The 56,231-nt window shown below is 69.7% G+C and carries 54 protein-coding genes and 1 tRNA gene (2 of these 55 only partly in view); 33 read left to right on the top strand and 22 right to left on the bottom strand.

Going from position 1 to position 56,231, the window contains the following annotated elements; genetic code table 11:
* Positions 1–1,084, bottom strand: partial view of a DUF1152 domain-containing protein gene (locus P8T65_RS21075; protein WP_316726848.1) — the 5' portion only. 14 nt of this gene lie to the left of the window's left edge; only the first 1,084 of its 1,098 coding nucleotides appear in the window; it begins with the start codon at positions 1,082–1,084; the stop codon falls past the left edge of the window.
* Positions 1,085–1,174: 90 nt separating this feature from the next.
* Here P8T65_RS21075 and P8T65_RS21070 point away from each other — a divergent pair, with 90 nt between their 5' ends.
* The 13 genes from P8T65_RS21070 (at position 1,175) to P8T65_RS21010 (ending at position 10,291) form a co-directional block, all read left to right on the top strand.
* A complete protein-coding gene (locus P8T65_RS21070; RefSeq protein ID WP_200309260.1) occupies positions 1,175–1,915 on the top strand; it encodes a GntR family transcriptional regulator in 741 nt (246 codons plus the stop codon).
* 279 nt (positions 1,916–2,194) lie between these two features.
* Positions 2,195–2,659, top strand: coding sequence for an ATP-binding protein (locus P8T65_RS21065; protein ID WP_316726847.1), 465 nt, complete (start codon positions 2,195–2,197; stop codon positions 2,657–2,659).
* Positions 2,660–2,721: 62 nt separating this feature from the next.
* Positions 2,722–3,450: a GntR family transcriptional regulator gene (locus tag P8T65_RS21060; protein ID WP_316726846.1), complete on the top strand. Its 729-nt coding sequence runs from the start codon at positions 2,722–2,724 to the stop codon at positions 3,448–3,450.
* Between the two features lie 614 nt (positions 3,451–4,064).
* Positions 4,065–4,415: a hypothetical protein gene (locus tag P8T65_RS21055; RefSeq protein ID WP_316726845.1), complete on the top strand. Its 351-nt coding sequence runs from the start codon at positions 4,065–4,067 to the stop codon at positions 4,413–4,415.
* Positions 4,416–4,420: 5 nt separating this feature from the next.
* A complete protein-coding gene (locus tag P8T65_RS21050; RefSeq protein ID WP_316726844.1) occupies positions 4,421–5,800 on the top strand; it encodes an FtsK/SpoIIIE domain-containing protein in 1,380 nt (459 codons plus the stop codon).
* 83 nt (positions 5,801–5,883) lie between these two features.
* Positions 5,884–6,543: a DUF2637 domain-containing protein gene (locus tag P8T65_RS21045; RefSeq protein ID WP_316726843.1), complete on the top strand. Its 660-nt coding sequence runs from the start codon at positions 5,884–5,886 to the stop codon at positions 6,541–6,543.
* 19 nt (positions 6,544–6,562) lie between these two features.
* Positions 6,563–6,763, top strand: a complete 201-nt coding sequence (locus P8T65_RS21040) for a hypothetical protein (protein ID WP_316726842.1) — start codon at positions 6,563–6,565, stop codon at positions 6,761–6,763.
* Positions 6,763–6,954 carry a mobile element transfer protein gene (locus tag P8T65_RS21035; protein ID WP_033530338.1) on the top strand — a complete coding sequence of 64 codons (192 nt, stop codon included), beginning with the start codon at positions 6,763–6,765 and terminating at the stop codon, positions 6,952–6,954. Before P8T65_RS21040 ends, P8T65_RS21035 begins: the two co-directional genes overlap by 1 nt.
* Before the next feature lie 28 nt (positions 6,955–6,982).
* Positions 6,983–7,177 carry a hypothetical protein gene (locus P8T65_RS21030; RefSeq protein WP_316726841.1) on the top strand — a complete coding sequence of 65 codons (195 nt, stop codon included), beginning with the start codon at positions 6,983–6,985 and terminating at the stop codon, positions 7,175–7,177.
* Between the two features lie 36 nt (positions 7,178–7,213).
* Positions 7,214–7,477, top strand: a complete 264-nt coding sequence (locus P8T65_RS21025) for a SpdD protein (RefSeq protein ID WP_316726840.1) — start codon at positions 7,214–7,216, stop codon at positions 7,475–7,477.
* 131 nt (positions 7,478–7,608) lie between these two features.
* Positions 7,609–8,910: a replication initiator gene (locus P8T65_RS21020; RefSeq protein WP_316726839.1), complete on the top strand. Its 1,302-nt coding sequence runs from the start codon at positions 7,609–7,611 to the stop codon at positions 8,908–8,910.
* Entirely contained in the window at positions 8,907–9,122 is a 216-nt protein-coding gene (locus P8T65_RS21015; RefSeq protein WP_316726838.1) for an excisionase family DNA-binding protein, read from the top strand. The genes P8T65_RS21020 and P8T65_RS21015 overlap by 4 nt, the downstream gene beginning before the upstream one ends.
* Complete coding sequence (locus tag P8T65_RS21010) at positions 9,122–10,291, top strand: tyrosine-type recombinase/integrase (RefSeq protein WP_316726837.1); 1,170 nt, start codon at positions 9,122–9,124, stop codon at positions 10,289–10,291. The genes P8T65_RS21015 and P8T65_RS21010 overlap by 1 nt, the downstream gene beginning before the upstream one ends.
* 49 nt (positions 10,292–10,340) lie before the next feature.
* Here P8T65_RS21010 and P8T65_RS21005 read toward each other — a convergent pair.
* Positions 10,341–10,414: transfer RNA gene (locus P8T65_RS21005), tRNA-Gly, on the bottom strand.
* Between the two features lie 582 nt (positions 10,415–10,996).
* Between P8T65_RS21005 and dcd the strand changes: the two genes are divergently transcribed.
* The 5 genes from dcd to P8T65_RS20980 all read left to right on the top strand — a co-directional run bounded on the left by dcd (position 10,997) and on the right by P8T65_RS20980 (position 14,044).
* Positions 10,997–11,572 carry a dCTP deaminase gene (gene dcd, locus P8T65_RS21000; protein WP_316726836.1) on the top strand — a complete coding sequence of 192 codons (576 nt, stop codon included), beginning with the start codon at positions 10,997–10,999 and terminating at the stop codon, positions 11,570–11,572.
* Complete coding sequence (locus P8T65_RS20995; protein ID WP_184905695.1) at positions 11,569–12,084, top strand: phosphoribosyltransferase; 516 nt, start codon at positions 11,569–11,571, stop codon at positions 12,082–12,084. Before dcd ends, P8T65_RS20995 begins: the two co-directional genes overlap by 4 nt.
* A gap of 401 nt (positions 12,085–12,485) precedes the next feature.
* Positions 12,486–12,980, top strand: coding sequence for a hypothetical protein (locus P8T65_RS20990; protein WP_316726835.1), 495 nt, complete (start codon positions 12,486–12,488; stop codon positions 12,978–12,980).
* A gap of 245 nt (positions 12,981–13,225) precedes the next feature.
* A complete protein-coding gene (locus P8T65_RS20985; protein WP_316726834.1) occupies positions 13,226–13,555 on the top strand; it encodes a hypothetical protein in 330 nt (109 codons plus the stop codon).
* A 72-nt stretch (positions 13,556–13,627) separates the two neighbouring features.
* Positions 13,628–14,044 carry a DUF5958 family protein gene (locus P8T65_RS20980; protein ID WP_316726833.1) on the top strand — a complete coding sequence of 139 codons (417 nt, stop codon included), beginning with the start codon at positions 13,628–13,630 and terminating at the stop codon, positions 14,042–14,044.
* Between the two features lie 591 nt (positions 14,045–14,635).
* Here P8T65_RS20980 and P8T65_RS20975 read toward each other — a convergent pair.
* The 5 genes from P8T65_RS20975 to P8T65_RS20955 all read right to left on the bottom strand — a co-directional run bounded on the left by P8T65_RS20975 (position 14,636) and on the right by P8T65_RS20955 (position 19,772).
* Positions 14,636–15,733 (bottom strand): hypothetical protein, encoded by a 1,098-nt coding sequence (locus P8T65_RS20975; protein ID WP_316731651.1) that lies wholly within the window; start codon positions 15,731–15,733, stop codon positions 14,636–14,638.
* Between the two features lie 249 nt (positions 15,734–15,982).
* A complete protein-coding gene (locus tag P8T65_RS20970; protein ID WP_316726832.1) occupies positions 15,983–17,065 on the bottom strand; it encodes a Yip1 family protein in 1,083 nt (360 codons plus the stop codon).
* Between the two features lie 127 nt (positions 17,066–17,192).
* Positions 17,193–18,668 carry an FG-GAP repeat protein gene (locus P8T65_RS20965; protein WP_316726831.1) on the bottom strand — a complete coding sequence of 492 codons (1,476 nt, stop codon included), beginning with the start codon at positions 18,666–18,668 and terminating at the stop codon, positions 17,193–17,195.
* Between the two features lie 120 nt (positions 18,669–18,788).
* Positions 18,789–19,184, bottom strand: coding sequence for a nuclear transport factor 2 family protein (locus P8T65_RS20960; RefSeq protein WP_230215013.1), 396 nt, complete (start codon positions 19,182–19,184; stop codon positions 18,789–18,791).
* A 189-nt stretch (positions 19,185–19,373) separates the two neighbouring features.
* Positions 19,374–19,772: an ATP-binding protein gene (locus tag P8T65_RS20955; protein WP_316726830.1), complete on the bottom strand. Its 399-nt coding sequence runs from the start codon at positions 19,770–19,772 to the stop codon at positions 19,374–19,376.
* Here P8T65_RS20955 and P8T65_RS20950 point away from each other — a divergent pair.
* A complete protein-coding gene (locus P8T65_RS20950; RefSeq protein ID WP_316726829.1) occupies positions 19,677–20,297 on the top strand; it encodes a Scr1 family TA system antitoxin-like transcriptional regulator in 621 nt (206 codons plus the stop codon). The genes P8T65_RS20955 and P8T65_RS20950 overlap by 96 nt on opposite strands.
* 11 nt (positions 20,298–20,308) lie before the next feature.
* Positions 20,309–20,497, top strand: coding sequence for a DUF397 domain-containing protein (locus tag P8T65_RS20945; RefSeq protein WP_316726828.1), 189 nt, complete (start codon positions 20,309–20,311; stop codon positions 20,495–20,497).
* Here the strand turns inward: P8T65_RS20945 and P8T65_RS20940 are convergent.
* From P8T65_RS20940 to P8T65_RS20930, 3 genes are all read right to left on the bottom strand, one after another.
* The gene (locus P8T65_RS20940) at positions 20,491–21,822 is read right to left on the bottom strand and encodes an FG-GAP and VCBS repeat-containing protein (protein ID WP_316726827.1); all 1,332 of its coding nucleotides are present in this window, start codon (positions 21,820–21,822) and stop codon (positions 20,491–20,493) included. The two genes, P8T65_RS20945 and P8T65_RS20940, sit on opposite strands and share 7 nt — an antisense overlap.
* Before the next feature lie 134 nt (positions 21,823–21,956).
* Positions 21,957–23,411 (bottom strand): FG-GAP repeat protein, encoded by a 1,455-nt coding sequence (locus P8T65_RS20935; protein ID WP_316726826.1) that lies wholly within the window; start codon positions 23,409–23,411, stop codon positions 21,957–21,959.
* Positions 23,412–23,502: 91 nt separating this feature from the next.
* Positions 23,503–24,978 (bottom strand): FG-GAP-like repeat-containing protein, encoded by a 1,476-nt coding sequence (locus P8T65_RS20930; protein ID WP_316726825.1) that lies wholly within the window; start codon positions 24,976–24,978, stop codon positions 23,503–23,505.
* A 318-nt stretch (positions 24,979–25,296) separates the two neighbouring features.
* On the opposite strand from P8T65_RS20930, the gene P8T65_RS20925 reads away from it, so the two are divergent.
* Entirely contained in the window at positions 25,297–25,428 is a 132-nt protein-coding gene (locus P8T65_RS20925; protein ID WP_316726824.1) for a hypothetical protein, read from the top strand.
* A gap of 67 nt (positions 25,429–25,495) precedes the next feature.
* Here the strand turns inward: P8T65_RS20925 and P8T65_RS20920 are convergent, their stop codons facing one another.
* Positions 25,496–27,790 (bottom strand): (Fe-S)-binding protein, encoded by a 2,295-nt coding sequence (locus P8T65_RS20920; RefSeq protein ID WP_184905669.1) that lies wholly within the window; start codon positions 27,788–27,790, stop codon positions 25,496–25,498.
* Positions 27,791–28,081: 291 nt separating this feature from the next.
* Here P8T65_RS20920 and P8T65_RS20915 point away from each other — a divergent pair, with 291 nt between their 5' ends.
* From P8T65_RS20915 to P8T65_RS20895, 5 genes are all read left to right on the top strand, one after another.
* Complete coding sequence (locus P8T65_RS20915; RefSeq protein WP_316726823.1) at positions 28,082–29,242, top strand: MraY family glycosyltransferase; 1,161 nt, start codon at positions 28,082–28,084, stop codon at positions 29,240–29,242.
* A 578-nt stretch (positions 29,243–29,820) separates the two neighbouring features.
* On the top strand, positions 29,821–31,674 hold the full coding sequence (dnaK, locus tag P8T65_RS20910; RefSeq protein WP_316726822.1) for a molecular chaperone DnaK: 1,854 nt from the start codon (positions 29,821–29,823) through the stop codon (positions 31,672–31,674).
* Complete coding sequence (grpE, locus tag P8T65_RS20905) at positions 31,671–32,354, top strand: nucleotide exchange factor GrpE (RefSeq protein ID WP_316726821.1); 684 nt, start codon at positions 31,671–31,673, stop codon at positions 32,352–32,354. The genes dnaK and grpE overlap by 4 nt, the downstream gene beginning before the upstream one ends.
* A gap of 51 nt (positions 32,355–32,405) precedes the next feature.
* Positions 32,406–33,587, top strand: coding sequence for a molecular chaperone DnaJ (dnaJ, locus tag P8T65_RS20900; RefSeq protein WP_184905661.1), 1,182 nt, complete (start codon positions 32,406–32,408; stop codon positions 33,585–33,587).
* A 5-nt stretch (positions 33,588–33,592) separates the two neighbouring features.
* Complete coding sequence (locus P8T65_RS20895) at positions 33,593–34,048, top strand: heat shock protein transcriptional repressor HspR (RefSeq protein ID WP_239760462.1); 456 nt, start codon at positions 33,593–33,595, stop codon at positions 34,046–34,048.
* A gap of 84 nt (positions 34,049–34,132) precedes the next feature.
* On the opposite strand, the gene P8T65_RS20890 is transcribed toward P8T65_RS20895, so the two are convergent.
* The gene (locus tag P8T65_RS20890; protein WP_316726818.1) at positions 34,133–36,193 is read right to left on the bottom strand and encodes a PA14 domain-containing protein; all 2,061 of its coding nucleotides are present in this window, start codon (positions 36,191–36,193) and stop codon (positions 34,133–34,135) included.
* Positions 36,194–36,587: 394 nt separating this feature from the next.
* Between P8T65_RS20890 and P8T65_RS20885 the strand changes: the two genes are divergently transcribed.
* Complete coding sequence (locus P8T65_RS20885) at positions 36,588–37,130, top strand: Uma2 family endonuclease (RefSeq protein ID WP_316726817.1); 543 nt, start codon at positions 36,588–36,590, stop codon at positions 37,128–37,130.
* 38 nt (positions 37,131–37,168) lie between these two features.
* Here the strand turns inward: P8T65_RS20885 and P8T65_RS20880 are convergent, their stop codons facing one another.
* Together P8T65_RS20880 and P8T65_RS20875 are read right to left on the bottom strand one after the other, a co-directional pair.
* Positions 37,169–37,735, bottom strand: a complete 567-nt coding sequence (locus P8T65_RS20880; RefSeq protein ID WP_316726816.1) for a hypothetical protein — start codon at positions 37,733–37,735, stop codon at positions 37,169–37,171.
* 139 nt (positions 37,736–37,874) lie between these two features.
* Positions 37,875–38,117: a winged helix-turn-helix domain-containing protein gene (locus tag P8T65_RS20875; RefSeq protein WP_316726815.1), complete on the bottom strand. Its 243-nt coding sequence runs from the start codon at positions 38,115–38,117 to the stop codon at positions 37,875–37,877.
* A 148-nt stretch (positions 38,118–38,265) separates the two neighbouring features.
* Here P8T65_RS20875 and P8T65_RS20870 point away from each other — a divergent pair, with 148 nt between their 5' ends.
* Positions 38,266–38,568: a hypothetical protein gene (locus P8T65_RS20870; protein WP_316726814.1), complete on the top strand. Its 303-nt coding sequence runs from the start codon at positions 38,266–38,268 to the stop codon at positions 38,566–38,568.
* Complete coding sequence (locus P8T65_RS20865) at positions 38,565–38,828, top strand: hypothetical protein (RefSeq protein WP_316726813.1); 264 nt, start codon at positions 38,565–38,567, stop codon at positions 38,826–38,828. Before P8T65_RS20870 ends, P8T65_RS20865 begins: the two co-directional genes overlap by 4 nt.
* Before the next feature lie 109 nt (positions 38,829–38,937).
* Here P8T65_RS20865 and P8T65_RS20860 read toward each other — a convergent pair whose 3' ends face one another.
* From P8T65_RS20860 to P8T65_RS20850, 3 genes are read right to left on the bottom strand one after another with little or no spacing between them, the layout of a single operon-like run.
* Positions 38,938–41,874 carry a hypothetical protein gene (locus P8T65_RS20860; protein WP_316726812.1) on the bottom strand — a complete coding sequence of 979 codons (2,937 nt, stop codon included), beginning with the start codon at positions 41,872–41,874 and terminating at the stop codon, positions 38,938–38,940.
* The gene (locus P8T65_RS20855; protein ID WP_316726811.1) at positions 41,871–44,006 is read right to left on the bottom strand and encodes a hypothetical protein; all 2,136 of its coding nucleotides are present in this window, start codon (positions 44,004–44,006) and stop codon (positions 41,871–41,873) included. Before P8T65_RS20855 ends, P8T65_RS20860 begins: the two co-directional genes overlap by 4 nt.
* Positions 44,007–44,024: 18 nt before the next feature.
* Positions 44,025–45,062 (bottom strand): M48 family metalloprotease, encoded by a 1,038-nt coding sequence (locus P8T65_RS20850; RefSeq protein WP_316726810.1) that lies wholly within the window; start codon positions 45,060–45,062, stop codon positions 44,025–44,027.
* Between the two features lie 956 nt (positions 45,063–46,018).
* On the opposite strand from P8T65_RS20850, the gene P8T65_RS20845 reads away from it, so the two are divergent.
* From P8T65_RS20845 to P8T65_RS20830, 4 genes are read left to right on the top strand one after another with little or no spacing between them, the layout of a single operon-like run.
* Complete coding sequence (locus tag P8T65_RS20845; RefSeq protein ID WP_316726809.1) at positions 46,019–48,817, top strand: ATP-binding protein; 2,799 nt, start codon at positions 46,019–46,021, stop codon at positions 48,815–48,817.
* Positions 48,810–50,135: a hypothetical protein gene (locus tag P8T65_RS20840; protein WP_316726808.1), complete on the top strand. Its 1,326-nt coding sequence runs from the start codon at positions 48,810–48,812 to the stop codon at positions 50,133–50,135. The genes P8T65_RS20845 and P8T65_RS20840 overlap by 8 nt, the downstream gene beginning before the upstream one ends.
* Complete coding sequence (locus tag P8T65_RS20835; RefSeq protein ID WP_316726807.1) at positions 50,132–50,413, top strand: hypothetical protein; 282 nt, start codon at positions 50,132–50,134, stop codon at positions 50,411–50,413. Before P8T65_RS20840 ends, P8T65_RS20835 begins: the two co-directional genes overlap by 4 nt.
* On the top strand, positions 50,410–51,033 hold the full coding sequence (locus P8T65_RS20830) for an HD domain-containing protein (protein WP_259407806.1): 624 nt from the start codon (positions 50,410–50,412) through the stop codon (positions 51,031–51,033). Before P8T65_RS20835 ends, P8T65_RS20830 begins: the two co-directional genes overlap by 4 nt.
* A gap of 289 nt (positions 51,034–51,322) precedes the next feature.
* Here P8T65_RS20830 and P8T65_RS20825 read toward each other — a convergent pair whose 3' ends face one another.
* The 5 genes from P8T65_RS20825 to P8T65_RS20805 all read right to left on the bottom strand — a co-directional run.
* Positions 51,323–51,592 (bottom strand): hypothetical protein, encoded by a 270-nt coding sequence (locus P8T65_RS20825; protein WP_220647396.1) that lies wholly within the window; start codon positions 51,590–51,592, stop codon positions 51,323–51,325.
* Positions 51,593–51,620: 28 nt separating this feature from the next.
* The gene (locus P8T65_RS20820) at positions 51,621–53,231 is read right to left on the bottom strand and encodes a WhiB family transcriptional regulator (RefSeq protein WP_316726806.1); all 1,611 of its coding nucleotides are present in this window, start codon (positions 53,229–53,231) and stop codon (positions 51,621–51,623) included.
* Between the two features lie 133 nt (positions 53,232–53,364).
* Positions 53,365–54,084, bottom strand: a complete 720-nt coding sequence (locus P8T65_RS20815; RefSeq protein WP_316726805.1) for a hypothetical protein — start codon at positions 54,082–54,084, stop codon at positions 53,365–53,367.
* Positions 54,081–54,221, bottom strand: coding sequence for a hypothetical protein (locus P8T65_RS20810; protein WP_184905633.1), 141 nt, complete (start codon positions 54,219–54,221; stop codon positions 54,081–54,083). Before P8T65_RS20810 ends, P8T65_RS20815 begins: the two co-directional genes overlap by 4 nt.
* A 50-nt stretch (positions 54,222–54,271) precedes the next feature.
* Positions 54,272–56,231, bottom strand: the 3' portion of a protein-coding gene (locus tag P8T65_RS20805; protein WP_316726804.1) for a hypothetical protein. 227 nt of this gene lie beyond the right edge of the window; the window shows 1,960 of its 2,187 coding nt (coding positions 228–2,187); the start codon falls outside the window, past its right edge — the gene reads right to left on this strand; its stop codon occupies positions 54,272–54,274.

Here is a 56,231-nt window from a genome sequence, read left to right as displayed (position 1 = left end):
ATGCGATTCGCCACAAGGGTGGGTCGTACTTCTCCGGACGGCTGCTGATGAGCAGTTGGCGCAGGTCCTCGCGTAGGGAGCCGTTGAAGTTCAGCGCCTCGGTGATGCGGCGGAACGTCGTGTGGGTGACTCCGCGGCTTCGGGCCTCGGCCTCGAACTGATCGAGTTGGGTCAGTACAGCTTCCGGGTCGAGCTTCGTCGGTGGCTGGTCCTTGAGCCATGTCGCCTTGTTGCGCTCGTAGTCGATCTCCGAGTACCCGCAGATTTCGCGGCTGTGTGCTTCTGCCTCGTCCAGGGTGGCGGTCGTCGTGATGGCGCGGGCCAGCTGGTTCCGGCTCAATGCCTCGTCCAGGTCGACTCCATGGACGGTCGGCCCTTCGTCGGTGAGAGGGACGGGAAGGCCGGCGTCTCGCATCTCGCACGTGCCGCGTACACCTCGGGCCGTAGCCGCCAGCATCCCGGTTGCCTCGGAGGGGTGCCATTCCAGGACCGAGCTGGTCGGTTCAACGTCCTTGGCCGTGAAGGTGTGGACGAGCGGGCCGAGTGTCCCGCGCAGCGCATCGGGAGGCAGTTCGCCGTCCAGACCGGGGCCTGCCACCAGGAGGCGGATCGGTGCGTTCACCTGGCAGCATGCGGCGAGTGTCACGGCGTCGGCGAGCGGGCTCTTCAGTGTGGGCTCATCACCTCGGGCGAGGATGTCGCCGCCAACGTCCAGGAGATCGATCGACTCCGGTGACAGGTGGCTCACTAGTTCTTCGAGCTGGCGGGTGATGCCCTCAACTCCGTGGCGCGGGTCGATCAGTGCAAAGGTGTGCGGAAGTTCTGCCGCTAGGCGCGGGAGTGTGGAGCCTGCTGGAGCGATCGGGCGGGCCTTGGCCGGCACTGCCCAGACTGCTGGGGTGAGGTGTTGGAGGCCGGTGAAGTTGTTCGGTCCTCGGGGGCCCGGTACCGGGTCGATCAGTAGGCGGTCCCACGCGTACGTGAGGATCACCGCCTGGTCCTCGTCGCCGTAGAGGGCGGCGTGAAGCATTGCGGCGGCGACTGCGTCGCCCCCTCCTCCTGCTGCGACGATCAACCGCGTCATGCGGTTCAGCCTACGGGGTCGAGGGTTGACCACTCACTCTATAGTGGCTACTGGCCATAGCCACTTGGGCTGGGAAGATGAGGAGGAGACATGCCTCAGATCGAAGAGGCTCAGCCGAAGTATCTCCAGATCGCGCACTACATCCGTGATCAGATCCTTCGGGGCGACCTGCGGCCGGGGGACGAGGTGCCCTCGGAGCGGCAGTTGGCTGCGAACTGGAAGGTGTCCCGTCCTACTGCCGCGCGGTCGTTGGAGGCGCTGAGTCATCAGGGGCTCGTCGAGAAGCGCCAGGGATCGGGCACGTATGTGCGCAGCCTGGAGGTCAACCGGCGGGCGCGTGAGCTGTACGGGCGGGCTCGGCAGACCGGGAAGATCTACACGCCCGGTGAGTACGCGGTGATCACCTCGGCCGGTTGGATGGAGGCCCCGGATCACGTTGTTGAGGCTCTGGGCCTGGTCAAGGATCTGCGGGCTGTGCATCGGCGGCGGGTGACGAACAACCAGGACGGGCCGATCACGCTGTCCACTTCGTGGTTCGCTCCGGACGTCGGCCACCGCGCCCCGAAGCTCCTGGAGCCGGAGCGGATCCAAGAGGGGACGCTCATGTACGTCGAGAACATGACGGGGCGCCAGGGGAGTTACGCCGAAGACCGCATGTGTGCTCGCAGTGCGACGGAGGAGGAGGCGGCAGACCTCCAGCTGCAAGCCGGGTCTGCGGTCCTGATCGTTCATCACGTCGTCTTCGACCTCCAGGACCGGCCGTTGGAGTTCGCCGAAGCCACCTATCCGCCGCATCGCTGGGCGTTCGAGCAGGGCTACCCGCTCACCTGATGGTCCGGGAGTTGTGTCGAACCGCTTGCACAGTCCAAGTGGCTAATGCCACTATCCAGGAAGTGGCTAAGGCCACTTGGATTCGGAAGGGGGCACGGAGTGACGAGTCAGCGGCCGGACCAGGGCGCGCGTGCAACTTGCCGGGGATGCCGGGGGCGCGGTTGGAAGCGCGTCGGCTCCCGCACGGCACTGGCGCTCTCCACGGCCAACGACCGCCTCGGTGCCACGTCGAAACGACGCTGCCTCGACTGCGACGGCAGCGGCAAGGAGTGAGTGCGGATGGCCTACACGATCGACCGCTTTCCCTCTGCGGACTCACCGCGACTCGGTGCCATGACCTTGCACCCCGTCGCGGAGTCCGTACCTCGGGCGCGGCGCTGGTTCCGGAAGTTCATCGCTCCGTACAACCCGGCCTGCTCGATCGACGACTGTGTGTTGATGATCTCGGAGCTGGTGACCAACGCCATTCTCTACGGGCGGGCAGACGAGACCTGGACGGTGCGCGTTGCTTGGTATCGCGTGGAGACGTCGCTCCGGATCGAGGTGCACAACCCCGGGTTCCCGGCGAGTGTGCGCATGCGGCAACCGGAGGCCAACGACGCCCACGGGCGCGGGTTGCTCCTTGTCGACTCCATCGCCGAGTCGTGGCACTCCGGTCCAAGTCGCTTCGGCGGGACAGTCGTCTCCTTCGACGTCGCCGACGCGTGGCCGTCCGATGAGGGCTCCGGGCCGGTTCTGTCCTGACGGCCCGGTTGTCGCTAGTCTGGTTGACCAGTTGACTTGGCCAATCTCGACAGGCGGCGTTCATGGCGTATGAAGTGGCGGCACCGAAGTATGTGCGCCTCGCGCAGACGCTCCAGCGCCGCATTGAGGACGGCACCTATCCGTCCGGCACTCGGGTGCCCAGTGAGAATCAACTTGTGCAAGCCTTCGGGATGTCCCGACCAACCGTCGTCCGGGCACTGGACCTGCTCAAGCGTGACGGCTGGCTGGAGTCCCGACAGGGATACGGCACGATCGTCCGCGGGCGTCCGGCCGTCGTGGAGCACAAGGACCGCCGGGGGAGCGAAGCGCTCACACGTGATGAGACGCAGATGCCTGGGCGCCTGGTCGAGGTCGGTCAGGTTCCAGTTCCGGCGCGCGTCGCCTCCGTGCTCGGGTTGCCGAAGCGTGCCAAGGTCCTCATGCGTCGGTTCCTCGTCGTGGAGGACGGCGAACCCGTCGAGCTGGTCTCGTCGTACTTCCCCGCCGGCCTGGTTGAAGGCACCGATCTGGAGAGTGCGCAATTGTTGAGCGGCGGCACTCGTGCTCACCTTGAGGCGCGGAAGAAGGTTCGCTTCGACCACGTGACGGAACGCGTCTCGGCTCGGCTTCCGGAGCGGAGCGAGGTCGAACTTCTGGAGCTGCCGAACGGCGTGCCCGTCCTCAGCGTCCTGGTGGTCGCGTGCGACGCTTCCGGTCAGGCCCTGCAAGTCTCTGACGTGCTGCTGCCCGCTGATCGTCAGGAACTCGAAGACACTTACCGGCTCACCTGAGCTGGCGGCTCGCTGCTGCTCGGCTGCGACGGCCTGTCTCAAGTGCGTCGACTGGCGAGTCGGTAGACCACGTATGAGAAACCGAGGATGACGTCGACGGCTGCCCAGAGGCCGATGATCAGTCCCACGCCGATGGTGGTTCCTACGTCGCTCGCGTCCTCGCACAGCTGCAAGGCGTCACCGGTCTGGCCTCGGCACTCTTCGGGAGTGCCACTGCCGCTCGCGGCGCCCGTGATCACCCAGATCAGAAACAGGATCTGGATGGCCAGGAAGACCCACAGAAAGATCCGATGTCGCTTCTTCGGTCGGGGTGCCGTCTCGCCCTGATAGGGGCTGCCTGGCGGGGGTCCTTGCGGTGGTGCAGACCACGCGTTCGGTGGTGGCACGGGCCCCTGTGAGTTGCGGGGACCCCACGACTGCGGCTCCTGAGCGCGGTGTTGGTCATCCATGGCGCGCCCTCCTCTACTGCCTGGGTTCATGGTGCGCTTGCGTCGTCGATCGCGCTCGTTGGTCGCCAGGAAGCCACTTGACAAGTCAACTTGGCATCTCTAACTTCGAACTTGCTAAGTCAACTTGTCAGGTGGCAAGTTGATCGACTCGAAGGAGAAATCTCTGTGCGTGTGATCCGCGTTGACGCCTCGTCCGCCACGATCCTGCTCACCGAAGCGCCGGCGCCGAAGGTCCGTGACCGGCAGACCGGTGAGATCGCCAAGGATGCCGTGAGCGGTGAGGCACTGATGACGGTCGGCGTCGTCTTCATCGACGAGGGCGAGTCGTCCCTGATCCAGGTCACCATCCCCGAGAGCGGGGTGACCGACGGGCTGACGGTCGGTGCTCCCGTCTCGCTGCCGGGGCTCGTCGCCCGGCCGTGGGAGAGCGTGTTCAACGGCCAGCAGCGGCACGGCATCGCCTACCGGGCCACCGCCGTGGCTCCGGGTGCCTTCCCGATGGCGCAGGCGGGCTGATCGCCGTGACCGACCTGGTGATGCTGGCCGAGTGGGGTGCGCCGCTCGCTGCGATAGGCGGCGGTGCGCTCTACGCCCGGCACGCCCACCCTGCGGTGTACTGGTCCACGGTCGGGCTGCCGGTCTCGGTGGCCCGGCTGCTGGCCTCGTACTCCTCGACGATGGACGCGTGCGGCCTGACGGTCTCGCCGTCCCGGTGGCGTGCGCTGGCCGTCAAGGCGACCACTCGGCGGGAGATTCGGCCCGTGCCGCCTCGGCGGGGCATGATCCGGCCCACCTCGACCGGTCTGCGGCTCCGGCTGCGGCTCGCTCCGGGACAGGAACCTGCGGATGTGGCGGCCTCGGCCGAACGGCTGCGGCACGCCTGGGGCGTTCACGCCGTGTACGTGCGGGACGTCAAGCCCGGGGTCGTGGAACTGCGGCTCGTCGGCTTCGACGTCTTGCGCAAGGTGCGGATGCCTCGTCGGACCGTCGCCGGGCCGCTTCGGGTGCCGGTGGCTCTGCGCGAGGACGCGACGGCGTTCGTACGGGACTACCGGGCCGTACCGCATCAACTCGTCCTCGGCGCCACGCTGTCGGGCAAGTCCATGTTCCTGCGCAACCTGCTCACCGGGCTGGCCGCTCAGCCGGTCGTCCTCGTCGGGATCGACTGCAAGCGCGGCGTCGAGCTGGCCCCGTTCGCGGCCCGGCTCTCCGCCCTGGCCACCGACCCGGTACAGGCTGCCGAGCTGCTGCCCGTGCTGGTGAAGGAAATGGAGGAGCGCTACGACCTGATCAAGGCACGGCAAGGCATCGGCCCGGGGACCCCGGACGAGCTGATCACCTCGGACATCTGGGGCCTGCCGGATGACGAACGCCCCTCTCCCATCGTGCTGTTCATCGACGAGGTGGCGGAACTCTTCCTCGTCGCCACAAGGAAAGAGGAGGAACGGCGGGACGAGATGGTCACCCAGCTCATCCGCCTCGCTCAGCTCGGTCGCGCGGCCGGCATCTATCTGGAGGTGTGCGGGCAGCGCTTCGGTGCGGAGCTGGGCAAGGGCGCCACCATGCTGCGGGCGCAGCTGACCGGCCGGGTCTGCCACCGCGTCAACGACGAAGCCTCCGCGAAGATGGCGCTCGGTGACATCGCCCCTGAGGCGGTCTATGCGGCCTGCGGCATCGCTCCCGAGCTGCCCGGCCTGGCCGTCGTCGGCGACACGTCCGGCGGCTGGTCCCGCGTCCGTACGCCGCACCTCTCCCTCGCCGAAGCGGCGGCCATCTGCCGCGAGACGGCCCACCTCGCACCCGACGTGCCCGCGCTCGCGCCCTTCCGTCCCTACGTCCCGCCCGTGCCCGTGGAGGCGTCCGGGCCGCCCGTAGCAACTCCTCGCTCCGTCGCCGAGTAGCCGCACCCGCCACCACGGTCGGCGCGACCGTCCCGCGCCACGTCCCTACCCCACCCATGCCTGAAACCGGAAGGAGTCGCGCCGTGCGTGCCCTGCCCGTCCGTGTGGACGCCGTACTCGTCCAGGCGCTCATCGCCGCCGCGCTGTCCTTCGCCCACCTGCACGACCTTGCCTCCGCCGCCGGACAGGACGGCTGGAAGGCGTGGGCCTACCCGGTCTCCGTCGACCTGCTGATGGTGGCGGCCTGGCGGCGGCTCCGCTCGGGGGAGGCGAAAGCCGCCGGGTGGTGCTGGTTCCTCGTCGCACTGGTCGCCTCCCTCGGTGCCAACGTTGCCACCGCCGGGCTGCTCGACCTGGAGAACGTGCCTGCCTGGCTGCGCATCGTCGTCGCCGGGTGGCCTGCGGTGGCCTTCCTCGGAGGGACGCTCCTCGCCCACGGCGCACCGAAGACACCCCGCGCCATGGCCGACACCGAACCGCCTTCGAGGGTCTCGGACTCGGCGCCCCAACCGCCCGCCATAGAGGTGGAGCCGCCCGTGACGGTGGCCGATCTGCCATCCGTCGAAGCCGGATCGGCTCCGCCCTCACCCGCCGCCGTACCGCCCGCCCTCGTCGCCCTCGCCCGGAAGGTCGCCGACGAACACCACGCCCGAACCGGCACCCCCATCGACACCTCGACCCTTCGCGCCCGGCTCGGCGTCCCCATGCCGCTGGCCGAAGCCATCGCCGCTCAACTCACCTGACCCCGGAGGACTTACCACCTTGCGACCGTCCACGCTCCGCGCGCTCAAGCGTGCCGCCGAGCTGACCCGACAGAACCGCCTCACCGAGGCCGTGCTCATCGCCGAACCGGTGATCCTCGCCGCCGACAGCTACGAGGGCGACGAGATCTTGCGCTGGCTCGCCGACCACGTCACCGACTTCACCGGCGAGACCCCCAACGACCAGAAGGAGAACCCCTGATGCCCGCCAACCGCCGCTTCCGCAACCTCGTCCGCATCGGTCCCGTCCAGGTCGGCACGTACTACGACGGACGTGGCCGTGAGAAGCACACCGCCGCCTGCACGGCCCCGCGCTGCGGCTTCTCGACCGACTACGACAGCCGGGCCGCCGCCGAGCTGGCCGCGCGCACCCACCGCTGCGCCGTCCGCTGATCCAAGACGACCCACCCGAGGAGATCCCGTGACCATCTCGCTGCCGCTCGTCTTCGTCCTGGGCGTCATCGCCTGGGCCGCGATCAAGTTCCTCGGCGTCCGCCTGTGGGTCGCCGCCGTGATCGCGCTGTTCGGCTTCTGGCTCTCGCACACCGTCCTCGCCCCGGCCATCGAGTCCGGCACCCGCTCCGGGGTCGACGTCGTCAACGGCACCCGCGACTGAGCCAACGACCGCAAGCAACCGCAAAGGAGACCTGCCGTGTTCCGTCCCAAGCTGCCCGACACTCCGCACGTCCCGAGCATCACCACACACATCCCGCAGAACCACGCCCCGGTTCCGGCTCACTCCGCCGGCCGCCCGATCGCCCCGTTCATGAGCGTCGGTGTCGGCGCGGTCGCCGCCGTGGTCGTCGTGGGCGTCGTCCTCACCGCGCTCCTGGCGGCGGTCGCCGTCTCGGCCATCTCCGTGGCCATCGCCGCCGTCGTCCTGCGCTCCCTCGTCAGCAGCACGAACAAGCGCTGACCGGCCGCCGGGGCGGCAACAAGCCGCCAAGCATCCCGCCGCCCCGGGGCCGTCCCTCCCAACCGCCGAAACAGCCGAAGGGAAGACCCATCATCACCCGGCAGACTCCGCCCCCGCTGGCGGAACTCTCCATGCTCGCCTCACTCGGCACCCTGCCCGAACTGGCCCGCCAACTCTCCGGCCTGGGCGGCTGCACCCACCCCGTACGCCTCGACGGCCACCGCACCGAGTACGCCGTCGACACGACAACCGGTGAGGTCGGGCGCGTCCTGCACCACCTCGACTCGACCGCCCTCCCCGCCGGAAACCTCCTCGTCCGCTGCAACAACCGCCGTGCCACCCGCTGCGCGGCCTGCGCGGAGGTCTACCGCCGCGACACCTTCCACCTGATCACCGCCGGACTCCGCGGCGGCAAGGGCACCCCTGAGCAGGTCGGCACGCACCCGCGCGTCTTCGCCACCTTCACCGCGCCGAGCTTCGGCCCGGTCCACAACCGCCCCTCCAGCGGGCGGCCCTGCCGCTGCGGTGTCCGGCACGAGGACACAGCCCCGGTCCTCGGTACGCCCCTCGATCCGGACAGGTACGACTACGAAGCGGCCGTGCTCTGGAACGCACACGCCGGGGCCCTGTGGCGGCGCTTCTCCATCTACCTCCGCCGTGAGGTCGCCAAGCTGGCCGGCCTCACCCAACGGGCCTTCCGCGATCACGCCCGCATCTCCTTCGCCAAGGTCGCCGAGTACCAGAAGCGCGGAGCCGTCCACTTCCACGCGGTCATCCGCCTCGACGGCCCCGACGGCGGCGACACCTCGCCCCCGGCCTGGGCCACCGCCGAACTGCTGAGCGACGCCATCCACGCCGCTGCCACCGCCGCTCGTGTCGGCGGGCCGACCGTCGAGGGACGGGCCCACACCTTCACCTTCGGCCGTCAGCTCGACGTCCGCACCATCCGCTCCGCTGACTTCGACGGCGGCCAGGAGCTGACCGAGCGGGCCGTAGCGGCGTACATCGCCAAGTACGCCACCAAGGGCGCCGAGACGACGACCGGCACCCTTGACCGGCCGATCCGCTTCCTCGCCGAGCTGGCCGGGGCCCGGATCACCGACCACGCCCGCCGCATGATCCGAACCGCCTGGACCCTTGGCGCCCGCCCCGAGCTGGCACACCTTCGTCTTCGGGCTTGGTCCCACATGTTGGGCTTCCGCGGCCACTTCTCCACAAAGTCCCGCCGCTACTCCACCACCCTCGGCGCACTGCGCGACGCCCGCGCCGAATGGCGCCGCGCGCAAGCCGCTCCGCCCGCAGCCCAGGACGGCGAAACCACGCTCGTCCTCGCGCATTGGGTCTTTGCCGGAACGGGCCTCAGCACGGGCGAGACCTGGCTTGCCGCGTCCCTCGAACCTGCTCCCGGAACGGAAGGAGAGCCGACCACATGAACGACCGCTACCTGTCCGTCGACCAGGTCGCCGAGCTGCTGGGCACGACCGCCCGCTTTCCCCGGCGGCTCATCGAGGAGCGGCGCATTCGATACGTGAAAGTTGGCCGGTACGTCCGCATCCCGGAGAGCGCCCTCCGCGAGTACCTCGCCTCTCGCACCGTGGAGCCGCTGAGGCGGCCTCGGTCCCGCTTCGGAAAGGCTGCTGCCTGATGGCCAACAACAGGGGCAGGCGACGCCGTTTCGGCGCGATCAGACGGCTTCCCTCCGGCCGGTACCAGGCCCGCTACCCGGGCCCTGACGGCGTGATGCGTCCGGCCCCCGTCACCTTCGAGACGACGGCTGATGCCGACGACTGGCTTGCCGAACGGCAGACGGAGATCCGTCGGGGCGAGTGGCGCGACCCCGAGGCGGGCGCGGTGAGCTTCCGGGCCTACGCCGACAAGTGGGTCGACGAACGGGAACTCGCGCCGCTCACCCGCGACCTCTACCGCTATCTCCTCGACAAGCACCTGTTCGCCTTCGCCGAGCTGGACTTGGACGAGATCACCGCGCCGCGCGTCCGTGAGTGGCGGGCCGGTCGACTGCGGACCACGAACGCCAAGACGATGACGGCCAAGGCGTACCGGCTCCTCAAGGCCATCATGGAAACGGCCGTGGACGACGAGTTGATCACGCGCAATCCCTGCCGGATCAAGGGCGCGGGGAAGGAGAGGGCGGCTGAGCGTCGCATTGCCACCGTCGCCCAGGTCGATGCCCTCGCCGAAGCGGTGGGGATGCGGTGGCGGCTCATGGTCTACCTCGGCGCGTACGGTCCGATGCGGCCGGAAGAACTGGCCGGCCTCCGTCGTCGAGACGTCGACCTCGACAACCTTCGTGTCCGCGTCCGCCTCGCCGAGCCCGAGCGGATGAACGGGCGGCGCGTCCAGGGCTACACCAAGTCGGAGGCCGGCACCCGGACTGTGATTCTTCCCGCGTTCCTCCGCCGGGAGCTACGTTGGCATCTGGAGAGCTACGCCGAGCCGGGCCCGGACGGGCTGATCTTTGTCGGGGAGAAGGGCGCTCCCTTCCGGCGCAGCACCTTCGGGCGGAAGTGGCGGAAGGCGCGTGAGATCGTCGGGATGTCGGAGGGCTTCCGGTTCTACGACCTCAGGCACACGGGGCACACGCTGTCCACGCGCTCCGGGGCCACGCTCAAAGACACCATGGTCCGCGCCGGGCAGTCCTCGGAGAAGGCGGCGCTGATCTATCAGCACTCCGACGACGAGCGGCAAGAAGAGGTCGCCGCCGGGCTGGACGCCACCGTACGGAAGGCGCGGGCCGCTGCCAGGGAGAAAGAGCCCGACAGGCGTTCTGGCACGAATCTGGCACGCGACGAGTGATCACAGCGGACAGCAAAAAGGCCCGGGTCTCTGACCTGGGCCTTAGTCGTGGAGCGGGTGACGAGAATCGAACTCGCGCTCTCAGCTTGGGAAGCTGATGTTCTACCATTAAACTACACCCGCGTAAGACGCCGGTAGGTGCCGGTGTCGGAACGCATCGTTACTTTACCTCATGTCGGGCCCCGCGCGCTGAAGGCGTGGGGCCCGGCTGTGTTTCAGGGGCCGGGATGGGGCTGCGGGGCGCGGGAGTTGGGGCGTACGGTGGAGGCGCGGGAGAGGGTCCGAGAGGGTCGTGGAACGGATCGGAGTGCCGCCTGGAGGGGCGTCCCGTTCATCCCGTAATGTGGCGCTTCGTCGTCAGGTCGACGTAGGTCGACAGCCAGACGCGGCTCTTGGGGAAGGGACTCTTGGACTTGATGGAGCGCACCGTCGTCCGTTGTGCCGATGGGCACGTGTTCAGCACCGCTTCGTTCCCGATGCAGCAGGCCGAGCGCCTCGGCCCCGGTCGGCTCATGCGCTGCCCACGTTGCGCGCGCCTGCGCAGCGTCGTGCCGGTGGCGTTGCAGAAGCGGTAGTCGAAACGGTAGTCGAAGCGGTATCCACAACGGTCGCCACAGGTAGAGCTACCTGCGGCCGGCAGTCGTCGAGGCGCGCGGAGTCCGTCCTGATGGTGGGCGGCCCGCGCGTCTTGCGTATCCTCGGGGCGTGCTTCTCTCAGACAAGGACATCCGGGCCGAGATCGACGCCGGTCGGGTGCGGATCGATCCGTACGACGAAACCATGGTGCAGCCGTCGAGCATCGACGTGCGTCTCGACCGCTTCTTCCGGGTGTTCGAGAACCACCGCTACCCGCACATCGACCCGTCCATCGAGCAGTCGGACCTCACGCGACGCGTCGAGCCCGAGGGGGACGAGCCGTTCATCCTCCACCCCGGCGAGTTCGTGCTCGCCAGCACCTACGAGGTGATCTCGCTCCCCGACGATCTCGCCTCTCGCCTGGAGGGGAAGAGCTCCCTGGGCCGGCTCGGGCTCGTCACCCACTCCACGGCCGGGTTCATCGACCCCGGCTTCTCCGGGCACGTCACCCTCGAACTGTCGAACCTCGCCACGCTCCCCATCAAGCTCTGGCCGGGTATGAAGATCGGACAGCTGTGCATGTTCCGGCTCAGCTCACCGGCCGAGTTCCCCTACGGCAGCGAGCGCTACGGCTCCCGCTACCAGGGGCAGCGCGGTCCGACGGCCTCCCGGTCCTTCCTCAACTTCCACCGGACGCAGGTGTGAGCGTGTCCCCGCCCCGGGAGAACCTCACCTACGAGGCGTTCGGCACCGCCGTACGCGAACTCGCGCAGACGATCGCCGACGACGGGTACGAGCCCGACATCGTGCTCAGCATCGCCCGCGGCGGGGTCTTCGTCGCCGGCGGGCTGGCGTACGCCCTGGACTGCAAGAACATCCACCTCGTGAACGTCGAGTTCTACACCGGCGTCGGCACGACCCTCGACATGCCCGTCATGCTCGCCCCCGTCCCGAACGCGATCGACTTCTCCGACAAGAAGGTCCTGATCACGGACGACGTCGCCGACACGGGCAAGACGCTCAAGCTGGTCCACGACTTCTGCCTCGACGCCGTCGCCGAGGTCCGGTCCGCCGTGATCTATGAGAAGTCCCACTCCCTCGTGAAGTGCGAGTACGTGTGGAAGCGGACCGACGAGTGGATCAACTTCCCGTGGAGTGTTTTGCCTGTAGTGCGTAGGTCGGGCGAGCCTGTCACTCCGTCCAAGGAAGCGCTCTGACTTGGTTCGTTGCGACCGGGACTCATGCCGCCGCCGATCTTGAGAACCGTCGTGACGCGAGTCACCGTGGGTTCAAATCTCACACCCGCCGCCAAGCGAAATGGCCCCTGACCAGGTAATTGGTCAGGGGCCGTCGTCGTGCGCGGTGCCCGCTCGGCGCCGGTGGTTCCCCCGTGGTTTCCCGCTGGATCGGGCACGGATGGGGCACGTGCACCTTCTGATCCGTAGCTCTGCAGAGATCGGTCACTGGAAGTCATTCGGGCCACGGGGAGGGTCGCAAGGGCCGGTGGTGAGTGCTGGCGGTTGCTGGTCACGGAATGAACACCTCTCTTACACGTCCTGCACACATGGCACGGTGGGGTACTACGGTCGCTCCACCCGAAGCATCCTGGGGGGACGAAATGACCAACCCGTACGCCACTCCCATACCGCCTGCACCACGCCCGCCCGACACCCGTCCGCTCCACAAGCGCGTGCTCGTGTGGGTCGGCGGCACGGCCCTGTTGATCACGGGCACGCTCATCGGCTCGGCCGGGGACGACGGGCAACAGTCTGTCGAGACCAAGGTCAAACCCGCGACGACCGTCACCGCGACCGTCACAGCCACGCCCGAGCCCGGTCCGACCGTCACCGAGACCGTCAAGGCCAAGGCGAAACCCGGCCCCACGGTCACCGTCACCAAGACCGCCACGGCCAAAGCCGCCGACAGCGGCAGCGGGAGTAGCAGCGGCCAGGACAGCACCGGCACGTGCTCGATCGTCTCCAACTCGGGAAACTGCTACTCGGCGGGACAGTTCTGCCGGAACAGCGACCACGGCGCCACCACCACCACAGCGGGCGGGACGAAGATCAAGTGCACGTACAGCTCGAACGCATGGCGGTGGACCTACATCTGACGGACCGATACAGCCGCCCATCAGACCGTTCCCGACAAGGTGCTGTGCGCCGCCTTCAGGTCGGCCCCCAACACGCTCTCCGACTGTGGTGGTGGGCCCGGGGGCTCGGACGGGGCCGTTCACGTGTCTGGGTGGGTAGCGTCCCAGGTCTCGTCCGACGGCCGTGAACGGCGCTGAATGAGACGGAAACTGAGACGGGCGGCGGTGCCGGACTCGCTAGCATCTTCGCTGTTGAAGGGGGAGTCGTGGCGCTGGTTCGCAAGGGATCACGACGGATCGTTGTCGACGGCACGGTCTACCGCTGGCGGCTGCGTGGCAGGCCGACGTACTTCCAGGGCTTGGCGTGGTCGCCGTGCACGTTCGCGGTCGAGCAGGCGGAGACGCCGGGCATGACGCTCGTGGTTACCACCGACCAGCCGCATTCGAGCAATTGGATCGGGCGCGAGGCTGAGCCTGTGCGGCCGTCCGGCGTTGCCGCGGCTGTTCGGCTTGCCCTGCATGAAGGTTGGATTCCGACCGCTCCGGGCTCCGCGTTCCACCTTGACCTGGCCGTCGGCTTCACGTTTTCGCACTGAAGGGCAGGAATCGGTGAGCGTACCGTCGGCCTGAACTGAGTCGGGAGGTAACCGGTGTTGTACGCACACGAGGTGGTCCTGGACGAGCTCGCGCAGGGACTCAGGCCGACGGCCGAGGATGTCGATTGGTTCGAGAGCCTCTCGGAGGATGACCAACGCAAGGTCATGCACGCACTGGTGGAGTTCTGCTGGCAGGCCCGCGCCTGCGAGGACGATGTGCCGGAGAGCATCGCGCGTTCTGGCATTCGTCCCACTCATACGCCGGCGGTGATGCTCACGAAGTGGCGCTTCGGGATGGCGGCGCTACCGGCCTATGAACTCACCAAGTCCTCTCGCCTGCTCGTCGCCCTCTTCAGCATCGCGGACACTCGCAGGCGGATGCGGCATTGCGCCGATGGGTGCGGTCACGAGTGGCACAACCTGTCGGATCCGCGGCGGGGTGCTTCTTGGGTGTCTTCTTGCCCTGGGTGTTGTCGGGGATCTTGTTGAGCTGGGTTCTTACAGGTCAGCGGTGGTGGGATGGTGCGCCTGGTGGTCGTCGTCGGTCGTCCTCGGCCACTGTTGAGCGACCTCGGACGGCCCAGGGACGGGCCCAGACTTCTGCTCATCTGCCCCCCCTCGGAGGCGGTGCCGTTGGCTGCCGCGGCTCTGCGGTGTGACCGCATCGCGGTGCGCAGAGCTTGGAGTTCGATTCGGGGAAACGGCCGGCCCCATTGCGACTCGTAGGCTTCTTCGCCCTGCTCGTAGTCGATCCGGTCGAAGGCGCGGACGGCGGACCGCGCGAGTGCCAGGACGGTGTGGCGGCCCGACCAGAGAACTACCCCTGAGCTGTCCGGAGCTTGGGCGTCGTCGGCCCGGACCAGACGGACATCGACCACAGATCCGTCTCTGTGGAAGAACCACCGGTACACCTGTGGCTCTCCCTCCAACTCAGCGCGGGTGTCCTCGTCACCGAGGACGAGCCGGGCAACGGCGTAGAGGAACTCCTCGGGCACGCCAGTGATGCAAGAGGCAATAGCCTCCGCCTCGCCATGATCATCAGTCACCTTGACGCTCGCCCAACCGTGACTGCCCAGGGGCTCACGACCGTGAGGCGGTCCCGCATCGCTCCCCGTCCGACTTCCGCATGCGCTCGTCCAGTGACGTGCTTCGGTCGTACGGGTCGAGTGCCGGGCCCGATTCCTTGGGTGACGTCGCGCGTTCCGCGGCGAACTCGGGGGTGAGGTAGCCGGTGAAGGTGTCGCAGCCGCCGTTGGTGGTGTCCACCTTGTAGGAGACCAGGGAGAACGTGCCGGGCTCGGTGATGATCTTCGCCGGGTCGTCCCAGCTCATCACGACCTCGCGGCGCACGATGGTGCGGGCGACCTCGTCGCTTCCCGCCTCCGCGCGCACGACCGGGTAGACGTACGTGACATCCGTGGTCACCTCGACCGCGCCCCGCTTCCCTTCCCGGTACGTGATCCGCCCGCGTGTCTTGACCACATCCCCGACCAGCCGGACCTCGGAGCTCTCGAACCGGCTGAACAGCAGCAGGGGATCGTTCTCCCGGCTGGGCGAACGGAACGCGGTCGCCAGGAAGTCCTGCACGTCCTTCTGGTGCGGATTGATCAGCGCGATCGCCTTCTTCGGGCGCTCCCCGCGCAGCACACCGCGATCCAGACTGGAGTCGGCGAGGAAGTCCCGGCTCTCCGCGAGCGCTTCCGCGACCTGCGCCTTGCTCATCCAGCCGGTCGCCCGTGCCTCGGGCAGGGCGAGCGAGGCCGTCCCGTCACCCCACCGTGTCGCGGGCGATCCCCTGAACGGCTGCTTCAGAGTGGGCTGTTGGGCCGCCGCTTCCGTCGGCGGCGGGGCGTCCGGGCGCTCCGACTCCACGGCGAGCGGCGTGCTCTCGCCGTCTCCGCCCGCGAACCAGCCGACCACCCGCCCCGGCGCCACCGCCACGACCAGCAGGGCGACCGCGACCAGCACTCCGACGACGTACCAGCCCTTGCCTCTTCGCCGCCGCGGCGGCTGGTGGCCCCGCCACGGCGCCGGCGGGTCGGGCTCCTCCCGCAGGCGCCCCGCCACCATGCGGGCCCGCGCCGACGGTTCCTCGGGTGCGTCCTTGGCCCCCGCCTCGGATTCGCGGAGGAAGCGCTCCCACTCCTCGTCCGATATGGACTCCCCACCCTTGCCCACGCCGGGCCCCCGCCCTTCTCGCATACCCGGTCCCGCCCCAGGGCCGGTCGTTGTCGACTGTGATTTTCGAGCATCATCACACAGTCGACTCGGCCCGCTCCGGCCACCGTCGGAGAGAGGGACGGCCATGCAGGCAAAGAAGCAAAGAAAGTGAGGGGCTCCCGGCTTCTCGCCCGGAGCCCCTCACTCGTATCGCTCGTCCCACTCGTCGCGTACCTGCCGCGACCGTCGTGTCTGCCTCGTGTCTGCCTAGAACGTGCCCAGCTTGATCAGGGACAGGATCGCCACCAGCTGGATCGCCGAGGCGCCCAGGGCCTTCGGCCACGGGAGGTCGTGGGACTTGGCGACCATCATGGTCAGCAGGGCGCCCGCGGCGACCCAGGTGATCCAGCCGAGGATCTGGACGAAGGAGGCGTCGCCGCCCGCGAACATCGCGACGACCAGGCGCGGCGCGTCCGTGAGGGTCATGATCAGCATGGAGAGGCCGACGGTCGGCTGCCAGGCGCCGTCGCCGCCGAGCTGCCGGGCGAGGGTGTGGGTGACCACGCCCAGGACGAAGATGCTGACCACCATCGTCACGCCGGTCACGAGCACGATCGGCACGGCCGCCGAGAGCGTCGCCTTGATCGCCTCTTCGCGTGCGGCGTCGAAGCCGAAGACGGCCAGCAGGCCGTACAGGAACGTCACGAGAAGGGCGGGGCCCCACACCGCGTAGTCGCGCATCACCAGGAACGTCTGGTTCGGGCTGGTGATGATGCCCTTGAGGAGCGCCTTCCAGGGCAGCCGCGGGCCGAGCGGCGCCGCCGGGGCGTTGCCCGCGCGGTAGGTGTCGCCCTGCTGGTACGGGTCCTCGCCGACGGAGAACATCTGGGTGTGGCCCGGGTTGTTGGCCGCGTACGGGTCCGGGCCGCCCTGGGGGTGCCCGCCGTCGTCGCCGAAGTACTCCGGCTCGCCGTGGTTCCCGTGCCCGCCATGGCCCCCGTGGCCCCCGTGGCCCCCATGGCCCCCATGGCCCCCATGGCCTCCGTGGTTGCCCTGGGGCCCGTAGCCGCCGGGGCGTCCACCGCCGTGCGTCTGGGGCCAGCCGCCCTGACCGCCGCGCCCGCCGCCGTACGGCGGTCCCGGGGGCGTCTGGGGGTAGCCGTACGACGGGCCGCCGACCTGCGGGGCCTGCTGTCCGTACGGAGGGTTGTGCGGTCGCGCTTGAGGAGCGCCGTTGTCCCGGCCGCGTCCGATCCTGAATCCAGCCACGTCATCGAACGTACCTGGTCCCGGACGGTCGCGTGCCGGGCCGGGACCAACCGGCCCGGCTTTGCGGCCGAGCTGTGACATCCCCTAAGGGATCGTCAGGGATGTGTGAGGGGTGGGGCGGGGTCGGCCCGGTGGTCGGTCCGGTGGTCGGTCCGGTGGTGGGCCGGTCACGGCCTCCGCGCAGGTCGGCGGCCGTGCCGGCGAGCGCTCAACGGCTGCTGACGTACCTGCCGTACGACAGGGCCGACGCCGGGGACGGCAGGCCCAGGTTCTTCGGAGTGAGGGCGTAGGAGCCGTTGACCGAGGTCTTCGGGAAGACCCAGACGCCGCCGGACTTCGCGTTCTCGCCCGGGGCGCCGACGGCCGTGTCCGGGGTGCCGTCCTTGTCGTAGTCGCCGGTGGCGACGGCGGTGCCGAAGGCGTCGTTCGTCTCCGCCACGCCGGGGACCTTGGGCCGGTCCTGGTGGTACGGGACGGAGGTGGCCTCGCCGAAGCGGTCGACGATGCCGCCCTCGTGGCTCAGCAGGAACGTCATCGCGCCGGCCGCCGTGCGGGCGCCGATGGCCTCGCCCGGGGCGCCCACGACCAGGTCGTCGCGGCCGTCGTGGTTCCAGTCCAGTACGGCGAGGGAGGCGCCGAAGCGGTCGCCGTCCTCGGCGACACCGTGGACGCCGACGGTGTCCTGGTTGAGGGTCTGGGTGCGCAGGCCGAAGGAGTTCTTGTCGCCGTAGAGGAGGTGGATGCCGCCGCCCTTGGCGTACGACTCGGGGCCGCACGGGTCGTCGATGTTCTCGTCGGCGATCTCGCGGCACTCGCCGAGGGCCAGGTCGTCCAGTCCGTCCCCGTCGAAGTCGCCGACGGCGAGCGCGGAGGCGGCGCCGTTGTCGGAGTTCCAGACGTTGGCCATGCGGCGCTCGGCCTCGTCCCAGGACCACAGCCGTACGTGGGACTGGGTGAAGGGGGCGTCGATCGTGTAGTAGGCGAGGGCGAGGTCGTCCGTGCCGTCGGCGGTGAAGTCGCCGGTGGCGAGGACCGGGGCGCGGCCGCCCATGGGCGTGGCGAGGACGGTGGTGACGACCAGGTCCTCGCCGTTGTCGACGGCGGCCCGCACGACGACCTTGTCCCGGCCGCCGACCACGAGGTCCCGGCCGCCGTCGCCGGTCAGGTCCGCCGCCGCGACCGACCAGCCGTACGCCGCGTTCCCCGATGTGCCGGTGAGGGCGTTCGACGCCGGGCCCGTGCCGCTCCGCGCGCCGCCGACGACGGTGACCGTGCCCGCGTCCGCGCCCCGGCCGGTGACGTCCTCGCCGGGCGCGCCGACGATCAGCTCGGCGAGGCCGTCGCCGCTCAGGTCCGCGAGCAGCACGGAGGCGCCGAAGCGGTCGCCGGCCTCGGGGGTGCCGGGGACCTCGGCGGTGGCCTGGCTGACCCGGATGCTGCCGTACCTGCCCAGGCCCTTGGCCCCGCCCCAGACGAGGTTCACATAGCCGGCCCTGGCCTTGCCGTTCACGGTCGCGTCGGGGACGCCGACGGCGAGGTCCGCGTAGCCGTCACCGTTGAAATCGCTGGTCACGGCGGCGGCGGAGGGGGCGGCGGTGGCGGCCGGCGCCAGGGTGAGGGCGAGGGCCGCCGTGGTGGCGGTCGCCACGGTGGCGGCGGCCAGGGCGTATGTCCGTCTGTGCACGGGGGGCTCCAGGTGATGGCCGGATATCGGGGTGGGGTGCTGGCCTGGTTCGGCTGGTTCACCTGTGTGACACCTGGAGGCCGTGCGGGGTTGTAGTACCGGAGCCGGGAGGGGCTAGGGCTAGGACCAGAAGTCCGCCTCCTTGTCCATGTCCTCCTGGCACTCGTCGATGTCCGTGAACTTCTCTCCGACGATCCGGAAGACGAGGCAGCCGTTCTGCTCGATCCGCTTGCCGCCGCGCTCGGCGGTGTAGCGGTGTACGGAGACGGCGTGGCCCCGGCCGTCCACGCACACATGGCTGAGGGTGACGTCGAACGTGCCGCCGGTCTCCTCGAAGAGGCGCTGGTACATGCCGATGATCGAGTCCTGCCCCTTGTGGTCGCCCGACAGCAGGTGGCTGCCGGGGACGTGGTGCGTACAGTCCGCGGCCATCAGGGAGCGGAGGGTGTCCATGTCGCCTCGGGTGAAGGCGTCGTAGCCCTTGCGGACGAGCGCTGCGTTCGGGTGTTCGGCCATGGGGACCGCCTACTTTCCGGGTTCCTGTCTGTTGTGCTCCTTTTGTGTGATTATCGCCGCTGGTGGGGTGCTTCGCAGGTCAAGGCTGGGTGCGGGCCAGGAGGAGGGGCTGGTTGGGGGCCGGTAGGCGCGAGGGGAAATGGGGGGTGCGGTCAGTTCTGCCACGCCGGCGGCAGGGCCTGAGCGGCTTCAGCCGGGCTTCAACTCCGTACCCAGTTCACACCAGATGTACTTTCCGCTGTTCCCGTTCACCGTGAACCACCCCCAGTCGTCCGCGTAGGCGTCGACGAGATGCAGGCCTCGGCCGGAGGTGGGGGTGCGGGCGGGGGTGGTGATCGTCGGAGGTGTCGGGTCCGTGTCCCAGGCGCCCAGGCGGAAGGAGCGGCCGGACTGGCGGAGCTTCAGGGCCGCCGGGCCGGTGGTGTGGCGCAGGGCGTTGGTGAGGAGTTCGGAGGCCAGCAGCTCCGCCGGTTCGACGAGGGCGGGGAGGGTGTGGGTGGTGAGGATGTCGCGGAGGGTGCGGCGGCTGATCGCCACGGCGCGGGGGTCGTGGGGGATGTAGAGGGTGTACTCCCAGGCGGTGCGCATGGGGTCTCCCGGTACGGAGGGGTGGGGGCGCTGGGGTGGTGGGCGGTGGCTCTGTCGCGGCCGCCGTGGCAGGGCGGGGCGGTGCGCTTCCGGGGTCCCGATATTCCGCAGCGTATTTCGGAGGAGGGGCTGGAGACTCGGGTGGAGTTCAGGTTGCGTCGGCAGCGGGCTCTGGAGGGTGTGCGGTACCTGGCGTTGGTGCATGAGGCGGCGCTGCGGATCCGGGTGGCCGACCGGAAGGTGGCTCGGGAGCAGTTGTCGCATCTGTTGGAGAGCGAAGTCGCGGTGCGTGTCGTGCCGTTCGATGTGGACGGTTTCGCCGGGGTCGTCGATCCGGTGGTGTACGCGGGCGGGCCGGTTCCACGCCTCGACACCGCCATGGTGGACAGCCAGCACGGCAGCGCTTTCCTGGACGCGGAGGCTCAGCTCGTGCGATACCGGGAGGTGCTGCGCAAGGTGGAGGCGGCGGCGTTGGAGGTCGTAGAGTCCCGGGAGTTCATCCACCGACTCGTACGAGAATGCTGAGGGGTCAGGGCATGGCGGACGGCATGGTGTGGCGGAAGTCCTCGTTCTCCAGCGGCGGCGATGCGGCCAACTGCCTTGAGATCGCCGCCCATCGCGGAACCCTCCGCCTCCGCGAAAGCGAGGAGCCCGGCCAGGTCGTGCGCTCCACCCCCGCCGGGCTCGCCGCCCTCATACGTGCGATACGCGAGCCGCGTTACTGAAGCATTCCCGCGACCACGTCACCGTTCACCAGCTGCACGCCCGTTGTCGTGACGCCCTTCGAGGTGCCCGGCAGGCGCAGCGAGCCGTTGTCGCCCATGACGTACAGGTCCGCCCTGCCGTCGCGGTCGGTGTCGCGGAGGCGGACCGTGTGGCCGACGTAGTCGCCGGTGGCCAGGGAGCCCGGTACGCCCGGGGAGTTGCGGGCGAACCACTGCGAACCCTTGGCCCCCAGGCCCGACTTGGCGCCGTACAGGACGTGCACCCCGCCCGCCTCGTCGGCGCCGTCGATGGTCTCGCCGGGTACGCCGATCGCCAGGTCGCGGTAACCGTCGCCGTTCACGTCACCGGCGGAGACCGAGGCGCCGAACCAGTCGCCGCGCTCCGCGCCGCCCGCGATCCCGGCGGTGTTCTGGGTGAAACGGGCGCTGCGCGACGGGCCGGACGCGGCGCCGTACCAGACCGATACGCGGCCCGTGCCACGGTCGTGGATCTCGGTGCCGATGGCGATGTCGCCGTAGCCGTCCTTGTCGAAGTCGGCGATGACGCCGTCGCCGCCGCGTTCGGCCTGGCCGCCGTTGCCGTTCTGGCGCTCCAGGCGCAGCGTCTTGCCGGGGTACAGCTTCGCCTTGCCGCCCTTGACGAACCAGGCGTCGGAGGCGATGTACTCCGGGTACACCACGTCGCCGATGACGACCACGTCGGTCCTGCCGTCCTTGTCGACCTTGCCGGAGACGAGGGCCGTGGCGTAGAAGCTCGACGTGTCCTTGTCCAGGACCGTCACCGAGCCCTTGACCCCCGATCTCGTGATCGCGCCCCGGTAGACGTACGTCTTGCTGTCGCGCACCAGGGCCAGGTCCTGGTGGCCGTCGCCGTCGAAGTCGCCGGTGGCGAAGTCGACCGCCCTGCCGGAGACGCCCTTCGGGCCCTTGAACGGGAGGGTGGTGCCGCCGGAGAGGCCCTTCGCGCTTCCCCAGAGGATCGTCACCGTGCCGTTGTCCTTGGCTTTGCCGACGTCCTCGCCGTTGGCGGAGACCGCGAGGTCGCCGTAGCCGTCCTTGTTGAAGTCGGCGGCCACCCGGACGTCACCGAAGAGGTCGTCGCTCTCGTCGGCGCCGGGGACACCCTCGCTCGCCTGGTCGACGAACTGCGTCTTCGTACCGGGGCCGTTCGCCGTGCCGAAGGTGACCAGGATGCCACCGCCCTTGGAGAAGCGGGTGTCGGTGCCGTACGAGTGGACCGCGTGGTCGCGGTGGCCGTCGCCGTTGAAGTCGTCGGCGTACTTGGCGGGCGCGGCGGCGGCCGGGGCAGCCGTGGCCAGGCTCAACAGGCGCCGGTGAGGGGGGTCGCCGTCGCGGTGGCCAGGGCGGTGCGGAGGAGTCTGGTGCTGCGGGGCATGGGCCCTCCTGGGGCATGGGCCCGCAACAGGGATCGCCTCCGCAGCGGCCCGACGTCGCGCGGTCAGCGGTTGAATGCGATGCCGAGGCCGGAGCCCCGGGGGATGCCGTAGTCCTTGGGGCCGAAGACGTCGGCGCCCTTCACGGTCAGGCCGGACCCCGTGCCGTGCAGCTGCCAGACGGCACCGCTGCCCTCGTTCCGGTAGGGGTCCTCGTACGGTGCCGAGACGGCCAGGTCGGCCTTGCGGTCACGGTCGAAGTCGACGAGGCGGAGCTGGGAGCCGAATTCGTCGTTGTGCTCCGCCGTGCCAGGGATCCCGGGAGTGTTCTGGGAGAAGCGCTTGGCCCCCGCGGTGGTCAGGCCGTTCGGCCCGCCGCGCAGCAGGAGGACGTCACCGCCCCGCTCGGCGCGGGGCAGTGACTCGTAGGGCACGCCCATCGCCAACTCGGCGCGGCCGTCGCCCGTGACGTCGCCGATCGACAGAGAAGCACCGAAGAGGTCCTCGGCCTCATTGCCGCCGGGGATGCCGGAGGTGCCCTGGTGGTAGACGTGACGCCGGCGGTCCAGGCCGCCCGCGACGCTCGCGCTGCCGTAGTGCACCATCACATAACCGGCCTTGGCGCTGGGGTCCTTCAGTCCGTTGCCGATATGGAAGAGGAAGCGGCCGATGGCGAGGTCGTCGCGGCCGTCGCCGTCGAGGTCGCCGGTGGCCACCGACTCCCCGCCGATGAGTGTCCTGCGGTTGTAGAAGTCCTCGACGGTCGGTGTGCTCGCGTTCCCCGCGGCGTAGACCAGTGTCGCCGCCGGTCCGGTCACGGCCAGTTCGTCCTTGCCGCCGCCCGTGAAGTCCCCGGCGGCGAGTTGGGCGATACCGATGCCGTCATGGCCCTGGACCACGGCGCGAACGGGAGCGGGCGTGGCCGTGCGGCTGATGCCGCCCTCGTACAGCCAGACGCTCGACAGGTCCGCGACCGCGATGTCGGGCGCCGCGTCACCGACGAAGTCGCCCACCGCGACGTCGTTCCCCAGGAAGTCGTCACGACCCGAGAGGGGCGAGGCGGCGAGCGCCGTACCGCTGCGGAAGGGCCTGGCGCCGCCCCACAGAACCGTGACCATGCCACGCGCGGTCTGGCCCCCCACGCTCTCCGAGTCACTGCTGACGACGAGGTCGGCGTACCCGTCACCGTCCAGGTCCCCGCTCGACAGAGCCGAGCCGAAGCGGTCCTGCGACTCGGCAGCCCCGGGGACACCGGTCGAGTTCTGGGTGACGTGGATCTTCCTGGAGGTCAGCCCCTTGGCTGAACCGAATGTCACCAGGACCGAGCCGGCCAGCCTCTTCCCGCCCACGGTCTGCTCCGGCATGCCGATCGCCAGGTCGCGATACCCGTCACCGTCGAAGTCGTCGGCGTACTTGGCGGGGGCTGCCGTCGCGGAGGCCGTCGGGAGGGTCGTCAGGAGGGCGGTGGCAAGGGCTGTGGTGAGAGTGGTCGTCAGGAGGCTGGTGCGGCTGCTGCGCACGGGGAGGGCTCCAAAGGGGGAGGAGGGAGGGCCCGCATCCGGGGTGGTGGATGCGGGCCCGAGTCCGGTGGTGCCTGTGCGGTCGTCCGCGTCAGTTGGCCGCGTTGCCGCCGAACAGCGGGGCCGCGTCCGTCGAGACGCCGACCGAGGACGTCGACAGGGAGCGCGAGCCGCTCGTGGTGATCTTCGAGCCGTTGGAGGGCAGGTAGACGACCGAGCCGTTGCCGCCGTTCTCGCCGTACGCGCCGACCGTCAGGTCCGCCCGGCCGTCGCCCGTGACGTCGGTGAGCTTGACCTCGGAGCCGAAGAAGTCGTCCTTCTCGTCCGAGCCGGGGACGCCCGCCGTGGACTGGGCGAAGTACTGGTACCCGGAAGTGGTGTTGACGCCGGAGGCCGAGCCGTAGAGGACCGTCACCGCGCCCGTGTTGACGACGCCGTTCAGGTTCTCGCCGGCCGCGCCCACCACCAGGTCCTGGAAGCCGTCGCCGTTGATGTCGCCGAGCGAGATCTCGTTGCCGAAGAAGTCGCCACGCTCGGAGGAACCGGGGACGTTGCCGGAGTTCTGGGTGACCGAGGTGGCCCCGGCGGGCCCGTCGGCCGAGCCGTAGACGATGTGGACCTTGCCACCGGTGGCGGACTCGGGCACGGAGGGCTCGCTGCCGTCCTTCGACGGGTCCCACTCGGAGCCGGTCACGATGTCGCCGTACCCGTCGCCGTTGACGTCACCGATGCCGGTGATGATGCCGGGCTTCAGCTTCTGCGCCGACGCGGCCTTCAGGCCGGTGGCGGTGCCGGGAACGTAGTAGTTGGCGTTCCAGTTGTACGCGCTGTCCGTCTCGAAGCCGTCGACGATCAGGTCGGTCCGCTTGTCGCCGTTGACGTCGCCCGCGGTGAGGTTGAGCGGGCCGGTGCCGTCGCCCGACATGATGGGCGGTTTGACGGTGTAGCGGCCGCCCGCGGTGCCGGACTTGCTGATGCCGGCCTTGAAGACGTGGATCGTGCTCGACGTGGCCCCGACCGCGAGGTCCTCCGTCCCGTCGCCGTCGAAGTCGCCGGCCGCCAGGGACTTGCCCCACTTGTCGTGGGAGGAGGGTGCCGGGTCCTTGATCGTCGTGGCGCCGGACAGGCCGCTCGCCGAACCCCACACGATCGCGACCGTGCCGCCGTCCGTGTCGCCGGACACGTCCTCCAGGAACGCCGAGACGGCGAGGTCGTCGTAACCGTCGCCGTTGAAGTCGCCGTACGCGCTGACCCAGCCGAACGCGTCGTTCGTCTCGGCGCTGCCGGGTACACCGGTCGTGTTCTGGCTGATCGTGGTGCGCTTCGTGGACGTCACACCACTCGCGGAGCCGTACAGGGCGACGATCTGTCCGGCGCCCTTCTTGCCGCCGACGGTGGCGGTTCCGGCCGCGTACGCGACATCGCCGAAGCCGTCGTTGTTGAAGTCCGCCACGGGGTGGTGGACGGAGTCGGCCGCCGTCGCCGTCACGGCCGAGAACGTGAGCAGACCGCCGGTCAGCGCGGCCGCGGAGGCCGTCGCGAGGGCGAGTCGCAGATGCTTGTGCATGCGGGAATCTCCTGCTGCATGCGGACGCCTGGCCGACGTCCGCAGTCAATGGGGTGCCCTTTCTGTCCGCGTTCGCTGGGAGTTCTCCAGGGGTTCACGGGAAAGTTGGCGAACAGGAGACCGGTGGAGTGGCGGGAGGGTTGCACGGAAGTTCGAGAAATTTTTGTGAGCTGCGAGGCAGGGGGTGGGCGGGGGGCGTACCGGACGGTTGAGGGTGGGGCGTTCCGGCCGGTGGGCACGGCCGGGCGCAGTGGTCTCGGAGCCGAAGTGGTCGTACGTCTCGCTCGCACCGGGGACCCCGGCCGTGGACCGGGTGAAGTGCTGGAAGCCGGAGTCTCGTCGACCGGGTCCGTCGACGCGGGCGCGGTGACGGACCTGCCCGGCTCGCCCTCCGGCCTGGACACCGCTGTGAGCCGCGCGGGCCGCCGACGCGGGGGCCCGCGCGAGTGACACGACGACGCCCCCGGTCCGAGGCGGGACCGGGGGCGTCGTCGTACCGACTGTCGTGCGGTGGCGCCTACTTCACCGGCTGCGGCTCCGGCTCGCTCTCCGTCTCCGCCGTGCCCGCCGGGGGCTCGTCGTCCGGGACCGGGGTCTTGACGGACTCCAGCAGCAGCTGGGCGACGTCGACGACCGTGACGGACTCCTTGGCCTTGCCCTCGTTCTTCTTGCCGTTGACCGAGTCGGTCAGCATGACGAGGCAGAACGGGCAGGCCGTGGAGACGATGTCGGGGTTGAGGGAGAGGGCCTCGTCGACGCGCTCGTTGTTGATGCGCTTGCCGATCCGCTCCTCCATCCACATCCGCGCGCCACCGGCGCCGCAGCAGAAGCCGCGTTCCTTGTGGCGGTGCATCTCCTGCTGGCGCAGGCCCGGGACGGCGGTCATGATCTCGCGCGGCGGCGTGTAGATCTTGTTGTGGCGGCCCAGGTAGCAGGGGTCGTGGTAGGTGATCAGGCCCTCGACCGGGGTCACCGGGATCAGCTTGCCCTCGTCGATGAGGTGCTGGAGCAGCTGGGTGTGGTGGATGACCTCGTAGTCGCCGCCGAGCTGCGGGTACTCGTTGCCGAGGGTGTTGAGGCAGTGCGGGCAGGTGGCGACGATCTTCTTGGCCGACTTGGGCTTCGCCGACTCGGGCACGACCTTGCCCTCGTCGTCCATCTCCTCGCCGAAGGCCATGTTGAGCGCGGCCACGTTCTCCATGCCGAGCTCCTGGAACAGGGGCTCGTTGCCGAGGCGGCGGGCGGAGTCACCGGTGCACTTCTCGTCGCCGCCCATGATGGCGAACTTGACGCCCGCCATGTGAAGCAGCTCCGCGAAGGCCTTGGTGGTCTTCTTGGCGCGGTCCTCCAGGGCGCCGGCGCAGCCGACCCAGTACAGGTACTCGACCTCGGACAGGTCCTCGATGTCCTTGCCGACGACCGGGACCTCGAACTCGACCTCCTTGAGCCACTCCAGGCGCTGCTTCTTCGCCAGGCCCCAGGGGTTGCCCTTCTTCTCCAGGTTCTTGAGCATCGTGCCCGCCTCGGACGGGAACGCGGACTCGATCATCACCTGGTAGCGGCGCATGTCGACGATGTGGTCGACGTGCTCGATGTCGACCGGGCACTGCTCGACGCAGGCGCCGCAGGTGGTGCAGGACCACAGGACGTCCGGGTCGATGACGCCGTTCTCCTCGACGGTCCCGATCAGCGGGCGCTCGGCCTCGGCCAGGGCCGCGGCGGGCACGTCCTTCAGTTGCTCCTCGCTCGCCTTCTCCTCGCCCTCCATGGTCTTGCCGCCACCCGCGAGCAAGTAGGGCGCCTTGGCGTGGGCGTGGTCGCGCAGCGACATGATCAGCAGCTTGGGGGAGAGCGGCTTGCCGGTGTTCCAGGCCGGGCACTGCGACTGGCAGCGGCCGCACTCGGTGCAGGTGGAGAAGTCGAGGATGCCCTTCCAGGAGAACTGCTCGACCTGGGAGACACCGAAGACGTCGTCGTCACCGGGGTCGGTGAAGTCGATCGGCTTGCCGCCGGAGGTCATCGGCTGCAGACCGCCCAGGGCGGTGGCGCCGTCGGCGTTGCGCTTGAACCAGATGTTCGGGAAGCCGAGGAAGCGGTGCCAGGCGACACCCATGTTGGTGTTCAGCGAGACGACGATCATCCAGATCAGCGAGGTGCCGATCTTGATCATCGCGGTGAGGTAGATCAGGTTCTGGAGGGTGTTCGGGTCCAGGTCCCGGAAGGCCACGACCAGCGGGTACGAGGCGAAGTAGCCGGCCTCGTAGTGGTCCACGTGGTGGATGGCGCCCTCGAGACCGCGCAGGGTGTAGATCGCCAGGCCGATGGTGAGGATGACGTACTCGACGAAGTACGCCTGCCAGGCCTTCGAGCCCGCGAAGCGCGACTTGCGGCCGGCCCGGGAGGGCAGGCTGAGCAGCCGGATGGCGATCAGCACGAGAATGCCGAGGATCGTCATCACACCGATGAACTCGATGTACATCTCGAACGGCAGGAAGCCGCCGATGACCGGCAGCGTCCAGTCGGCCTCGAACAGCTGGCCGTACGCCTGGGCGAGGGTCGGCGGCAGCGTCAGGAAGCCGATCGCGACGAACCAGTGGGCGAATCCGACGATCCCCCACCGGTTCATCCGGGTGTGGCCGAGGAACTCCCGGGCCAGGGTGATCGTGCGCGCCTTCGGGTCGTCGGTACGGCTGCCCGCCGGCACCGGCTGACCGAGCTTCACGAACCGGTAGATCTGCGCCACGGCTCGGGCGATGAGCGCAACGCCGACCACGGTCAGGACCAGCGACACGATGATCGCGGCGAGTTGCATTTCGGGGCTCCTCGGGCCTGCGAGGGGGTTTTCTCCGGGGAGTTCTCCGGGGTGCCCGTCGGGCACCGCGAAGATCACCGGAGATCATTACTAAGCGGTAACTTATGCAGTCCGTCTGAGACTACCCAGTTCTTCTGCCGCACTGTAGCCAGGAGGGCGGTGATCTGCGTCGCTGAGGGTTGCCTGAGTGCGACCCCGTGGCGACCCCGTGGCGACATCGGGCGAGCGTGCTGTTTCAAGACGATCGTGTTATTCATCAGAAATTGCGACATTTCCGCCTAACTTGGATCCGTGCTGTACGGAATCCTCGCCGCCGCCTCCGCTCTGTTGCTGACCGCCGTGCTCTCGGCGGCGTTCCGCGTGCCCGCGCTGCGGCTGGGGATCGTGGAGCGCCGGCGCGGGCGGCGGGTGCCGGTGCTCGGGGGCGTCGCGCTGATGGGCGGGGTGGGGGCCGTGGCCTGGGTGGGGGAGTGGAGCGGGGTCGCTCCGCTCGGGCGGGAGGCCGGATGGCTGATCGTGGTCGGGGCGGGGCTCGGGGTGTTCGGGCTGATCGGGGACGTGTGGCGGCTGCCGGCCGTGGTGCGGGCGGCGGGGGTGGTCGGCGGTGCCGCGCTGGTCGTGCCGTACCGCGAACTCGGGGTGCTGGGCGGGATGGCGGGACTCGTCTGGATCGCCCTCGTGGTGCACGGGTTCAAGGGGATGGGGCGTTCCGACGGGGTGCTCGGGGTGGTGGGCGCGGTCACCGCGTTCGCGTTGAGCGGGTGTGCGGCGGCGGAGGTGATGGACGGTCTGGCCACGCTGCTCAGCGTGCTGGCCGCCGCGCTCACCGGGTTCCTGATGCACAACTGGCCGCCCGCGCGCGTCGCGATCGGCACGTGCGGGGCGCTGTTCGTGGGCTTCCTGCTCGCGGGGGGTGCGCTGCATGTGTACGCCGTCGGGTACGGGGCGGGTGTGGGCGCGCCCTTCGCCCTGACGGCCGTGGCGACCGCCGACGTGGTGCTCGTCCTGGTCTCGCGGAAGCGGGCGGGGCGGGAGCTGTGGCGGGGTGGGCCGGACCATCTCGCGCACCGGCTGCGGCGGGTCGGGCTGACGCCGCCGGGAGTGGTGGTCGTGATGGGGGTCGCGGCCGCGGGGTCCACGGGCGTGGGGCTCGCCATCCACATGCTGTGGACGCAGCCGCGTTCGGCGTGGTGGGTGGCGGGGGCGACCGCCCTGGTGGTGCTGGCCATGCTCTTCGTCCCACCCGGCCCGCCCCGACCGTCCCCCACGGCGGCGCACCCCGCCTCCACGGGCATCCACCGCCCTCGTCCGGCTCCCACGGGGGGCCACCGCGCTCCCGCCCCACCGGCTCGCCCCATCCCGGGAGGCCGTGCCCCCGGCCCCCGACCCCGCTCCCCGCGCTTCCAGGAACAGGAGGCGGCGGAGCTGGGGCGGAGGGGGTGGGTGGGGTAGGGGAGCAGGGGGCAGGCCGGGAGGCGTGGGACCGCGGGGGGCCGGGCTGCGGCGGCTCTCCGGCGGCCGGTTGGAGGGGGTGGGCCGACGCCGGGCTCTGAGCGAGGTCACGGTGTCCCTCGCGGGGTGAGGATCGGGCGCCGGTCCGCGATGGAAAGCACGGGGCGCAGCCCCTGCTTCTCAGGGGCGCGGGGAACTGCGCGGGAAGCCCCACCGCGCCCGCACCCGAAGTCGGATCGGCCCCGATCCTCACCCCAAGGGCACTGCGGCGGCCGTCGTCCGCTTGCTGCGGACCCTCTCGCACGCTCCAGGCCATCGGGCGTCCACGGCGGCCGCCCCGACCGACCGCCACCCGCTCCGCCTACCCTCAGCGCCCCCGGCCCCCATCGCCCGCCACCGCCGGCCCTCCGTCACCCCCCCACTCGCCCCCGTGCGGAGCATCCCCGCAGGTCAGCCGCCAATTGCGCATAAGAAAAACATAAGAGTTGAGCCTCCTCGACTCAGCTCTGTTGACCCATCGGTGGGGCGTCATGCACACTTGAGTCCGTTCCACTCAAGTCATTGTTGGAGGAATTGAAATGGCACGTGCGGTCGGCATCGACCTGGGCACGACTAACTCCGTCGTCAGCGTTCTGGAGGGCGGCGAGCCCACCGTCATCACCAACGCCGAGGGCGCCAGGACCACGCCGTCCGTCGTCGCCTTCGCCAAGAACGGTGAGGTGCTCGTCGGCGAGGTCGCCAAGCGTCAGGCGGTCACGAACGTGGACCGGACGATCCGGTCCGTCAAGCGCCACATGGGCACGGACTGGAAGATCGAGCTCGACGGGAAGCACTTCAACCCGCAGCAGATGAGCGCCTTCATCCTGCAGAAGCTGAAGCGCGACGCCGAGGCCTACCTGGGCGAGAAGGTCGCGGACGCGGTCATCACCGTCCCGGCGTACTTCAACGACTCCGAGCGCCAGGCGACGAAGGAGGCCGGTGAGATCGCGGGGCTGAACGTGCTCCGTATCGTCAACGAGCCCACCGCCGCCGCCCTCGCCTACGGCCTCGACAAGGACGACCAGACGATCCTCGTCTTCGACCTCGGCGGCGGCACCTTCGACGTGTCGCTCCTGGAGATCGGTGACGGCGTCGTCGAGGTGAAGGCCACCAACGGTGACAACCACCTCGGTGGTGACGACTGGGACCAGCGCGTCGTCGACTACCTGGTGCAGCAGTTCCGCGCCGGCCACGGCGTGGACCTCGCCAAGGACAAGATGGCCCTCCAGCGCCTCCGCGAGGCCGCCGAGAAGGCCAAGATCGAGCTGTCCTCGTCCACCGAGACCTCGATCAACCTGCCCTACATCACCGCCTCCGCCGAGGGCCCCCTGCACCTCGACGAGAAGCTCACCCGCGCCCAGTTCCAGCAGCTGACCGCGGACCTGCTGGAGCGCTGCAAGACGCCGTTCCACAACGTCATCAAGGACGCCGGGATCGCCCTCTCCGAGATCGACCACGTCGTTCTCGTCGGTGGCTCCACCCGTATGCCCGCCGTCGCCGAGCTCGTCAAGGAGCTGACCGGCGGCAAGGAGGCCAACAAGGGTGTGAACCCGGACGAGGTCGTCGCCATCGGCGCCTCGCTCCAGGCCGGTGTCCTCAAGGGTGAGGTCAAGGACGTCCTGCTCCTCGACGTCACCCCGCTGTCCCTCGGTATCGAGACCAAGGGCGGCATCATGACCAAGCTCATCGAGCGGAACACGACGATCCCGACCAAGCGGTCCGAGATCTTCACCACCGCCGAGGACAACCAGCCGTCCGTGCAGATCCAGGTCTACCAGGGCGAGCGCGAGATCGCGGCGTACAACAAGAAGCTCGGGATGTTCGAGCTGACCGGTCTGCCGCCGGCGCCCCGCGGCGTCCCGCAGATCGAGGTGTCCTTCGACATCGACGCCAACGGCATCATGCACGTGACCGCGAAGGACCTCGGCACGGGCAAGGAGCAGAAGATGACCGTCACCGGCGGCTCCTCGCTGCCGAAGGACGAGGTCGACCGGATGCGTCAGGAGGCCGAGCAGTACGCGGAGGAGGACCACCGCCGCCGCGAGGCCGCCGAGACCCGCAACCAGGGCGAGCAGCTCGTCTACCAGACCGAGAAGTTCCTCAAGGACAACGAGGACAAGGTCCCCGGTGACATCAAGACCGAGGTCGAGGCGTCCGTCGCCGAGCTGAAGGAAGTGCTCAAGGGCGAGGACACGGCCGAGATCCGCACGGCCACCGAGAAGGTCGCGGCCGTCTCGCAGAAGCTCGGCCAGGCCCTCTACGCCGACGCCCAGGCCGCACAGGCCGCGGGCGGCGAGGCCGGCGCCGGCGCCGGTGACGCCAAGGCCGACGACGACGTCGTCGACGCCGAGATCGTCGACGAGCCGCGTGACCGCAAGGACGGTGCCGCGTGACGGAGGAGACCCCGGGCTTCGACGAGCAGCAGCCGCAGTCGGCTCAGCCGCAGCAGCCTGATGTCCCCTCCGGCTCCGAGGACGCCGAGCCGAAGGCCGCCCCCCAGGAGGGGGCGGCCCCGGCCGGGGACGCGGCAGCGACGGCCCAGGTGGCCGGTCTGACGGCGCAGCTGGACCAGGTGCGTACGGCGCTCGGTGAGCGCACGGCGGACCTCCAGCGCCTCCAGGCCGAGTACCAGAACTACCGTCGCCGGGTCGAGCGCGACCGGATCACGGTCAAGGAGATCGCCATCGCGAACCTCCTGACCGAACTCCTGCCCGTGCTCGACGACATCGGCCGCGCGCGCGAGCACGGCGAACTCGTCGGCGGCTTCAAGTCCGTCGCGGAGTCGCTCGAGACCGTCGCCGCGAAGATGGGCCTCATGCAGTTCGGCAAGGAGGGCGAGCCCTTCGACCCGACGATCCACGAGGCCCTGATGCACAGCTACGCGCCCGACGTCACCGAGACGACGTGCGTGGCGATTCTCCAGCCGGGGTATCGCATCGGCGAGCGCACCATCCGCCCCGCGCGGGTGGCCGTGGCCGAGCCGCAGCCCGGCGCGCAGACGGCCAAGGCCGAGGAGGCCGAGGGTGCCTCCGGTGCCGACGACAAGGAGAGCGGTGGCCCGGACGAGGGCTGACGCCACAGGCCGGCACGGCATGCAGGGTGAGTGGAAGGAGGGACGTCGAGGATGAGTACCAAGGACTTCATCGAGAAGGACTACTACAAGGTCCTCGGCGTCCCCAAGGACGCCACCGAGGCCGAGATCAAGAAGGCGTACCGCAAACTCGCCCGCGAATACCACCCGGACGCCAACAAGGGGAACGTCAAGGCCGAGGAGCGCTTCAAGGAGATCTCCGAGGCCAACGACATCCTCGGTGACCCCAAGAAGCGCAAGGAGTACGACGAGGCCCGCACCCTCTTCGGCAACGGCGGCTTCCGCCCCGGGCCCGGCGCCGGTGGCGGCTCGTTCAACTTCGACCTGGGCGACCTCTTCGGAGGCGGCGCGCAGGGCGGCGGCCAGGGCGCGGGCGGTTTCGGCGGGGGCATCGGCGATGTCTTCGGCGGCCTGTTCAACCGGGGCAGCTCCGGCACCACGCGGGTGCAGCCCCGGCGCGGCCAGGACATCGAGTCCGAGGTCACGCTGAGCTTCACCGAGGCCATCGAGGGCGCGACCGTACCGCTGCGCATGTCCTCGCAGTCGCCCTGCAAGGCATGTTCGGGCACCGGCGACGCCAACGGCACCCCCCGGGTGTGCCCGACGTGCGTCGGCACCGGCCAGGTCGCGCGGGGCTCCGGCGGCGGTTTCTCCCTGACGGACCCCTGCCCGGACTGCAAGGGCCGCGGCCTGATCGCCGAGCACCCCTGCGACATCTGCCACGGCTCGGGGCGCGCCAAGTCCTCCCGCACCATGCAGGTCCGGATCCCGGCGGGCGTCTCCGACGGCCAGCGGATCCGGCTGCGCGGCAAGGGCGCCCCCGGTGAACGGGGCGGCCCGGCGGGCGACTTGTACGTCGTCGTGCACGTCGACCCGCACCCGGTGTTCGGCCGCAAGGACGACAACCTCACGGTGACCGTCCCGGTGACGTACCCCGAGGCGGCGCTCGGCGGAGAGGTCCGGGTCCCGACCCTGGGCGGTCCGCCGGTCACCCTGAAACTGCCTCCGGGCACCCCCAACGGCCGTACGATGCGGGCCCGGGGCAAGGGCGCCTTCCGCAAGGACGGCACCCGCGGGGACCTGCTGATCACGGTCGAGGTGAGTGTCCCGAAGGACCTGTCGGGGAAGGCTCGTGACGCGCTGGAGGCGTATCGCGAGGCGACTGCGGGCGAGGACCCGCGAGCGGAGCTGTTCCAGGCCGCGAAGGGAGCATGAATGTGATGGACGGCCGCCGTAGGAACCCTTATGAGCTGACGGAAGAGACACCGGTGTACGTCATCTCGGTGGCCGCCCAGCTCTCCGGACTGCACCCGCAGACCCTGCGCCAGTACGACCGTCTCGGCCTGGTCTCCCCGGACCGCACCGCCGGGCGGGGCCGTCGCTACTCGGCCCGTGACATCGAACTGCTGCGTACCGTCCAGCAGTTGTCGCAGGACGAGGGCATCAACCTGGCCGGCATCAAGCGCATCATCGAACTGGAGAACCAGGTCGCCGCGCTCCAGTCCCGGGTGGCCGAGATGGAGGCCGCGCTCGACGGCGCCGCCGCGGCCATGCGCCAGCGCGAGGCGGCGGTCCACGCGTCGTACCGTCGCGATCTGGTGCCGTACCAGGAAGTGCAGCAGAGCAGCGCGTTGGTGGTGTGGCGGCCTAAGGGGCGGCAGACGTCCGCAGACTGACGGCACGTCAAGTGCGGTCAGGGGCCCGGAGATTCAGCTGTTCGGCTGAACCCCCGGGCCCCTGCCGCGTCCTTGTAGGTGTGCTCAGGGGGCCAGAGCCACCCAGGCGTCGCCGGGGGGCGATTCGGTGCCGTCGGTGTGGAGGGCGGTCACCCAGTAGAAGTGGGTGGTGCCGGCGGCGGCCGTGGTGTCGGTGTACGACGTGCCGGTGACCGGGTCGGCGGTCAGGGGCTCGTAGGCGGCGGTGGCCGGGTTCCACCGGTACACCCGGTAGCCCGTGATGTCCGTCCCGTCGGAGTCGCTGGACAGCTTCCAGGTGAGGTCGACCCCGGTCCCGCCGGCGGCCTTCTCGGCGCTCGCGTCGACCAGCCAGTCCGCGGGGGTCTCCACGGTGGGCCGCAGGTCGAGTTCGGTGACGGTCGTGGACACCATCTTGTCGGCCAGCGTGTAGTTGGAGTTGCCCGAGGTGTCCACCGCGTCCACGAAGTACGTGTGGTGCTCGCCGTCCTGGAGGTTCCCCGAGTCGACGAGCCGACTGGTGCCCGCCTTGACCGTGCCCACATGCGTGTACCCGGTCCCGTCGTCCACCGTGCTGACCCGGAACACGTTGTACTCGGCGAGGTCGGCGACCGGGCTGTCGTCCCAGTCGAGGACCGTGCCGTACTCGGTGGCGGTGGCCGTGAACCCGGTGACGAGCGGCGGGGCGGTGCCGTCGCCGTAGCCGTGGGAGATGGTCTGCGAGGGGCCCGACTCCCGGCCGAGCGCGTCGACGGTCGTCACCCAGTACACGTAGAACCCGTCGTCGGGGCTCGGCACGACCGTGGTGTCGGTGCAGGTGTAGCTGTACCTGGTGCCGTAGGCGGTGTCGGTGAGCTTCGGTTCGCAGGGCACGACCTGGGAGTCGACGACGTCGAAGGTCCCGGTCGCGTTGTCGAAACGGCGCTCCTCGCGGTGGACCCGGAACTCGGTCGGCGCGTACGGCGACACGTCCCAGCGCAGATCGACGCCGCCGCCGTCCTCCGGCCGGTTCTCCGTCTTCCAGAGGTACGGCACCGCGAGCGGCCTGGCGATCGACACCACCGACGAGTACGCGGTGTTGCCCGCCGCGTCCGACACCGCGACCTTGTAGTACGAGGTCTCCCCGTACGGGGCGGTGGCATCGGTCGCCGAGTTGCCCCAGGGGCCCTTGACCTCCTCGAACGGCCCGTCGGGCGAGGCGGCCCTCAGCAGCCGGTTCGTCTCGGCCCCCTCGGACATCCACCAGAGCGACACCCCGTCGAGGGAGGACTCACCGCTGACCTTCAGATCCCGGACGGTCGGCGGGATCCGGTCCACCGTGGTGACCAGCTGATCGGCCGTGCCCGTCGACGTGTTGCCCGCCCTGTCGTAGGCGCGGACCTCGTAGTAGTACGCCGCGCCCGACTTCGGCAGCCCGGTGTCGGTGTACGAGGTGGAGGTGGTCGTCGCGAGCGGCGTGCTGCCGAACGACGTGCCCTTGAGCCGCCGGTAGACCTTGTACCCGGCGAGGTCCATCTCCTTGTTCTTCGCCCAGGTGACCTTGGCCCTGCCGGTGGCTTCGTCGTACGTGACCGCGGCCCCCGTCGGGACTAGCGGCTTGACCTTGTCGACGTCGGCGGAGGTGCGGGGCGTGTACGTGAACTTGACCTTGGCGGCGCCGGTCCAGTTGACGTAGTCGACGCGCAGGGTGTGCTTGCCGGAGGGGATGGTGAGGTTGAGGGTCTTGGAGACGGTCGTCGAGCCGTTCTTCCAGAGGCTGATCTTGCGGGCGTCGGTCGTGCCCGGGTCCAGATAGACGCGGATGCCGTCCAGACCGGAGACGGAGAGCGTGAAGGGGCCGCCGGAGCCGAAGTCGCGGGTCACGGTCCAGCGGACGCCGAAGTTGTTGGACGGCAGGCCGGTGGCGGGTGCGCCGGTGCCCCAGTTCTGGTCGATCGCGCTGTCGCAGTCCGTCCTCTTCGGGGTGCCGGAGAAAGTGGTGTTCGCGAAGAACTGCCGCTTGAAGACGGGGGAGGAGCAGGTGACGGCGGCGTTCGCCGCCGTGGCGGTCGAGACGAGCAGACCGCCGGCGGTGGCGAGCACGACGACGGCCGCGGCGGCCGTCGTCGAGCGTCTGACTGAGGTCATGGGGTCCTGGGGTCCTTCAGGGCAGGAGGGCGATCGTCACCGGCGGTGTAACCCCCGCCGGTGACGATCAGACGTTTGGGGTGGGGGGATGGTTGTACGGGGTGGGTGGGGTGTGTGGGGGCGCGGAGCGGAGGGTGGGCCGACGCTCCTGGGGAGTGAGTCGTTTCTGCGTCACCAGTTCGAGTGAAGCGAGGGTGTTTTCGCAGGTGAGCGAGTACGGCCGCCTAGCGTGGCGGCGTTGCTTGTGCCCCGTGCACGCCAAGCCCACACTTGAGGAGGAGGTGCCACCTTGACCGCTCTTGCACATGAGAGGCCCGAGACCATGTCCGAGGCAGGGACTGAATTCGCGAACGGACCCAGCCCGGACGAGGCCTTGTGGCAGGTGTGGAAGGCCATGGACCCACCCGAGGGCTACCGCGCGGAGATCATCGAGGGAGCCATCGAGTTGTCGCCCACCGCCCGCCGTTCGCACGGCCTGATCGCCAATCGTGTCCGTCGGGCCCTGGACCGGTTCCTGGACGGTAGCGACTACGCCTGCTACCAGGACATGAACGTGATCCACAACCGTAGGGCGTGGATCCCGGATGCCTTCGTCGCTCCGGAGGACACGGAGCCGTGCCACGACGAGGACGACATGGGTGTGCGTGCCGACTCCGTGCAGCTCATCGTCGAGGTCGTCTCCCCGGGGAAGCGGAACCAGGACCGGGACCGGGTGAAGAAGCGGCGCGAGTACGCCCGGGCCGGCATTCCGGTGTACGTCGTCATCGACGACTACGACGGCGAGGGCGCCGTCACGCTCTTCACCGAACCACGCCCGGAGGCGGCCGACTGGGGGGACATCCGGCGGTTTGCCTACGGCAGGGAGGTCATCATCCCCGAAGGGGCTGCCAAGGGTTTCGCCATCGGCGAGGCGATCACGGGGCCGAAGCGGGACTGAATTCCGGTCCGCCCCGGTGACCTCCTCGGGTGACCCGGTCAGTCGCCCACGCCGAGCCCTGGGCCGGGGCGCTCGTGGCCGGGCGGCAGCTGCTGGGGCTGCTGGGTGTTGGGGCGGGGCACGCCGGAAGTGCCGCGTGGACGCATGCCGACTTCCCAGAGAGGGATCTCGGGTGCGGCTCGGTCGGGAGTGGGTGTGGTGGGTTCTTGTCGGTCGGGGGTGGGAGCGCTCGGGGTCCGCTCGGCGGTGGGGGGTTGTGGCCGCGGCTGTGGCTCCCTCTGCGGCGGGGTGGCGCTCGCGGGGCCTCCGGCCGGTGTTTCCGTCTCCGTCTCCGTCTCCGTGGCCGTTTTCGGGGCCCGGTCCGGGCGGCGCCAGCGTTCCGGGATGGTCGACCGCCGTTGCACGGCGCTCTCGTCGCCCGCCTGAGCCGCTGCCACGGCCCGTGCGCGCAGGGCGCTCTGGCGGGCGACGGGGGCGAAGCCGGGGGCGGCGTTGCCGGTCTCGGCGGGGAGGCCTCGGGCGCCCATCTCGTTCAGCTGCTGCTGGAGGCCCGACTCCGGGGCGAAGATCTCGCGCGGCAGCTGCCAGGAGGCCGCGCCGTCCACATCAACTGAATGTCCGGGTCGCTCGTGATGTGCTCGGCGGTATCGACGGGGTCGGCAGCAGTTCGGGGCCTGCCGCATAGGGCAGGGCACTCAGGGCCGTCCGTGAACCGGGCCGATCGCGGCTGAGTCGGGGCCTGGCTTATGAGGACGGCGGCAGCTGGTCGGCCACGAAGGTCCCCAGCCCGACTTCGCCTCGCGTCCAGCCCTGCTCACGAACATGCCGCATGGCCTTGGCCGCCGTCGCGTTCACCACACCGAACTCCTGCGCGATCTCCAGAGTGGACGGCACGCGGCTTCCCAGCGGGTAGGTGCCATCCTCGATGCGCCGGATGATCTCCGCTGCGATCTGCCGCCACAGCGGGCGCGTACGGTCAAGATCCATGAGTCCAGCGTGGGTGACCATGGCTTTCCGTGCATCCGTGGTTATCTGCGGTTATCCACGGGTAAGGTGGACGCCGAAAGCACAGCGGCCCCGACGGGAAGCGGCTACTTCCGTGTCGGGGCCTGAGCCGACTGATAGGAGTCGACCTATGCGCAGCCTACTGGCCGTGATTCTGAGCCTCTTCCTGCCTGCTCGTGGGGCGCACCGCGCTGTCACGCCGCCCCTGACTTCGGCTCCCGCGTCTCCGCCCGGGTGCCGGCCCGCACCCCCGTGCCCGTTCCTCGGTGACGTCGTCCGGGTCGACGGGTTGCCCCTGGTCCGGCCCTACGTCGTCGTGTGGGAGCGAGAGCGGGACGAACTCGATCGGCGGCGGCTTCAGCGGGCGCGGCGCCGGGCTGCCGTCCTGGCGACGCTGGGGCAGGACTACGGCCCGTGGGAGGCCGCCGTATGAGCCCGTCGCGCCTGCGTAGTCTCGGCGTGGACCCTGCGAGCGGCAAGGAAGCCCTCGCGGACACGTGCCCCGGTGGCATTCTCGAAGCACTGGCCGACGTGCACGCGTTGAAGGCCGCCGCGGTGCTGGTGACGGTCGTGGGTGCCGTGCTGGAGGCGGGGAAGGCGTCGGACGCCGAACTCGCTGCTTTCGTACCGGCGTTGTGCGGGGCGCTCGAAGAATGCGTCCGCATCATGACCGCGGACGCGGACAGGGAGTGACGGCGAAAGCGAGTCCGGCCGCAGGGCCGTGACGCCGGTGGGTGGTCAGGGCTCCTCCCTGGCCACCCCCTGCTTGCGGGTGACGTATCTGTCGTGACGGACCGACAGCTCAGCTCAGCTCCGCCAGCCTCTCCTCGATGGGCCCGGCCGAACGCAGGCGAATGGCCTCTTCGTACAGCTTCCGTTCGTCCTTGTGGCCCAGCCACGGATAGCGGACACGCCAGCGGTCGACGACGTACTGCAGTAGGTCGAACCGGCCTGCGGCAGCGATCGTGGCTGCGGCGACCAGGCTCTGTCTCGTCGAGAGCTGCGTCTCAGCCGCGTCCTGGTAGTTGCGCTGCCGCACCGTCATCATGGCCTGCAGGGCCAGCACCGGATGCGGGAAGTCCCAGAAGTGCTCTCCGCGGGTCCACGCGGGCAACTCTCTTCCGGACTCGGGAGTCCAGTCGGCGAAGTCGGCGAGCAGATCCGGGTGAATGGTCACGACGTCGTCGCGTGGCCCGAACGGTGTGCCTGAGAGCACCGCTCGCATATGGGAACGAAGAGCGGTGGACCCGTGGAACAGTTCGCGCACCAGTCGGGCGTTGAGCCACGGATCGTCCTGTGCGAGGAGTGCCGGAACCAGCGTTTCGTCCCGCAAGTGCCCCCATCTGAGGCGACCTTCGCTGCCCGTCAGGGGCCAGAAGAGCCGCTTCGGGTTGAGGAGGATGTCCCACAGCTGACGGTCGCCGTGCCTCACCAACGCCTGGAGTGTCTCGGCACTGTAGGTGGTCCGGGCAAGGAGGAGACGGACGGGAACGTCGAGCCGGGCCACCGCGGAATCGATGACGGCGCCCGGAGCGAGGCCGAGCAGTACGGCGGCGGCATGGTGCTCCACGAGCATTGATGCAGGTTCCGCGGAGGGCGTTTCTTGTTCTTCCCGGGTGGCGGCGTCCAGGAGCGCGGCCAGCGGGCCCTCGAAGCCGTTGGCGAGCAGGCGCACCGCCTTGGTCCAGTGCGCTGGGAGGATGCTGAGGTGCTCACGCACCTTCTTCGCACCGGCGTCGTCAAGATCGGGGCCGACCAGGAAATCGGCCGCAGGCAGCACGTCGACTGTCTCCGCGCCGGCGGCGAGTTCCACCGCGTGCCGCACAAGGCGCGGCAACGGTGCCATGGAGTACGGGGTGATGCGGGACAGGTGAGTCCACACGTCGGCCTCGTCCACTCCCGGCTGCGCCGCCCGCGTCTCGTCCAGGACCTGGGCCACGATCCGGCCGATGTGCTCGTTGCCGACGGCCCTGACGATGCTCCGCACCGGGCGGGCGTGCCGCACCACGTCCTCGACGGTCACTCCAGGTACCCAGCCCGGCTGGACGGAGGCCGCGTTCACGAGCGCTTGAGGCTCCATGCCTCCCGACGCGGGCGTCCAGGGAACGATGCACCGGGAGGCGAGCGTGTCGATGGCGGTGTCTCGGTGGGCCAGGACATGCTGCAGGTCCAGCGGGGTGAGGTCGGCGTCGGCCAGGGACCGGGCGACATCCTCCGGGCAGTCGTCGTGAGCCAGCAGGATGCGGTACCGCGCCAGAGTGAGGTCGCGGTGATCGCTTGCCTGGGGGGAGGAAAGGCGACTGCGCACCAGGTCCCAGTCCACCTGGTACCAGGGATCGCCGGTGATGGTCCGACCCGCCGCAGCGACCTCGCTCTGTGTGAGTTGGAGGAGGTCGTGCGGCCGCGGCGGGCATGACAGCCGCAGCCACCAGGTGCGCAGAGCCTCGTCCAGGTGTTCGTCGCGATGCCGGCGGCGCTCTTCGGCGGCGGCCTGGAGCGGACGGACGGATCGGATACGCAGCGACTCGGCACACACGTCGCGCACGTCCCGGTCTCGGATGCCTGTCGTGCTCTGCGATGTCAGCGCACGCAGGTCGTGGACATGGTCCGACTCCCACAGACGTATGCCGGCGACCAACTGTTGGTACGGCGTCAGCACCTCTTCGTCGCCCTGCCAGGAGGCGTGCAGAGCGTGCGCCACGAGGCCCGGCTCGCGGGAGTCGTAGCACAGGCGCAACAGGTCGGTGTCCCACGGCTCGGACGCTGGGAAGCTGAGTCTGGCCTGTACCGCGTAGGTGCGCGGGAGAGAGGGCTCGGAGGTGGAGCCGAAGGGGCGGCCCTCCAGGAGTGCCAGACGCGTCGCGGGAGGCAGCCGGCCCTGCGCGTCGGTGGCGCCGATGAGCAGCCACTCGTTGATCCGGGGAACGTCGAGACGGAGGAAGGCGCGCTCGATGTCCGCGCCGCCGGACGATCCGTGGCTCATGGAGTCGTCACGACGTCCCAGGATGCTCTCCCACACGGCCGGGTTGCCCGACGCGATGAGCAGTGAAGCGAGCCGGGCACGTAGGTCGGAATCGGCCCCGGCCAGCATTCCCGGGCCGAGGCGAGCAAGAAGCCGCTCCGGTAGATCACCCGGTGCGATGAGACCCAGCCAGCTCACGTTCTTCGGGTTGACGTGCGTGCGTGACGCGGCCACGGAGGCATCGTGTCGTGCCGCGTGGTCGAGCAGGTCGGGGAGATCTCCGGGGAAGCCGCGAGCCAGCAGGACGAACGCGGTCTCCCAGGCCCGGACGTCCGAGCCGAGCCGGGCACGAACCCGCTCCTCCACCTCCGGCAGCGGTGAGGTGGACCAGGGTTGGCCCGGCATTCGGAAGTGTCCGGCAGGGGTAGTGCGCCACTGTTGTTCCACCAGCCCGGAAGAGACAGCGGAACCACCGTCGCCGAGCACCTCGACGAAGTCGCTGTCCAAGCCGGCGATCAGGTCGGCCCGCGCGACGACGAGGGCCGCCTGTCGCGCGGTCAGCCCCCAGTTCTCGTACAGGGCCTCCACCTCGTCCGCATCGCCATGTCTGGCGATCCAGTCACGCAATCCCTCCGGCGGCGGGTACCGCCGCCGGTTCAGGAGGTGCAGACGGCCCTGTGCGCCCATCCGGTCGGCGACCACTGCCGCCGCCGACGGCGTGGCGTTCTGGAAAAGCCGGACGAACGTCTCGTCGAGCTCCTCATTGCCTTTCGTCACTGAGAGCCCCCCGACTGCTGACCGGGCCAGTTCGGCGGCGGCCCCGGGGCCCAGCTGCCCGGATGCTGGGGCGGCTGGACCGGGGGCATCCACTGGGCCTGCGCAGCAGCCGGAGCGTAAGGCTGCTGCGGCGCCCCCGTGTGAGGCTGTGGGGGCGTCGCGGGGTGTTGCACGGGGGCGTAAGGCTGCTGCGGAGCGACATACGCCTGATCGGCGGTGATGGCGGGAGCGGGGATGTACTGCGGCGGTGTGTCGAAGCGGGGCAGCGGCTGCGTGCTCACCCGGTCCAGGAGGACGACGTTGGGGTTGCAGTCGCCGGCGTGCACCTGGACGGCGCCGCCGGGCTGCCGTTCCACCACCAGCAGGTTGAACTCGGCGAGCGACTGGAGCTGTGTGGGTTCGAGGGCGTACTCGTAGACGCGCTGCCGCCCGGTCGCCAGGCTCGTGCTGTCGCTGTCGCCGGTCGTGTGGGTGGTGGACTCGTTCGTGGTGTGGGTGACGCTCGTGGAGGTGCCGGTCGTCTCGCTGTAGCTGCCGCCGGAGTTGGTGGAGTCCGACGTCGAGAGCGGGTTGAACCAGCCCTGGTAGGTCGTGGAACTGCTGCTGCCCCAGTTCCGGCCGTACGTCTCCGAGTGGCTGGTGGTGGTGCCGCGGCTGACGGAGGAGCCGATCGTCTTGGCGACGGAGGTGTTGACGGTCCGGCCCTCGGTGTCCGTCAGCGAGTGCAGGACGAAGGAGTGGTGGCGGCCCAGGAAGTCGGCGGCGACCGTGGCTTCCTGGTGGTTGCCGAGCCGCATGAAGGCGACCGTTCCGCCGCCGATGAGCTCCTCGCCGGCATCCCGCAGATGCGAGTGCACGAAGGTGAGTTGGGCGCCCCGGCGCTCACACACCTGGGCCAGTTGTTCGAGGTGACGACGCTGGAGGCCCTGCTCGCCCAGCATCACGACGACGCACGGGGCCTCCTCCTGGAACGAGGAGAGCCGCCGCATCACGCTCTGCAGGGCGAGGTCGGCCAGCAGCTCCGCGCTCGCCGAACCCGCGCCGAAGTCCAGCGTGACGCACGTCAGATAGCCGGGCCCACGCCCCTCACGGGCCGTTCCCAGCTGCTCCAGCGGGTGCACGAAGGACGCCAGCCGGATGAGGCTGTCCCGCAGCTGGTCCTTGTTCTTGTCGCTGAACAGATCGTCCGCGATGCGGTTGCGCTCCTCCCTGCTCAGCGCCTTGGCGTCGTCGGCCTCACCCACCAGGACGCGCAGCCCGGCACCGAGGCGCGCCAGGGACACGTCCTCGCCCAGCGCGCCGCACAGTTGGGTGAGGATCCGGGTGTAGACGGCACGATCGGCCCGGGCCGACTCGGGGCTGTCCCCGTGGATGGCCTCGACCAGGGCCTGCACCAGTTCGTGCGGCGCGAGCCCGCTCACGATGCCGCTTTCCGCCATACGGCTGGGCAGCAGCTGCACGTCCACGGGCACGCCGCCCGCCTCGGCGAGCACGGACAGCTCACGGCACACCAGGGCCTGGGTCAGGTCCAGCACGATCAGCGGCCGCTGGCGCAGCGTCGAAGCGCCGAAGACCGTGAGGAAGCCCTCGCGACCGCGCTGGCTGCCGCCGAAGACGTCCAGCCGCCGGGTGCCCGCTCCGAAGGGCAGCGCGCCCCAGGCGTCCAGGCCGGCGATCCACTGCGTCTGCTGGGCCTCGTGGAGTGTCCAGCGTTGGTGCCACGCCTGCCAGTCGTTCTGGAAACGTTCCTCCAGCGCCTTCGCCTGGGCGGTGCGGGCACGGGTGGCGGCGGTGTACCGCAACGAGGCGTAGAGGGCGCGCACCACCAGGATGCCGACGATGACACCGCCGATGGTGAGCATCACCGTGAAGAGCAGGCTCAGCAGGTAGAACACCACGGCGACGACGATGCCGATCCTCAGCGCGGAGCTGATGCGGTCCTTGCGGTTCAGCCTGGCGGCCTGCACACGGTTCTCGTAGCTGCCGTCCAGCTCCGTGCGCTGCGGCTCGGCTTCGACGAACGGCTGACGGAGCGACTCGGGGTCGCGGTAGGTCCAACCGACGCGCTGGCCGGCGTCGAACAGTCTTTGATACGGGCCGAGTTGCCCGGCCTCGGTGATCTCGATCGTCATGGGAGGGCTCCAGGCCGGTCAGGCGACGAAGGTCTCGATCGCGCGTATGCGCTTGTGCAGCGGCGGATGTGTGGACATGAGGCGCGCCATCGTGCGCTGCTTGCGGCGGTCGTCGTCGGCTCCCGCCGCGTGCCACGCGGTGAACACGGAGACCAGGAGCGGGCCGTAGCCGATCAGGCCCGCGAACCGGTCGGCCCGCAGCTCACCCTGGCGCCCGGACCAGGCGAGCAGGAACGGTACGGCGTAGAGGGCCAGCGCGGCCGGGAAGGTGAACAGCAGGGCGATGGCCAGTACGCCGAGGAACAGCACGAAGAGCCCCGCGAGCACCTCGGAGATCGCGGCGAGGACGCGGATCACGAGCCGCAGAGCGCTCATGACGAGCCGGGCGGGCACGGCGTACCAGTGGCCGAGCAGCCCGGCCCACGCGTGGCCGCCGACATGATGGCCCAGCTCGTGGGCGAGTACGGCGGCCAGTTGCTGGGGCGGGAGACTGCGCATGGCGCCGCGCGTGACCCCGACGATGTGGCCCGCGGCGGCGGAGGCGTTCAGTTCGTCGGTGTCCTCCATCCACAGGTCGTACTTGGACCCGTCGACGCCGGCCCGTTGGGTGACCTCATACCAGATCGGCTGGAGTACGGCGAGTTCGCTGCCCAGGGGTTCACGCATCTTGAAGTACAGCTTCGCCAGGCCGCGTTCGGTCGGCCGGTTGAACACCAGGGCACCCGATGCGAGCCAGGCGACGACGAACGCCACGTCCACACCGCTCGGCATGGACAGCGAAATCAGGAACATCACCAGCAGGCTGCCCAGGAAGAGGGGGAGGTTGAGCAGCAGGGTGGTCACGGAGGAGGAGTCGGCTCCGCGGCGAACCTCGGGGGTGCCCACCGGAGCGTGGGCGGCGGGGAACTCGGCACCGGGGGTGGTGGAGACGGGGGCGGGCACAGGTGGTGGGGGCGGTGGCGGTGCGTGGTGCACGGGCTGGGGCGTCTGTGGAAGCGGTGCCTGCGGAGCCGCGTACAGCGGGTGGTGGGGTGCCTGGGGTGCCTGGGGTGACATCTGCGGTGTGCTGTACGGCTGTTGAGGCGCTTGAGGGGGCGCCGGATAGTGCTGCTGCTGCGGGTGCGCGTGCGGGGGCGGATACGAAGGCTGATACGGCGGCGACGCGAACTGCTGGGGTGGAACCGCCTGCCGGGGTGGAACCGCCTGGTAGGGCGGCTGCGCAGGAGGCGGGTGGGCCGGGCCCGGTGCGTACGCCTGCGAGGGCTGGGCTGGAGCACCGTACGGCGGCATGGCAGGCGGTGCATCCGGAGCCTGGTACGCGGGCGGCACCTGGTGCGGCTGGCCGGGGGGAGGGTAGCCGTGGGGGAAGTCGCCCTGGGGAGGATGGCCGGGGCCGACCGGCAGGCCCGGTTGGTGCGGATCGACGGGATGGGTCACGTAAGAGGTCCGCCCTGGGAAGGAAGTGGGCCGAAAAGGCAGCCACATGTGGACAGTTGAGAAATGACCGTCCCGAGGGCGGCAGCACGTACGCCTCTGGTGATGTGAACTCGCCCCCGTGACCGCCGAAGCGGCAGCCAGTCATTGATTCGCAGCCGAAACATGCTGCACGAATTCGCCCCCCTGAGTCCAGTTGGAACCACCGGTAACGAAGTCACAGTTGCAAGGCTTGGCCTGGGACCCGACCGGCTCTAGGGTGTAGGCGCAAGATCGACAACGGGGGAGACGTTGCGAACCGCACTGCTCGCGCACGATTCTGGTCAACTCAGCGATGACGCGTGTTTTTTCGCGTTGACTGACAACTCCGGCAACTGGGGCGGTCCGCTCGTTTGCCGGAGTGAAGTCGGCGAAGGGGCCGCTTCTTGCGCCGCCGTGGAGCGGCACGGCAAAGGGCCTGACCGTCCGCATCCTGTGAGCCCGGCCCGGTATCGCGGACGCGCGGGCCAGTCGTATCCGGTCGGGACACAGCGGCTGCGGCTGCGCGCCGATCAGCGAGCGAGAGCGGGCCGTACCCCATGAACACCACGCCGTACGGCGGCACATGGCAGCGTTTCCTCGACATGGACGCCTGCCTGCTGCGAGAGGTCCCTCGCCAACGCCTCACGGACGACCGGCCAGGCGGTCCCGGCGACGACCTGCACGCCCAGCGGCTCGCCGCCCTGGTCTCCGCGCATCACGCACGGCGCTCCGAAGACCCCACGGGTGGTGCGGTGTTCGTCGGTTGGGCGCGCCGCGCGGCGGACCGGCCCATCGATGTGATGGTCGGAGGGAGCGCTCTGCTCGGCGGCCGTGCCGACGCCGACGGCGGCAGCACTCTGCTGCGACTGCCCGCCGGCGCACGCGGTCTGGCCCAGCCGACGGGAACCGCGGCGTCCCTGTTCGCCGGCTTCACGCACTGGAGCGCCGTCGCGGGTGTGACCGACGGGCTGCTCGTCGACGCGGAGCCGAACACCGGGGGGAGCGGCACCGCACGGCAGCGGCCCAGCCTGGAGGACTGCCTCCTGGCGGTGTGGCAGGAGCCCTTCGCCTGGATGGTGTTCGCCGAACCGGTGCCCGCCGACGAACTCGACGACCTCACCGGCGACATCGCCGACGAACAGCGCCGCGCGATGTCCAAGGCGGACGGCTCGCCCGAGCACGCCATCGCGGCCGCCCGGTTGGAGCGACGGCACAAGGACCTGGCCAGGGCGGCGGCCACCGGACTGTGGCGGATACGCCTGCTGGCGGGCGGCCGTACGTCGCAGGAGGCGGCGCGTGTCGCCGCTCTGGTCTGCGCTTCGGCGGACCTGGAGGGGCTGCCCTACGCGCTCCGGCCGACCGGGCGGGTCGGGGACCTGCCCACGGCGCTCGGCGGCGCTCTCCCCGCCCCCGAGGAGTACCCCTTCCACGCCGGATCCGATCTGCTGGCAGCTCTGGCCCGGCCCCCCGCGCAGGAGATACCGGGCGTGCGGTTCGCGCTGCGCCCGGAGTTCGACGTCACCCCCGAGACCACCGGCCGTCCGGTCACGGCCGACACCCCGCCCCCGGTCCGGCTCGGGTCGGTGCTCGACCGCAACCGCAGCCCCGTCGGTGACCTGGAACTGACCCGCTCCACCCTCAACCGGCACACCTTCGTGTGCGGGGCGACGGGCGGCGGCAAGTCGCAGACCGTGCGCGGCCTGCTGGAGGCGGCGACCCATGCGGGCATCCCGTGGCTTGTGGTGGAACCGGCCAAGGCCGAGTACCGGTTCATGTCGGCGCGGCTCGGCGACACGAGCGAGGTCGTCGTCATCAAACCCGGCGACCCCGACGCCCTCCCGGCCGGCCTGAATCCCCTGGAGCCCTCGGCGTTCGCGAACGGTGAGCGCTTCCCCCTCCAGACGCACCTCGACATGGTGCGCGCCCTGTTCCTGGCCTCCTTCGACCCGCAGGAACCGTTCCCGCAGGTGCTGAGTGCCGCGCTGACCCGCTGCTACGAGGACCTGGGCTGGGACCTCACCCTCGGCGAACCGCTCGTGCCCGGCACCGAGCCCCGCTACCCCACCCTTGAGGACCTGGAGCACACGGCCCTGAAGGTCGTGACCGACATCGGTTACGGCAAGGAGGTCGCCGACAACGTCCAGGGCTTCATCAAGATCCGCCTGGCCAGTCTGAGGCTCGGCACGACGGGACGATTCCTGGAGGGGGGCCGCCCGCTCGACTTCGGTGAACTCCTGCGCCGCAACGTCGTCTTCGAGATCGAGGACGTCGGCGACGACAAGGACAAGTCGTTCCTCATGGGCACGATCCTCATCCGGCTCGTCGAGTACCTGCGCATGGAACAGCGCGTGACCCGTCGACTCTCTTTCCCCTTGCGGCACTTGAGCGTCTTCGAGGAGGCGCACCGGCTGCTCCGCCGCTCGGAGGAGGGCGGCGCGAGCGCCCACGCGGTGGAGATGTTCGCCGGTCTGCTGGCCGAGATCCGCGCGTACGGCGAGGGCCTGGTCATCGCCGACCAGATTCCCTCCAAGCTCCTCCCGGACGTCATCAAGAACACCGCCGCCAAGGTGGTCCACCGCCTTCCCGCCCAGGACGACCGCGAGGCGGTCGGCGCGACCATGAACATCACGGCGGCCCAGTCCGAGTACCTGGTCACCCTGCGGCCGGGCGAAGCCGCCGTCTTCACGGACGGTATGGATTACCCGCTGCTGGTCCGCATGCGGGACGGGACGAACCGTGAGGACGCGGGGGCGATCCGGCCGGCGTCGGCGGCCGCGCTCACCGGAGAACGCAGCCGCGCGTGCGGCCCCTGCTGCACCCCTGAAGCGTGCACCCTCCGCGACCTGCGCAGGGCGCAGCGGCTGATGGACCAGCCGGAGCTCCGGATCGCGTTGTGGGCGGAGATGGCGGTGGCGGCCCATCTGCTGGGGTGGACGACACCGTTGCCGGGGGAGGCGATGCGAGAGGCATTCGCCCCGTACCTGGCTACCGATGATGACCGCCGTCTGTTGAGCTGCGCGATCGGCCAGGCGGTCGACCGCGCGGTCCACAGCCGCGTCGGCGCGCCCACGGCCCCGGAGGCGCTGGCCGAGCATGTGGCCGCGATGATGCGCGGCCAACTCGACGGGGAGGATCCGTGTTCGGTGGGTGAGCCCCGGTTCAGGGCGCGGAAGGGAACGAAGACGCGGGAGTACTACCACGGTCGATATACGCCTTCCGTGCTGGAAGGGATCGTCGGGTGCTCCGATCCGTCGGAGGAGTGGGGCAAGCGGTTCTCCTCGATCTTGTCCTGCTTCGAGCGCAAGATCCGGAAACCTGCGGCGGACCGTCACGCAGAAGAGGGTCGACATGGGTGAGTTGTACGCCGCGGAGAGCGGGGCCGACGCGGCACCCGTCGCTGAGAAGCCGACGGCTCCTCCAGCGATTGAGACCGGGGACGCGTGGGCGGAGCCCAAAGCGCCCGAGGAGGCTGAAGGGGTTGCCGAGGACGCTGAGCAGCCGGAAGGGGCGGATCAGCCCGAAGAGCCCGAAGATCCCGAAGAGTCGGCCCAGTCTATCGAGCCTGTCGAAGCCGAGGGGACCAACGAGCCCGACGAGCCCGCAGATCGGGACGAGGCACCGGACACCGCCGAGGCAGAGGATGTGAACGAGCCTGACGCACCGTGGGCGGAGGACGGCGAGGGTGGCGCGGCCGACGCTCCGGAGTCGGGGGACGAGTCCGATAACCCGCTGGCCGACGTGGCAGAGGCCCTCGGCGAGCGCCATCCCGAGGTGGCTTCGGTGATCACCAAGCTCGGTGCGGACGACGCAAACAGGCTGAACGTGATCGAGAACCTGAAAGATCCTGAGGGCGGGGGCGCACGGACTCTGGAGATCATTCAGGAGCTCGCCGAGGGCGAGACCCTGGAAGGGCGTTCCTTGGAGGAGTACAGGTCGGAGAATCCCGGGCGGGGACCCCTGTTCGAGCCCGTGGAGCATGAGGTGAACTTCGAGCCCGACGGGACGTCCCGCAAGAACGCATACGTCGAGCAGGCCAAGTCGGACGACCCGGTGCGAGCCCTCGGAGCCTCCATCGAGGACGGCGACCGTGACGCCCTGGAGGACTACGGCATGAGGCTGCAGAACGAGGTGGAGCCGGCCGTCTACGAGGACGTGACGAGCCTCCTAGAGAAGGCCGACGATGCCGAATTGAGCATCCGCACGAAATCCGCAGACGGCCTGGTCGACAAAGTCAATAGAATGACAGAGGGGAGCGAGGGGCGAAAAGCCCGCCCGGATTACGAGATCGGGGACGTCATCGATGCCGTGGGGGCAAGAATCACCGTCGAGGACACCGCCCAGCTCGAATCCGTTCTTGAAAAGGCCAAGGGGCACTTCGGTACCGGCGAGGGCGGGCGCCTACTGGAGGTCGAGAACATGTACGCGGAGCCCAAGAGCGGGAATCCGAGCTACCGTGTCATTCCCATGGTCGTAGCCATCGAGGTCGGCGGAAAACCGTACACATACGAACTCCAGCTCACGACAGAGCGGGCTTCCGTGGCCGCCGACCTTGAGCACAACACCGTGTACAAGTCGCATATCGAAACGACTCCGGCGGAACGCGACGTGATGCGTAGGATGCAGGCAGAAGCGGCGGCGTTGGATCAGGAAGAGACTCGCAGGAGGTACCCGTGACAGATGAGACAGGGCCGAAGTTCGTCATGATCTCGACGTTCCGCAGAAGGACCGCGGACGGATTTATGCTCGCTGCTTTCGTCATCGACGAGAGGGAGTGTGAGTCTTCCGCGGAAATGAAGTCGATCAGGAACGAAGCCCTCACCGAGATCCAGCGTCGACGCATCGCCGGAGAATTCGAGACCCGCAGGGCGAAGGCCGGCGAGGTGCCGTCGACCCTGCCTCGGTGGGCGGAATACAAGAGGCAGCTGGAAGCTGCGGACGAGGAGTCGTCTTGACCCATCGGGTGTTCGGCGCGTGGCACGACTGGGACACCGCCCGTCGACACTTGGCGGTGCTCGCTCCTGAGGTGTCGGCGCAGCGCCTCGGGGAAGCCGTCGCGTTCGCCGAAGAGGCCCACGGGGATCAGAAGAGGCCTGCCGGTGAGCCTTATGTGGAGCACCTTCTGGAGGTGGTGGAGATCCTCGTCTCGGGCGCGGGTGTTCACGACGAGGACCTGCTGGTCTCGGCTGTCCTCCACGACGTCGTGGAGGACACCGACCGCACTGCCGAGGAGGTCGGTGAGCGGTTCGGCCCCCGGGTCGAGGAGTGGGTGGGCTGGGTGACGAAGCCGAACCCCGAGGCACACGAGGATCCTGCGGAGGTGCGTGACCGCTACCTTCTGAGCCTGCGATCCGCCCCGCCGGAGGTCCTGCTGCTCAAGCTGGCGGACCGGTTCAGCAACGTGCAACGGCTCGACACGCACCCGCGGCCCGAGAAGCGGCGTTCCTACTACCGTGAGACGTGCCGCCACTTGGTACCTCTCGCCGCGGGGGTTCCGTGGTTCGAGGCGGCCTTCGAGGAGTGGCGGGAGTTCTACCGCCACCTGGAGGACGGGGCGCCCCCGGCGACGGCCTGACGTCCGCCGCCGGCGCCGATGCCCGGGCATGTGGGCCGACGCGTCGTCGGATGCTGCCCGTCTGACCGCGCCCAGACCGGCTACGGTTTGACGAAATCCCTCAGAGGAGTGCCGTGGAAGAGGGCTGGCTCCGGGACCGTTACGGCACATCGCTGGGCCGACTCGACGGTACCCGCACACCGCTTTTCGACGGAGTGCCGACGCGGGAGCAGACCAAGCACGTCGCTCCGCTCCCACACCTGTCGGCCTCGTGAGAGTCCGGGCCGATGGTGGTACCGAGCCCGTCGGCTCAGTCCAACTGTTCCGTCGTCCCGTCCGGGTGGATCAGGAGGCGGATCGCGCCGCCGTAGCGGTTGTCCGTGATCGTCGCCGGGGTGGGGGCGCCGAGTTGTTGGGCGCGTTGTTGGAGGATCGACAGGACGACGTCCTGGATGTCGCCGTAGGGCGGGGCGGTGACCGGGACGCCGTCGATGAGGCCGGCGTTGGGGGAGAAGACGTGGACCTGGGCGTCGGACGCGGCTGAGGGTGCCGGACCCTGGCTCGGGATCGGTTCGGTCATCGGGGGCTGGTGTTCCTTCCGGCTCAGGTCAGGCGCTCTTCGCCTCTCCCCGCTCGGGGAGGATGGTGTCGTCGACGTCGTGGACGTCCTCGATGTTCAGGGCGTCCAGGACGCGAGCGTACGTGCCGCGTGAGAGACGTTGCAGGCGGCCCGACTTGACCAGCGCGGACAGGACGTTGCTGATGGTCTTCGACGGGTCGCCGTAGACGCCCGAGGGCAGGGCGCGCAGGACGTCGCGGGCGGAGAAGGCGCCGGGGAAGCCGGCGACGGCCTTCTCGACGGCCGCGCGGATGCTGGGGGTGGAGGGGGCCCGGCGGGTCTGTCCCGTTCCTGCTCCCGCTGCGGTCCTCACGGGCGGATGGCCACCGTGCAGGGGGTGAGCCGTGGGCGTGACCGGGCGCGGGAGGCGGTCGTGGATCTCGCGGACGGCCGTGCGGATGGTGTCCAGGCGGGCGTCGCCGGTGTCGTCGGAGGCGGCGGCCAGCATGGTGGCGACCTTCTCTATGTTCGCGAGCGTGGCGGCGAGTTCGCGCAGCAGCGGTTCCAGGAAGTCGCGGCGGAGCGCGGCCACCGGGTCGGTGGTGGCCAGGTCGACGGAGACGGAGCCGGTGAGGGGGCGCCGGGGAGGGAAGGGCGCTCCGTCGGCGTCCGAGGGGGCTTCGGCGTTGTCGGGGAGCAGCGACTCGACCGCTTCCCGTACGGCCGGCAGATCCCGCGGGGCTTCGGTGGCCGGGTCGGCGTCGCCGGGCATGCACGTCAGCATCGCGACGAGCTGTTCGAGGCTCGTGAGCGCGGGGAGGGCGGAGCGCACCAGGGGGCCGAGTACGGCCTGCCGTACGGCCAGGGCGGGATCCTCGTACGAGAAGGTGATCCGTTGCCCGGCCTCGGCCGCTGCCATGGGTTCCTCGCTCCTGCCGTTCGACGGTCCGGACGGGGGGTGCGACCCGTCCGGAGGGGGCGTCTGTCTGTGCGTTGGCTGTGTGGTGGTGTGCGATTGCAACAGCGATGTCAAAGCGGCGCGCGGTGGGCCTTCCCTCAACATGCGTTGATCATGGGCCAGTTGACCCAGCAGCTGCTGGAGCTGGTCGAACGCGTCGAGGATCCGCTCCAGTTCGGGAAGGTCCGGGGCGGTCGACCGACGGTTTGCGGAGTGGGTCGCCGACGACTCGTCCGCGCGGGACCTGAGGCGGGTGAGCCGTCGGGGCTGCGAGCCGGAGTCGAAGCGGACGGCGGCGTGGGCCGGCAGGTCGCCGTTCTCGTCGCCGAGGTCGAGCATGCGGCGCAGCGCGCGTCGGTCCTCCCGTGTGGTGGCCGCGGTGTAGCCGTACGGCTCGGCGTACGCGACGGCGTCCTGCAGACATTCCGCCCAGAGTGGGCAGGAGGCGCACAGGTCGCGCGCGGTGCGGAGGAGGACGAGGTGTTGGCGGCGCTGATCGGGTGATACGCCTGGATGTGCCGGAGCCGCGGCGAGCGAGGAGTGCGGGCCTTGCGGATTCTCCGAGTTGTCCAGCAGCGGGTGTTGGAAGACGTCCGGCCGACGCCGGCACGGCAGAGCCGCGTCGGGTATGTGGGCCTCCCGGTCGACCGCCCGGCGGGCAGGTCGGACAGGCAGCCTGGCCAGCGTCGTATGGCTTGCCATACGCATGAGTAAGAGCCCCCGTGATGATCTGTGATCGCGGGGGACTCTAGAACAAATTGTCAAACTGATGCAACGCATGTGCAAAGTGCTGGCTGGAAACGAACAGTGCCGCGACGAACCATTCACAGGAGCCTCAACTGTCCGCCGTTTTACGGGTGTCACGAGGACGCGGCCGACGTATCGCCCTGCCCACCCTTCTGACCCGGGCAGTCATGGCCTTCGCGGATGCGCCGCGCACGGCCAGCACGCCGAGCACGCCCACGAAACCGATCGGCACGCCCGCCTCCGGCACGAACATGCCGACGACGGAGCCGATGACCAGGATCACATCGGCGAGCACGACCGTGACACCGCGCCGGCCCGGGTGCTCCTTCACCATCCAGGCGCCGAGCAGGGCCATGCCGGTGAGGGCCCAGTAGCCGAACGCGGCGGTTCCGGTGACGGCCGCGCTGGTGGTCATCCGGGCCGAGTCGCCCACCGCGGAGAAGTAGCCGGTGAAGGCGGTGGTGAGGATGGTCGAGGCGAGGGCGAGGAGGAGTTGGGTGCGGCGGCGGAGCAGCCAGACGGTTCCGCCGAGGAGCAGCGTGGCGCAGACCATCACGAAGGATGAGCCGCTCTGGGAGGCGATGGCGAAGAGGGTGTAGGCGCCGGCCAGACCGAAGACGATGCGGGGGAGGAGGCGGACGGCCCAGGGGTCGTTCTTGTCCTGGCGGAGGAGGCGGACGAGACGGGACGGCGCGGGCCTGCCGCTGCGCCTGCCGCCGGCCCAACCAGCGGCAGTGGTGCTCGCAGTAGCGGCAGCGGCGGCAGTGGCGTTCGAAGTGTCGGTCGTGGTGCGCGGGGCGCGGCTCATGGGGCGGTCACTCTCCCGTGGCTGTGCGGCGCGCCGCCCCGGACACCCGCCCGCACCGTGGGCCGGGCCGCACCGGAGAGCCGCTCCGTGTCCCCGACCATCCGGTCGGGGTCGCGCTCGGCGTTCGGGGCTGGCATGGGGCGGCTCCTCGGTGCGGGGGCGGGGTCAGGTGGACGGCCGTGGTCGGCTAGACGCGGCCGCTCGGGCCACGGGGGTCCCGTGGGGCAGGGGCCGGGATCGCGGGCGGCGTCGGATCGGCCGGCGTGGTCCGAGGAGACGCCGGCGTGGGCTGGGGCCTCGGCGCGGGGGCCGCGGGTGCGGGACTCGGCGTGGGCGAGGGTGTGGGCGACGGCTGCGGGGTCTGCGTACCGCTCGATCCGCTGACGCGTCCGCTGCGCCTGTGCGCGGTGGGCGTCTGTCCCTCCGGCTCCGGCTGTGCGCCCTCGCCGTGCCGCTGCTCGCGGAGTTCGCGCGCGTCCTCCCTCGCCAGATAGGCGTCCTTGCGCTGCTCACGCTTGGACTGGCCCAGCCAGCCCCTGCGCTGCATCTTGTCCCGGTACTTGCCCTTGAAGGCGAGCTTGTCCACCGCCCAGGCGCCGTTGCGTGCCGTGCTGCCCGCCGCCCGGCCCATTCCCTTGGCCGTGGTGCCCGCGACCCGGCCCGTCTGGCGGGCGGTGGTGCCCGCCGTGGAGACGGCCAGGCCCGGGGCCACGGCGGCGGCCTTGTTGAACGTGGCGTTCGCGGCGTCCCCGACACCCAGGGCGTCCTCCGCCCCCGCCACCTGCGGCGAGAACTTCCCGGACAGCAGGTTCTTCAGCAGCATGACGACGGAGATGGTGACCAGCAACAGCATCAGCAGCTGCATGCCCAGCGGGACCGACAGCGGCAGGATCAGCTGGTAGAAGAGCAGCAGGATGGTCAGGACCACGCCGAAGCCGGCACGCAGCACGAAGCTGTGCACGAACGTCTGCCACCAGCCCCTGAGCAGCTTCTGCTGGGTCGGGTGGATCGAGATGATCGCGACCAGCGGCAGCAGGATGATCATGATGAGGGTGACCGAGTGCCACAGCAGCGTCAGCGCGCTGAGCACGACCACCATGATGCCGACGATGAGGGAGGCGATGAGCGCGTAGACGCCCATGGTGATGCGGTTACCGGGCTTGTGACCGCTCCACTGCTCGTACACACGGGACTTCTCGTTCTTGGCGATGTAGTTGCGCAGTTCCCCGTACTGGTTCTCCTTGTGCTTCATCACACCGCCGTCCACGTCCGACCAGTCCTTGTAGTAGTCGAAGTTGGTCACCGACTGGACGTTGACCTGCTTGACCCGCAGATCGGTGCATCGCGCCTTCTCGCCGAAGTCGCAGCTCGTGGAGCCCTTGTACTCCATGCGCTTCTTGCCCGGATCGCCGAACTGGCCGATGGCCCAGGGCCGGAACGCCAGGGTGTCGTACATGGCGCAGCTGGATATCCGCATACCGCGCTGCGGCGCGTTGGCCGCCAGGTCGCAGGGCGGCTCGATGTCGTCCACCGCGCCGCCCAGTACCGCCTCGGTCAGTGCGGCGTTGCCCTGGGCGATTCCGGAGTCGGCCGTCTCGACCACGCGCGTGTAGTTGTTGTCGACCAGGAACGCCGACACCGCGATCACGACGAACGCGGCCCAGCCCACTCCCGACCACACCTCGCGCATGTCGCCCTTGCGCCACTTGCCGAAGACCCAGAGCCCGGTGAGCAGAATCATGGTGGGCACGGCGACCTGGAAGACGTTCGTGTTCAGCCGGTCGACGACGCTGTTCTTGCCCTCGACGGTGCCCTCGTACAGGGCGGCGAGCGGGCTGGGGTTGGAGGAGATCTCCTTGATGCTGATGGAGGCGCGGGTGATGAACTTGCTGAGGTCGAACACCATCTGGGCGATGGAGTTGTAGATCTCGTTCTGGATGCTGCAGTCGTCGTCGTCCGCGTTCTCGCCGCGCTCGCCCTGCTTCGCCTGGTTCTGGCTCTGCTGGGTCGAGGCCCAGTTGAGGCCCCGCAGTGCGCCGAGTTCGTAGACGGTGTAGTCCCCGGGGGCACCGTCCAGGCGCACGGCGCCGGAGACGAGCTCACGCTTGCCGGCCCACTGCTTCACCGAGGGGAAGATGTTCTCCGAG

Source organism: Streptomyces sp. 11x1 (assembly GCF_032598905.1).
GTDB lineage: Bacteria > Actinomycetota > Actinomycetes > Streptomycetales > Streptomycetaceae > Streptomyces.
The sequence above is the reverse complement of the archived record's forward strand: the minus strand, read 5'-3'. Positions and strand labels throughout refer to the sequence as shown.

What these genes read in the sequence shown, in the direction of transcription:
- P8T65_RS20865 (WP_316726813.1), top strand. Translation starts at nt 38,565, where the DNA reads ATGAGCCCGTCGCGCCTGCGTAGTCTCGGCGTGGACCCTGCGAGCGGC.
- P8T65_RS21010 (WP_316726837.1), top strand. Translation starts at nt 9,122, where the DNA reads ATGGCCAACAACAGGGGCAGGCGACGCCGTTTCGGCGCGATCAGACGG.
- P8T65_RS20870 (WP_316726814.1), top strand. Translation starts at nt 38,266, where the DNA reads ATGCGCAGCCTACTGGCCGTGATTCTGAGCCTCTTCCTGCCTGCTCGT.
- P8T65_RS20855 (WP_316726811.1), bottom strand. Translation starts at nt 44,006, where the DNA reads ATGACGATCGAGATCACCGAGGCCGGGCAACTCGGCCCGTATCAAAGA.
- P8T65_RS20845 (WP_316726809.1), top strand. Translation starts at nt 46,019, where the DNA reads ATGAACACCACGCCGTACGGCGGCACATGGCAGCGTTTCCTCGACATG.
- P8T65_RS21020 (WP_316726839.1), top strand. Translation starts at nt 7,609, where the DNA reads ATGCTCGCCTCACTCGGCACCCTGCCCGAACTGGCCCGCCAACTCTCC.
- P8T65_RS20930 (WP_316726825.1), bottom strand. Translation starts at nt 24,978, where the DNA reads ATGCACAAGCATCTGCGACTCGCCCTCGCGACGGCCTCCGCGGCCGCG.
- P8T65_RS21065 (WP_316726847.1), top strand. Translation starts at nt 2,195, where the DNA reads ATGGCCTACACGATCGACCGCTTTCCCTCTGCGGACTCACCGCGACTC.
- P8T65_RS20810 (WP_184905633.1), bottom strand. Translation starts at nt 54,221, where the DNA reads ATGCCAGCCCCGAACGCCGAGCGCGACCCCGACCGGATGGTCGGGGAC.
- P8T65_RS20820 (WP_316726806.1), bottom strand. Translation starts at nt 53,231, where the DNA reads ATGGCAAGCCATACGACGCTGGCCAGGCTGCCTGTCCGACCTGCCCGC.
- P8T65_RS20945 (WP_316726828.1), top strand. Translation starts at nt 20,309, where the DNA reads ATGGCGGACGGCATGGTGTGGCGGAAGTCCTCGTTCTCCAGCGGCGGC.
- P8T65_RS20840 (WP_316726808.1), top strand. Translation starts at nt 48,810, where the DNA reads ATGGGTGAGTTGTACGCCGCGGAGAGCGGGGCCGACGCGGCACCCGTC.
- P8T65_RS20970 (WP_316726832.1), bottom strand. Translation starts at nt 17,065, where the DNA reads ATGTCACAGCTCGGCCGCAAAGCCGGGCCGGTTGGTCCCGGCCCGGCA.
- P8T65_RS20920 (WP_184905669.1), bottom strand. Translation starts at nt 27,790, where the DNA reads ATGCAACTCGCCGCGATCATCGTGTCGCTGGTCCTGACCGTGGTCGGC.
- P8T65_RS21015 (WP_316726838.1), top strand. Translation starts at nt 8,907, where the DNA reads ATGAACGACCGCTACCTGTCCGTCGACCAGGTCGCCGAGCTGCTGGGC.
- P8T65_RS20825 (WP_220647396.1), bottom strand. Translation starts at nt 51,592, where the DNA reads ATGACCGAACCGATCCCGAGCCAGGGTCCGGCACCCTCAGCCGCGTCC.
- P8T65_RS20850 (WP_316726810.1), bottom strand. Translation starts at nt 45,062, where the DNA reads ATGTCACCCCAGGCACCCCAGGCACCCCACCACCCGCTGTACGCGGCT.
- P8T65_RS20955 (WP_316726830.1), bottom strand. Translation starts at nt 19,772, where the DNA reads ATGCGCACCGCCTGGGAGTACACCCTCTACATCCCCCACGACCCCCGC.
- dnaJ (WP_184905661.1), top strand. Translation starts at nt 32,406, where the DNA reads ATGAGTACCAAGGACTTCATCGAGAAGGACTACTACAAGGTCCTCGGC.
- P8T65_RS20960 (WP_230215013.1), bottom strand. Translation starts at nt 19,184, where the DNA reads ATGGCCGAACACCCGAACGCAGCGCTCGTCCGCAAGGGCTACGACGCC.
- P8T65_RS20990 (WP_316726835.1), top strand. Translation starts at nt 12,486, where the DNA reads ATGACCAACCCGTACGCCACTCCCATACCGCCTGCACCACGCCCGCCC.
- P8T65_RS20815 (WP_316726805.1), bottom strand. Translation starts at nt 54,084, where the DNA reads ATGAGCCGCGCCCCGCGCACCACGACCGACACTTCGAACGCCACTGCC.
- P8T65_RS21060 (WP_316726846.1), top strand. Translation starts at nt 2,722, where the DNA reads ATGGCGTATGAAGTGGCGGCACCGAAGTATGTGCGCCTCGCGCAGACG.
- P8T65_RS20885 (WP_316726817.1), top strand. Translation starts at nt 36,588, where the DNA reads ATGGACCCACCCGAGGGCTACCGCGCGGAGATCATCGAGGGAGCCATC.
- P8T65_RS20895 (WP_239760462.1), top strand. Translation starts at nt 33,593, where the DNA reads ATGGACGGCCGCCGTAGGAACCCTTATGAGCTGACGGAAGAGACACCG.
- P8T65_RS20890 (WP_316726818.1), bottom strand. Translation starts at nt 36,193, where the DNA reads ATGACCTCAGTCAGACGCTCGACGACGGCCGCCGCGGCCGTCGTCGTG.
- dnaK (WP_316726822.1), top strand. Translation starts at nt 29,821, where the DNA reads ATGGCACGTGCGGTCGGCATCGACCTGGGCACGACTAACTCCGTCGTC.
- P8T65_RS21070 (WP_200309260.1), top strand. Translation starts at nt 1,175, where the DNA reads ATGCCTCAGATCGAAGAGGCTCAGCCGAAGTATCTCCAGATCGCGCAC.
- P8T65_RS21035 (WP_033530338.1), top strand. Translation starts at nt 6,763, where the DNA reads ATGCCCGCCAACCGCCGCTTCCGCAACCTCGTCCGCATCGGTCCCGTC.
- P8T65_RS20875 (WP_316726815.1), bottom strand. Translation starts at nt 38,117, where the DNA reads ATGGATCTTGACCGTACGCGCCCGCTGTGGCGGCAGATCGCAGCGGAG.